Here is a 57,671-nt window from a genome sequence, read left to right on the forward strand (position 1 = left end):
CCCCGGACGGTGGTTCCCGTCCAGGGCCGCGCGCACACCGGTCCGTCACACCACGCCCGGCCCCTCACATCACGCCGGGTCCGTCACATCACGCCGGATCCGTCAGATGTCGAGCGACGTCATCACGTGCTTGATCCGCGTGTAGTCGTCGAAGCCGTACGCCGACAGGTCCTTGCCGTAGCCGGACTTCTTGAAGCCGCCGTGCGGCATCTCGGCGACCAGCGGGATGTGGGTGTTGATCCACACGCAGCCGAAGTCCAGCCTCTTGGACATCCGCATGGCGCGCCCGTGGTCCTTGGTCCACACCGAGGAGGCCAGCGCGTACTCGACGCCGTTGGCCCACTGGACCGCCTGGTCCTCGTCGCGGAAGGACTGGACGGTGATGACGGGGCCGAAGACCTCCTTCTGGATGATCTCGTCGTCCTGCTTGAGGCCCGAGACGACGGTCGGGGCGTAGAAGTAGCCCTTCTCGCCGACCTGGTGGCCACCCGCCTCGACCTTGGCGTGGGCGGGCAGGCGCTCGACGAACCCGGCGACCTGCTTGAGCTGGTTGGGGTTGTTGAGCGGGCCGTACAGCACGTCCTCGTCGTCCGGCTGACCGGTCTTGATCTCGGACGCCGCCTTCGCGAGGGCGCTCACGAACTCGTCGTGGATCGCCTCGTGGACCAGTACGCGGGTGGCCGCGGTGCAGTCCTGGCCGGCGTTGAAGTAGCCCGCCTCCGAGATGCCCGCGACGGCCTTGGGGATGTCGGTGTCCTCGAAGACGACGACCGGCGCCTTGCCGCCCAGCTCCAGGTGGACCCGCTTGAGGTCCTTCGACGCCGACTCGGCGACCGACATGCCGGCCCGCACCGAGCCGGTGATGGAGGCCATCGCCGGGGTCTCGTGCTCGACCATCAGGCGGCCGGTGTCGCGGTCGCCGCAGACGACGTTGAAGACGCCCTTGGGCACGATCGAGCCGATGATGTCGGCCATCAGGGCGGTGGAGGCGGGCGTCGTGTCCGAGGGCTTCAGGACGACGGTGTTGCCCGCGGCGAGCGCCGGGGCGAACTTCCACACGGCCATCATCATCGGGTAGTTCCACGGGGCGACCTGCGCGCAGACGCCGATCGGCTCGCGGCGGACCATGGAGGTCAGACCCTCCATGTACTCACCGGCGGCGCGCCCCTCGAGCATCCGCGCCGCTCCCGCGAAGAAGCGGATCTGGTCGACCATCGGCGGGATCTCCTCGGAGCGGGTCAGCCCGATGGGCTTGCCCGTGTTCTCCACCTCGGCCGCGATCAGCTCCTCGGCGCGCTCCTCGAACGCGTCCGCGATCTTCAGCAGGGCCTTCTGCCGCTCGGCCGGGGTGGTGTCGCGCCAGGCCGGGAAGGCCGCGGCGGCGGCGGCCATGGCGGCGTCCACGTCCGCCTGCCCGGACAGGGGGGCGGTGGCGTAGGCCTCGCCCGTGGCGGGGTTGACCACCTCCGTGGTCCGTCCGTCGGCGGCGTCCCGGAACTCACCGTCGATGTAGTTGCGCAGACGACGCAGCTCGGTGCTCACTGCCGGCCCTCCAAGTTCGGGTGTCAACTTCGGATCTCCCAGTGTCCAAGCACTGAGACACCCACCCTAGACGGAGACCCGACGTTTTCAACACCCCCGGTCGCCGTTGGGTTGCGAAATCCGTAGTAGTTGACCGCGCAGACAACGAATTTCATCGATCCGGCCTTGCGAAACTGTCGATACGTCGTGCACAGTGAAGCCGTGGCCAGTCGAAGCGCAGACCAGAAGGACTCCCGCGAGTCCAGGAACGGTGGTCCCCAGTTGGACGCCGTCTCCCTCGCCATCATCGAGCAGCTCCAGGAGGACGGCCGCCGGCCGTACGCCGCGATCGGCAAGGCCGTGGGTCTGTCGGAGGCGGCCGTGCGCCAGCGCGTCCAGAAGCTGCTCGACCAGGGCGTGATGCAGATCGTCGCCGTCACGGACCCGCTCACCGTGGGCTTCCGCCGGCAGGCGATGGTCGGCGTCCGTGTCGAGGGCGACGTGGAGTCCGTCGCCGACGCGGTGGCGGCCATGGCCGAATGCGAGTACGTGGTGATGACCGCGGGCTCCTTCGACCTGATGGTGGAGGTCGTCTGCGAGGACGACGACCACCTTCTGGACGTCATCAACAAACGCATCCGGGCCGTCCCCGGAGTGCGCTCCACCGAGAGCTTCGTCTACCTGAAGCTCAAGAAGCAGACCTATATGTGGGGAACCCGATAATCGTGAGCACCGACAGCCCCAAGGACCTCAGCAGGACCGCCTACGACCACCTGTGGATGCACTTCACCCGCATGTCGTCGTACGAGAACGCCCCCGTCCCCACCATCGTCCGCGGTGAGGGCACCCACATCTACGACGACAAGGGCAAGCGCTACCTCGACGGTCTCGCCGGCCTGTTCGTGGTCCAGGCCGGACACGGCCGCACGGAGCTGGCCGAGGCCGCGGCCAAGCAGGCGCAGGAGCTCGCCTTCTTCCCGGTGTGGTCCTACGCCCACCCCAAGGCCGTCGAGCTGGCCGAGCGCCTGGCGAACGAGGCCCCCGGCGACCTCAACAAGGTCTTCTTCACCACCGGCGGCGGCGAGGCGGTCGAGACCGCCTGGAAGCTCGCCAAGCAGTACTTCAAGCTGACCGGCAAGCCGACCAAGTACAAGGTCATCTCCCGCGCGGTCGCCTACCACGGCACCCCGCAGGGCGCCCTGTCCATCACCGGCCTGCCCGCCCTGAAGGCGCCGTTCGAGCCGCTCGTCCCGGGCGCGCACAAGGTGCCGAACACCAACATCTACCGCGCCCCGATCCACGGCGACGACCCCGAGGCCTACGGCCGCTGGGCCGCCGACCAGATCGAGCAGCAGATCCTCTTCGAGGGCCCGGAGACGGTCGCGGCCGTGTTCCTGGAGCCCGTGCAGAACGCGGGCGGCTGCTTCCCGCCCCCGCCCGGCTACTTCCAGCGGGTCCGCGAGATCTGCGACCAGTACGACGTGCTGCTCGTGTCGGACGAGGTCATCTGCGCCTTCGGCCGCCTGGGCACGACGTTCGCCTGCGACAAGTTCGGCTACGTCCCGGACATGATCACCTGCGCCAAGGGCATGACCTCGGGCTACTCCCCGATCGGCGCGTGCGTCATCTCCGACCGCCTGGCCGAGCCGTTCTACAAGGGCGACAACACCTTCCTGCACGGTTACACCTTCGGCGGTCACCCGGTCTCCGCCGCGGTCGGCCTCGCCAACCTCGACCTGTTCGAGTGCGAGGGCCTCAACCAGCACGTACTCGACAACGAGGGCAACTTCCGCGCCACCCTGGAGAAGCTGCACGACCTCCCGATCGTCGGCGACGTCCGCGGCAACGGCTTCTTCTACGGCATCGAGCTGGTCAAGGACAAGGTCACCAAGGAGTCCTTCAACGACGAGGAGACCGAGCGCGTCCTGTACGGCTTCCTCTCCAAGAAGCTCTTCGAGAACGGCCTGTACTGCCGTGCCGACGACCGCGGCGACCCGGTCATCCAGCTCGCCCCGCCGCTGATCTCCAACCAGGAGACCTTCGACGAGATCGAGCAGATCCTGCGCGCCACGCTGACGGAGGCGTGGACGAAGCTCTGATCCAGGTCCGTTCCGATCATCCTTCTGGCTGATCATCATCGGCCCCGGCGCCGCCCGTTCGAGTGAGACACGGCGGCCCGGGGCCGCGTGCTGTCCGGCCTCCCGCCGGGGACTGCCTAGCGTTCGTGTGACCGATCGGCCCCGTCTTCGTTCCCCCGGAAGGGGGACGTGACCGGGAAACACGGATCAGAACCGAGGTGTACGCCCATGGAGGCTCCGCCGGACCACGACGTGCTCTGCGCCCGCGCCCTGCACTTCCAGCACCACGACGGCTCCCCCGCGCTGCAAGGCGTGTCGCTCGGTGTCCGCGAGGGCGAGATCCTCGCCGTGAGCGGCCCGCGCGGCAGCGGCAAGACCACGCTGCTGCGGTGTCTGTCCGGGCTGGTCCGGCCGCAGGACGGCGAGGTGTGGTTCAACGGCGTGGCGGTGCACACCATGGGCCCGCTCCGCCGCGAGCGACTGCGCCGCGACCGCTTCTGCTGGATCGACCCCGCCCCCGTGCTCGTCCCGGAACTCAACGTCTGGGAGAACACCGCCCTCCCCCTCATGCTGCGCGGCACCGGCCGGCCCCGGGCCAAGACCGCCGCCCTGGAATGGCTGGAGCGCCTCGACGTCGGCGACAAGGCCCGCCGGCGCCCCCACGAACTCCAGCAGGCCGAGCGGCAGCGCGTCTGCATCGCCCGCGCGCTCGCCTCCGCCCCCGCGGTCCTCTTCGCCGACGAGCCGACGGCCCCCCTGCACCGCGCCGACCGCGCCAGCGTCCTGCGGACCCTCACCACGGCGGCCCGCTCGCACGGCATCACCGTCCTCCTCGCCACGCACGACGCGCGGACCGCCGCCCTCGCGGACCGCACGGTGGCGCTGCTGGACGGGCGGCGGGTGCGGACCGTGCACCTCCCTCCGGCCACCGAGGCCACGGTGGCCACCGGGACCACCGGGACCACCGGAACGGAAGGCCGGGCAGCGTGCTCGCTCTCCGCCTGACCCGCGCCGCCCGCCTCGCCGTCCAACTGCGCCGCCTGCTGGTCGCGGTGGCCTCGGCGGGCACGGGCTTCCTGCTGCTGTGCGCCCTCGGCCACGCGCTGACCCACCCGGACACGCCCGGCGTCGCCGCCCTCCGCCTGGCCTGGTGCGCGGCGCCCCTCGCCGCCACGGTGTACCTCGCCGTCGCCGTGGCCCGCACCGATCCCGGCACCCGGCCCCGCCCGGGGCTGTCGGCGATCGGCCTGGGCCCCGGCCGCCTGATGGCCGTCTCGGCGACGACCACGGCCCTGGCCGGCGCGCTCGGCTCGGTGGTGGCCCTGCTCGTCTTCCTCCACCTGCGCGGCGACCTGGGCGGCGTGCCCTTCGACGCCGCCGCCGACGCCCTGGCCGTCGGCCACCGTCTCCCCGGCCCGGCGGCGGTGACCCTGCTGACCCTGGCACCGGCCACGGCATCGGCCGCCGTCGCGGTGACGCTGCGCCCTCGCGATCCCCGCTCCGCCCCGCCCGCCGGCTCGCGCGGCTACGGCCGCTTCGGCGCGTACGGCTGGGGCGCGGCCCGCGAAACCTTCGGGGCGTACGGCCGCTTCGGCGCCCGCTGGGCCGCGGCCCCGGCGGGCGGCGGAGCCGCACGGCCCGCACAGTTCGCAGGCAGTCGTTCCACCGGGGCGGCCCCCCTCCCGGAGGAAGGCGGCACCCTGCGGACGCAGGCGGATGTCGCCCACCCGCCGGCCACGGCGCACAGCCCGCAACCGACACCGGAGGCCGCCGCCGACCCCGCGACCGAGCCCGCCCCCACCCCCACGACCGAGCCCGCACCCACCCCCGCGGCCGACACCGCCTCCGGCCCCGCGGCCCCGCCCCGTCTCCAGAACACCACCGCCCTCCCCTGGGGCATCGCCGTACTCACCGCGGGCCTCGCCGTCGAGACCTACGCCGGCAACACGGCCACCGCCCCCGGCGCCACCCCCTCCGCGGGCATCCTCGTCGGCTGGGCCCTCGCCGCGCTGGGCCTCGCCCTGGCCGGCCCCGGCCTCACCCACCTGTGCGGCCGCCTGCTGCAGGCGGCCCGGCCCGGCGCCCTGCGCCTCCTGGCCGGCCGAGTCCTCATGGACGAGTCGAACCGCATCGGCCGCCCCCTCGGCGTCGTCTGCGCCGTGGCCTCCGCGGCCTACGTCGCCGCCACGCTGTACGACACCGATGGACCGGCCTTCGGCCCACTGGGCGTCTTCGGCGCCCTTCTCGTGGCCGGCTGCACGGTGGCCGCGCTCCTCACCGCGGCCGTCGAGGCCAAACACGCCCGGGCCGAGACCACGGACGCCCTGCTGCGGCTGGGGGCGCCCCCGGCGACACTGCGCGCCGCAGCCGCCGTACGCGCCGCCGCCCTGGCCGCCCTGTTCGGCCCGCTGACCGTCGTCGTCGCGGAGCTGGCGTCGCTGCCCCTGGCCCGCTGACCCCGTACCGCGTTGCTGTGGAGACCCCCGTGAAAAAAACTTCGAAGAAATCTGCGAACCGGCGATGAGTTCCGGATGCGTCTCGCGTCTAACCCTTCGAACAGCATGACTACGGCAGCACACCGACGGGAGAGGCCCCCATGTACCAGCAGATGATCTTCGTGAACCTGGCCACCAACAACCTCGACGCCTCGAAGAAGTTCTTCACCGAGCTCGGTTACGAGATCAACGCTCAGTTCAGCGACGACACCACCGCTTCGATCCCGCTCAGCGAGGCCATCGTCGTGATGGTGCACACGCCGCAGAAGTACCGCGAGTTCACCAAGAAGGAGATCGTGGACTCGACGAAGTCCAGCGAGGTGCTGCTCGCGCTGAGCGCCGAGAGCCGCGAGAAGGTCGACGAGCTGGTGGAGAAGGCGGTCGCGGCCGGCGGCTCGGTCTCCGGCGAGACCCAGGACCACGGCTTCATGTACGGCCGTGCCTTCGACGACCTCGACGGCCACACCTTCGAGGTCGTGTGGATGGACCCGGCGGCGGTCCAGGGCTGAGCCATCCGCAGGCCCGGCACGGGCGGGTGAACACGCGACACCCGCCCAGCCCCGGTCACGGACCGGCATCCGAGGCCGCCACCCGGGTGCCCGGCGGGAATGCCACGCCCGCGTTCGGCTCGCGGGACGCCGAAACGTCTCGGTGGTTAATGAGACGGCAAAGCCAACACCCTTGACGGGCCTACGCGTTGACACTGCTTATGCGCCACTTATAGACCAGTGTGGCTCATGGGTGTGCTGACGCCACGTCTTCACGCGTCGGCACCCTCATCACCCCCCGCAACCGCGCTCCCGTAAAGGACAAACGTGGCAGTCCTGTCCATAATCAGTCGCACGGCAGCACGCCGTGGCGTTCGCGCCCTCGGCGTCGCCTCCGCCTCGGTGGCCCTGGCGGTCGGCGCCGCCGGCAACGCCCTCGCCTGCGACATCAGCGAGTTCTCCGCCGCCGCCAAGTGCGAGGGCGACAAGGGTGTCATCACCGTCACCGACGTGGACCCCGCCGGCATCCCCGCCACCGTCACCGTGTACCTGCGGAACAACGGCGGTGACGCCGAGAAGATCGGCGAGCAGGTCGTCAAGGGTTCGCGCGAAGGCACCACCATCACCTTCGCCGCGGACTGGCAACCGAACGCCGAGTACCGCATCCATGTCAAGGCCGACACCTACGTCGACGAGGACATCAAGCCGAACCTCGTGACCCCGTCGACCCCCTGCAAGACGGAGGACACACCGGCCCCGACCCCGTCGGAGAGCTCCTCCACCCCGGCCGAGGAGACGGAGACGCCGGCCCCGGCACCGTCCACGTCGGCACCGGCACCGGCACCGGCGGAGAGCGAGAGCACCGCACCGGCGGCCGTACCGAGCAACGCCCCGTCCGCGGCGGCCGGTGACTCCAACCTCGCCGAGACCGGTGCCAACTCCAACACCGGCATGATCGTCGGCATCGCGGCGGCCCTCGTCGCCGTCGGTGGCGGCGCGGTCTTCTTCGGCCTGCGCCGTCGCGGAGCGAACAGCGACCGCTGACACCCCGGCACACCGGCACCGCACAGCGATGGTGGCCCGCACCCCGGCAGGCGTACGGGCCACCGTCGCGTCCCCGCGTCACATCAGCCGAACGTCGCCTTCTCCAGCCAGAGTTCCAGCAGCTCGCGGTCGCCGGACACCTGGAGTCCCGGGGCGTCCGGCGGGAGCCTGCGGTAGAAGGCCAGCAGCACGTCCGTGAGCGGCCCCCGCAGCGCCACGGTCGCCTTCTCGTGGCCGCGGCGCCAGGTGACGCCGTCCTCGGGAAGCTCGATGAACCATTCGGCGTCGAGGTCGGCGGTGGTGTCGGTGGCGTGCAGGTGGATGCTCCGGCCCGGGGCCCGCAGCGCCTTCGCCGGACCGTCCGGAAGAACCCGCTGCACGAACCGCACGATGTCCAGCCACTCGTCGATGGCGTCCGCCGCCACCTCGGCCGCGACCGCCTCGAACGGCCGGTCCGCCGCGAGTGCCGCGTCCGCCCCGTGGACGACGAGTTCGTGCGTCATCCGGCGGGCCCAGAAGCCCGCGGTGTGGTCCCCGGACCACGACCACGCCCGCCCGTCCGGCCCGGCCTCCCGCAGCGCCTGCACGACCGTCGCGGCGGACTCGGCCAGCCATGCGTCCAGGGCCGCCGCGTCCCCCCGGGTGCCGGGGCCCGCGGCTCCCGGCACCCGGTCGATCGGGACGTCCTCCTCCGCGCGGGTGCGGACGAGCAGTTCCGTCCAGCGCAGTGCGCGGCCGACGTGCCGCACCAGGTCCTCCAGGGTCCAGTCCGGGCAGGTCGGCACGGTGGCGGACAGGTCGGCGCCCGTCGACAGCACGGACCTGAACCGGCCTGCCTGGTGGGCTGTTTCGTCGCAGTAGCGGTCATGGGCGAGGAGTGTCATGCCCGTCACCCTACGAGCGGGACGATCATCCGAGCACGACGGTTTCCGCCACGTCGAACTCCACCCCGACCACGTCCCCCACCTCAGGCGCCGCCCGCAGCGCACACGCCGCCTCCAGGCGCGGCGCGTCCTCGGGCTGGAGGTGGACGGCGACGTGGGTGCCCCGGAAGGTGCGGGCGGTGACCGTGCAGCGCAGCCCCGCGCCGGCGGGCACCATGCGCACCCCGGCGGGCCTGACGAGCAGGGTCCGGGCCCCCTGCGGAGCGTCCTCGGGGACCGGCACCTTGCCCCACGGGGTGCCGGCGACCTGTCCGGCGACGGTCGCCTCCACCACGTTGTCGAAGCCGAGGAAGCGGGCCACGAAGGCGTCGGCCGGCCGCTGCCACACCTCCAGGGGCGTCCCCGACTGGGCGATCCGCCCGTCCCGCATCACGACGACCCGGTCGGCGAGCGCGAATGCCTCGCCCTGGTCGTGGGTCACGGCGAGCACGGTGGTGCCCAGCCGGCCGAACAGCTCGCGCAGTTCCACCACGAGCCGCTCCCGCAGCGAGCGGTCGAGCTGGCCGAGCGGCTCGTCCAGCATCAGCAGGCGGGGCCGGGGCGCGAGGGCGCGGGCCAGCGCCACCCGCTGCTGCTCACCGCCGGAGAGCGCGGCCACGGACCGGCGGGCGGCTCCCGGCAGCCCGACCAGTTCCAGCAACTCCGCCACCCGTTCCCGCTGTCCGGTGCGGGAGGCGCCACGCATCCGCGGCCCGAAGGCGATGTTTCCGGCCACGTCCCGCTGCGGGAACAGCTGGTGGTCCTGGAACATCAGCCCGACCTCGCGCTTGTGCGCGGGCACCCCGGACTGGTCCCGCCCGTCGAGCGTCACCCGTCCGGCGTCCAGCGGCTGGAGCCCGGCGACCGCCCGCAGCAGCGTCGACTTGCCGCTGCCGCTGGGCCCGAGCACGCACACCACCTCGTGCTCGGCGACATCCAGGTCGACGGCGTCGAGCACGGCCCGCCCGCCGAAGCGGACCGTCGCGCCCTCAAGGTTCAGCAGCATCCCTGGGTCTCCCGCATCCCTGGAAGCTCCATCTCCCGAAACTCCCGCATCCCTAGAACTCCCCGCTCCGGTCGGTCCGCAGCCGCTCCAGCACCACCAGGGCCACCGCGCACACCAGCATCAGAATCGTCGAAAGGGCCATCGCCTGGCCGTAGTTCATGTCCCCGGGCCGCCCCAGCAGTCGTGCCACCGCGACCGGCAGCGTCGGGTTGTCGGGCCGCGCGATGAACACGGTCGCCCCGAACTCCCCGAGCGACACCGCGAAGGCGAACCCGGCCGCGACCAGCAGGGCCCGCCGCACCATCGGCAGGTCGACCTCCCGCCACACCCGCCACGGCGACGCGCCGAGCACCGCCGCCGCCTCCCGCAGCCGTACGTCCACCGCCCGCAGCACCGGCAGCATGGTCCGGACGACGAACGGGACCCCGACCAGTGCCTGCGCCAGCGGCACCAGGATCCAGGACGCCCGGAGGTCCAGCGGGGGTTCGTCCAGCGCGATCAGGAACCCGAAGCCGACCGTCACGGCGGACACCCCGAGCGGCAGCATCAGCAGCGCGTCGAAGCCGCGTACGAAGCGGCCCGCGTCGCGGCGGGTGAGCGCGGTGGCGGCCAGCGCGCCGATCACCACGGCGATGGCGGTGGCGGCGACTGCGTACTGGAGGGAGTTGCCGATCGCCTCGATGGGCGGGACGAGGAAGGTGCCGCCGTCCTCCCGGGTCAGCGCCCGGTAGTAGCCGAAGCCGGGCGCGCCCAGCGACCGCTGGACGAGCACGGCGAGCGGCAGCACCAGCAGCACGGCGACGGTGATCAGAACCCCGGCCAGCAGCGCCCACTGCCCGGTCCCGCGCGGCCGGCGCGCGGTCGTGGCCGCGTCGACCAGGCGCAGGGCCGTCTCCCGCCGCCGTACCGACCAGGCGTGCACGGCGAGGATGGCGGCCACCGCGGCGAACTGGATCAGCGTCAGCACGGCGGCCGTGGACAGGTCGAAGATCTGGGAGGTCTGCCGGTAGATCTCCACCTCCAGGGTGGAGAAGGCGGGCCCACCGAGGATCTGGACCACGCCGAAGGAGGTGAAGGTGAACAGGAACACCATCAGCGCGGCGGCGGCCACGGCCGGCGCGAGCGCGGGCAGTGTCACCTGCCGCCAGGCCCTCAGCCGCGAGGCGCCGAGCATCCGCGCCGCCTCCTCCTGCCGCGGGTCGAGCTGCGACCAGAGGCCGCCGACGGTGCGTACGACGACGGCGTAGTTGAAGAAGACGTGCGCGAGGAGGATCGCCCACACGGTGGTGTCCAGCCGTACGCCCCACAGCCCGTCGAGCAGCCCGCCCCGCCCCACCAGTGCCAGGAACGCCGTACCGACGACGACCGTCGGCAACACGAACGGCACGGTCACCACCGCCCGCAGCACCTGCTTGCCGGGGAAGTCGAGGCGGGCGAAGACATAGGCGCCCGGCAGGGCGATCAGCAGGGTGAGCGCGGTGGAGGCCAGCGCCTGCCAGGTGGTGAACCACAGCACGTGCCGCACGTCGGACTGCGCGAGCACCTCCCCGATCCGCCCGAACCGCCAGGTGCCGTCGATCTCCAGTCCGCGCGCGACGATCGCGGCGACGGGGTAGGCGAAGAACACCGCGAAGAACGCCACGGGCACGGCCATCAGGGCCGGCCGCGCCACGTTCCCCGTGCGGCGCCGGCGCCCGGCTACTTCAGTACGAGTGAGGTCCACGACTTGACCCACTGGTCGCGGTTGTCGGCGATCTTCGCCGGGTCCATGGTCCGCGGGTCCTCGGCCTGCGGCCCGTACTTCCGGAACGCCTCGGGAATCTCCGCTCCCTCCCGCACCGGGTACACGAACATGTTCAGCGGCATGTCGTCCTGGAACTCCTTGCCGAGCAGGAAGTCGAGGAGTGCCTTGCCGCCCTCGGGGTTCCCGGCGTTGCTCAGCAGACCCGCGTACTCGACCTGGCGGAAGCAGGTGCCGGTGGCGACACCCGTCGGCGCGGTGGCCGGCTGCGGGTCGGCGTAGATGACCTCGGCGGGCGGGGACGAGGCGTAGGAGACGACGAGCGGGCGGTCGCCCTTGGCCTTCTTGCCGCCGGACGAGCCGGAGAACTCCTCGTTGTACGCCTGCTCCCAGCTGTCGACGACCTTGACGCCGTTCGCCTTCAGCTTCTTCCAGTAGTCCTCCCAGCCCTGGTCGCCGTACTCGGCGGCGGTGCCGAGCAGGAAGCCGAGGCCGGGCGAGGAACTGCCCGCGTTCTCGGTGACGAGCAGGTTCCTGTACTCGGGCTTGACCAGGTCGTCGAAGGAGTCCGGCGGGGTCAGCTTGTGCTCGCTGAAGTAGGCCTTGTCGTAGTTGACGCAGACGTCGCCGGTGGTGACGGGAGTGACCCGGTGCTTGTCCTGGTCGGTCCGGTACTCGGGGAGGACCAGGTCGGATCCCTTCGCCTCGTACGGCTGGAACAGCCCGTTGTCGAGCGCGCGGGACAGCAGCGTGTTGTCCACGCCGAAGAAGACGTCGCCCTGCGGGTTGTCCTTGGTGAGGACGGCCTTGTTGACGGCCTGCCCGGCGTCGCCGTCCTCCAGGACCCGGACCTTGTAGCCGGAGCTCTTCTCGAAGGCGGCGATGACGTCCTTCGACACGGCCCACGAGTTGTGGCTGACCAGGGTCACGGTCTTGGAGTCGCCGGCGCCCCGGCCGTCGTCGCCGGACGATCCGCAGGCGGCCAGGCCGCCGACCATGCCGAGCCCGAGGGCCAGGACGGTGGCCTTCTTGGTGATGCTCACTGAATTCCTCCTGGGTGACCAGGAGAAGACGCGGCCCCGCCCGAAACCCCTGGCGAGGGTCCCGGGCAGGGCGCAACAGCTCGAGTGGTGACCGATCTCCCTACCCAGAATGACCTGGGCCAGGTTCGGAGGGTCTGCGGCCGGTGCCGCACTCTCAGCGCTGTGGCGCTCCCCTGTCGGAATATGAAGATGTACTTCCGTATGAACTTCTGTACGAAGCTGTCGTACGACGATGTACGACGCCGGTCAGGTTACCGCTCGCTCGCGGCGAGCTGACCACACGCCCCGTCGATCTCCTGCCCACGGGTGTCCCGGATCGTCACCGGCACACCGTGCGCCGCGATCGCCTCCACGAACGCCTTCTCGTCCTCGGGCCGCGACGCGGTCCACTTCGAGCCGGGCGTGGGGTTGAGCGGGATGAGGTTGACGTGCACGGGCCTGCCCTTGAGCAGCCGCCCGAGCCGGTCACCGCGCCACGCCTGGTCGTTGATGTCCCGGATCAGCGCGTACTCGATCGACAGCCGGCGCCCGGAGGTGGCCGCGTACTCGAATCCGGCGTCCAGCACCTCACGCACCTTCCAGCGCGTGTTGACGGGGACCAGGGTGTCGCGCAGCTCGTCGTCGGGCGCGTGCAGCGAGATGGCGAGGCGGCACTTGAACCCCTCGCCGGTGAAGCGGTGGATGGCCGGGACGAGGCCGACCGTGGAGACGGTGATGCCGCGCTGGGAGAGGCCCAGTCCGTCGGGCTCCGGGTCGGTGAGGCGGCGGATGGAACCGACGACACGGTTGTAGTTGGCGAGGGGCTCGCCCATGCCCATGAACACGATGTTGCTCAGCCGGGCCGGTCCCCCGGGGACCTCGCCGTCCCGCAGGGCGCGCATTCCGTCCACGATCTGGTGCACGATCTCGGCGGTGGACAGGTTCCGGTCCAGGCCCGCCTGCCCCGTGGCACAGAACGGGCAGTTCATGCCGCAGCCCGCCTGGGAGCTGATGCACATGGTCACCCGGTCCGGGTAGCGCATGAGGACCGACTCGACGAGCGTCCCGTCGAACAGCTTCCACAGCGTCTTGCGCGTGGTGCCCTGGTCGGTCGACAGATGCCGTACGACGGTCATCAGCTCGGGCAGCAGGGCCTCCTGGAGTCCCTGGCGCGAGCCGGCCGGGATGTCGGTCCACTGCTCGGGGGCGTGCGCGTACCGCGCGAAGTAGTGCTGCGAGAGCTGCTTGGCGCGGAACGGCTTCTCGCCGATCGCGGCGACGGCCTCCTTGCGCTCGGCGGGCGTGAGGTCGGCGAGGTGCCGCGGCGGCCGCTTCGCTCCGCGGGGTGCAGCGAAGGTGAGCTCACCTGGGACGGGACGGGCCACGGTCGGACAACTCCTCATGACGGACGGCGGGCCTGTGGCAACATCCCCGCGTCGGCGGGGAGGACGGCAGAGCCATGCCGAAGCCAGGAGACCTCACTGGATCGTCCCCGCATCGGCGGGAACACACGGAAGGGCCCGCAGCCAGACGCCGCGGGCCCTTCCAGGCTACCTGATGACTGTCAACCCGAACCGACGAAGATCACCAGCAGCAACCACACCACCGGCGCGGTCGGCAGCAGCGAGTCCAGGCGGTCCATGATGCCCCCGTGGCCCGGCAGCAGCGTGCCCATGTCCTTGATGCCGAGGTCCCGCTTGATCATGGACTCGCCGAGGTCGCCCAGCGTGGCGCTGACGGCGACCGCGAGGCCGAGCAGCAGACCCTGCCACCAGGTGCCGTCGTCGATCACGAACTGCATGCACAGCGCACCGGCCGCCATCGCGAACGCCACCGCTCCGAGCAGGCCCTCACGGGTCTTGCCGGGGCTGATGCGCGGGGCGAGCTTGGTCCTGCCGAAGCGCCAGCCGACGGCGTAGGCGCCGGTGTCGCTGACGACCGTCAGCACCAGGAAGACCAGGACGCGCCGCGCACCGTCGTCCGCCATGAGCATCATCGCGACGAACGTGGCCAGGAAGGGCACGTAGAACGCCGCGAAGAGGCCCGCCGTGACGTCCTTGAGGTAGCCCTCCGGCGGCTCGGTCATCCGCCACACGAGGATCGCCAGGGCCGTGAGCGCCATGGCGACCCACGCACCCTCCGCGCCCCGCACATACCCGGCGACCACCATCGCCGCGCCGCCGATCGCGAGCGGCACGAGGGGTGCCCTGATGCCCTTGCGCTCCTGGAGCCGCTTGGTCAGCTCCCACAGACCCACCACGACGGCGACCGCGACCACACCGACGAAGACGGCCTTGACGACGAACAGCGAGGCGACGATCACCGCCCCGAGCCCGAGGCCGACCCCTATCGCGGCGCCCAGGTCGCGGCCCGCGCTCTTCTTCTGCGGCTGCGGTTGGGGCCGCGCCGGCTGGGGGGCGTCGGGCATGGGCTCCGGATTCTGCGGCACCTCCGCATACGGCTGCGCCGACGGGTTCTCGCCGCGATACGGATCGTCGCGGAACGGCTCGTCTCGGAACAAGGGGCCGCTCAGCCGAGCGGCCCCTTTTCCGTCATCCTGGTCTCCGCCGTGTTCGGGTACGTCGGGCACGACGGGCATGGGGCGAGTCTGCTGCGCGTAGTGCGCATCGTACGCGGGACCCGCCGGGGCAGCGCCCTGGGCAGGTCCCTGGTCGGACGGCCCCCAGTACCCGGCTTGTGGCGGCGCTCCCCAGGAAGAGTCGTTCATCAGACCTCGAGCAGCTCGGCTTCCTTGTGCTTCAGGAGCTCGTCCACCTGGGCGACGTACTTGGTGGTGGTGTCGTCCAGCTCCTTCTCCGCACGACGGCCCTCGTCCTCGCCGACCTCGCCGTCCTTGACCATCTTGTCGATGGCGTCCTTGGCCTTGCGGCGCACGGAGCGGATCGAGACCTTGGCGTCCTCGCCCTTGCTCTTGGCGACCTTGATGTAGTCGCGGCGGCGCTCCTCGGTCAGCTCGGGGAACACCACCCGGATGATGTTGCCGTCGTTGCTGGGGTTGACGCCCAGGTCGGAGTCGCGGATCGCCTGTTCGATGTTGCGCAGGGCGCTCTTGTCGAAGGGGGTCACCACGGCCATGCGCGGCTCGGGCACGGAGAACGAGGCCAGCTGGTTGATCGGCGTCAGCGCGCCGTAGTAGTCGGCCACGATCTTGTTGAACATCGCCGGGTGCGCACGGCCGGTGCGGATCGCGGCGAAGTCCTCCTTGGCGACCACGACGGCCTTCTCCATCTTCTCCTCGGCCTCGAGGAGGGTCTCTTCGATCACCACTTGCTCCTGCGTGTCTTGAGTAGGCCCGGCGGCGGTTCCCTGTCGGGGCTGCGGCCGGCTGCGTCGCGTTCTTCCTGCACGGTTCCCGACCGGCGGGACATTGTCCATCCCCCGGCCCGGCCCCGTCCCGTCCGTCCCCCGGACAGGTGGCGTCCGCGGACAGGGGGTGGTTCTCCGGTCAGTCCCGGCTGCCTTGGTCACCCACAAGCGTGCCGATCTTCTCACCCTTGACGGCGCGGGCGATATTGCCCTCCTTCAGGAGCTCGAAGACCACGATCGGGAGGCTGTTGTCGCGGCAGAGCGTGACGGCCGTCGCGTCGGCGACCTTCAGGTCCCGGGTGATGACCTCGCCGTAGCCGAGCGCGTCGAACTTCACGGCGTCCGGGTTGGTCTTCGGGTCGGAGTCGTAGACCCCGTCCACGCCGTTCTTGCCCATGAGCAGGGCTTCGGCGTCGATCTCGAGGGCGCGCTGGGCGGCGGTGGTGTCGGTGGAGAAGTAGGGCATGCCCATACCGGCGCCGAAGATGACGACGCGGCCCTTCTCCAGGTGGCGCACGGCACGCAGCGGGATGTACGGCTCGGCGACCTGGCCCATGGTGATGGCGGTCTGCACGCGGCAGTCGACGCCCTCCTTCTCCAGGAAGTCCTGGAGGGCCAGGCAGTTCATCACGGTGCCGAGCATGCCCATGTAGTCGGAGCGGGCGCGGTCCATGCCGCGTACCTGCAGCTCGGCGCCACGGAAGAAGTTGCCGCCGCCGATGACGATGGCGACCTGCGCGCCGTCCCGGACGACGGCCGCGATCTCTCGGGCGATGGCGTGCACCACGTCGGGGTCGACGCCCAGGCCCCCACCGCCGGAGAACGCCTCTCCGGACAGCTTCAGCATGAAGCGGCCGCGTACTTTGCCGTCGTCGCTCTTCTCGGCCTTGGTGGTCATGGAGATCTCGCCTCTTTTACGTGGGTCACACACACGAAGAAGGCCATTGCCGGTGGGGGCGTGTTTCGCATCCCATACGCGGCAATGGCCTCCTCGTCAGATCTGCTGTCGCCCGCCGCCACACGCGCGTACGCAACGGCGTACGCGAACGGCGCCGGCGACTGCTGTCGACCCTACCGGGGTCGCACGTCCGTCGCGGTACGGACTCAGATGCCGACCTTGATGCGCGAGAAGCGCTTCAGGGTGACACCGGCCTCGTCCAGCACCTTCTGGACGGACTTCTTGTTGTCGAGCGCGTAGGGCTGGCCCAGCAGCGTGGCGTCCTTGAAGAAGCCGTTGAGGCGACCCTCGACGATCTTCGGCAGGGCGGCCTCGGGCTTGCCCTCGGCGCGGGTGGTCTCCTCGGCGACGCGACGCTCGGACTCGACGACCTCGGCCGGGACGTCCTCCTTGGAGAGGTACTTCGGCGCGAAGGCGGCGATGTGCTGGGCGACGCCCTTGGCCAGCTCGGCGTTCGGCTTGTCCAGCTCGACGAGGACACCGATCTGCGGAGGCAGGTCGGGCATCGTGCGGTGCATGTACGCGGTCACGAAGCCGCCGGAGAACTGCGCGAAGCGGTCCAGGACGATCTTTTCGCCGAGGTTGGCGTTGGCCTCGTCCACGAAGGCCTGCACGGTCTTGCCGGGCTCGATCTCGGAGGCGAGCAGCGCCTCGAGGTCGGCCGGGGCGGCCTTCGCGACGTGCTCGGCGATGGCCTTGGCGACGTTCTGGAACTTCTCGCCCTTGGCGACGAAGTCCGTCTCGCACTTCAGCTCGACGAGGACACCCGAGGTGTTGTCGTCGGCGATGATCGAGACGACGGCGCCGTTCTCGGCAGAGCGGCCCTCGCGCTTGGCGACGCCCTTCTGACCCTTGATGCGGAGCGCCTCGACGGCCTTCTCGACGTTGCCCTCGGCCTCGTCCAGCGCCTTCTTGCAGTCCATCATGCCGGCGCCGGTGAGCTCACGAAGCTTCTTGACGTCGGCGGCGGTGTAGTTCGCCATGAGTCTGTGAATCTTTCTGGAAGTCTGGAAGATCGAAGATCTACGGGATCACGGACCTGCATGGAGCTGCGGGTCCATGACCTTCCACCGACCTACGGGTGGACGGCGGGAGCGGTTTCGATGTCACCGCTCCCGCCGTCCACTCCGACGGGACGGTCAGGCCTGCTCGCCCTCGGCGGCCGGAGCCTCGGCGGCGGGCGCCTCCTCGGCCGGAGCCTCGGTGGCCGCGGCCTCGGCGGCGGGGGCCTCCTCGGCGGGGGCGGCCTCGGCGGCCGGAGCCTCGGCGGGCTTCTCGGCGGTCTCGGCGTCGGCCGTCTTCTCGGCCTTCTCGCCCTCGAGCAGGTCGCGCTCCCACGCGGCGAGCGGCTCGCCGGCGGCCTTGTCGCCCTTGTCGCCGGCAGCGGCGCCGGAGCGGGCGATGAGGCCCTCGGCGACGGCGTCGGCGATCACGCGGGTGAGCAGGGTGACGGAGCGGATCGCGTCGTCGTTGCCCGGGATCTTGTAGTCGACCTCGTCGGGGTCGCAGTTGGTGTCGAGGATGGCGACGACCGGGATGTTGAGCTTCCGGGCCTCGCCGACCGCGATGTGCTCCTTCTTGGTGTCCACGATCCAGACGGCGCTGGGCACCTTGGACATCTCGCGGATACCGCCGAGGGTCTTCTCCAGCTTGGCCTTCTCGCGGGAGAGGACCAGCAGCTCCTTCTTGGTGAGGCCGGAGGCGGCCACGTCCTCGAAGTCGATCTGCTCGAGCTCCTTGAGGCGCTGCAGACGCTTGTAGACGGTCGAGAAGTTGGTGAGCATGCCGCCCAGCCAGCGCTGGTTGACGTAGGGCATGCCGACGCGGGTGGCCTGCTCGGCGATGGCCTCCTGCGCCTGCTTCTTCGTGCCGACGAACATGACCGTGCCGCCGTGGGCGACGGTCTCCTTGACGAACTCGTAGGCGCGGTCGATGTACGACAGCGACTGGAGCAGGTCGATGATGTAGATGCCGTTGCGCTCCGTGAAGATGAAGCGCTTCATCTTCGGGTTCCAACGACGGGTCTGGTGACCGAAGTGGACGCCGCTTTCCAGCAGCTCCCGCATCGTGACGACGGCCATGGCCGTATCTCCTCGAGTTTCTCGGTTGTGCCGCGGAAGCCGGACGGCTCCCGCGCCTGACGCCCGCTGTGCGCCTGCCGCAAGGGACCGAGGGGCGCTGACACGAGCCTTGACGGGCCTCGTGTCGGGGCGTGCGAAGTCGACCCGGTGACCCGGATCGCCATCAGAAGTGTACGGGACCCGCGGCGTACCGGGTGACGCGGCTGTCCACAAGCGGGGAACGGTCCACAGGGCCGGACGGCGATCGCCCCTGGTACGGGACGGTTCTCGCATGCGAGCGAGGCGATGTGCGAGTGCGTGTACGTGGGTGGCGCTGCTTCTGACCGTCATGGTCCCGGGGCCACCGCGACCGGCGCCGGAGGTGGCGCCGGTGGCGGCATCGGCGTGGGCGACGGTGGCCGCGGCGGACGCCGGGGCGGGCCCGGACCCGACGGTGCCGACGGTGGCCCGCCACTGGCCGGTCGGCACCCGGCCGGCGGTTCTACGGGGCTGGGAACCCCCGGTGACCCCGTACGGTCCGGGCCACCGCGGCGTGGACCTCGCCGCGGTGGGCGCGGCCCCGGTCCGGGCGGTGACGGCGGGGAGGGTGTCGTTCGCGGGGCGGGTGGCGGGAAGGGGCGTCGTCTCGCTGGAACTGACGGGGACGGGCACCCCGCCCCTGCGGACGACGTACGAGCCGGTCGAGGCGACGGTGAGGAAGGGGGACGAGGTCGCGGCGGGCGAGGTGCTCGGCACGGTGGAGCCGACGGGCTCCCACTGCGCGGCCTGTCTGCACTGGGGCCTGCTGCGGGGCGACGTCTATCTGAACCCGCTGTCGGTGCTCCCTCCGTGGCTGCTCGCGCGGGGGCCGTCGAGACTGCTGCCGGTTCTGGGAGTTCCCCTGCCCGCGCAGCCGGGGGTGGGCGCCGGGGCCCTGTCCGGGGGCGGCACCCCGTAGCGCCGTGCCGTGCACGCCCTGAGGTTCAGGGCACCTGGGGCCCAGGGCGCCGGGGTCAGAGGCGGGCCCCGGGAACACGAGGGTGCTCGATCACTCCGGCCGGTCGGCTCCCCAGCCGGTCGGCTTCACGTCAGCCGGCAAGCCGCGCGCCGGGGCGGTCAGCCCCGCACGCCCCGCAACGCCATGGAGACGGCCGCCTCCGTGATCGCCGGCGGCTCCTCCGCCGCCCCCAGTTCGATCCGCCGCACGGCCGCGTCCACGACCCCCTGGAGCAGCATCGCCGCCAGTCGCGGCTGCTCGTGCCCCATCTCCCCCAGTGCTTCGACGATCATCGCGATCAACCCGCCGTGCGCCGCCCGGATCTTCTCCCGCGCGCCGGCGTCGAGCTCGCTCGCGGAGATGGCCACGACGGCCCGGTGCCGCCGGTCCCCGACGAGGTCGAGCTGCTTGCGCACATACGCCTCGACCTTGGCCTCGGGGGTCGCCTCGCGCTCCATCGCCGCCTCGACCTCCGCGGCCCAGACCGGGAAGTCGACGGCACACAGCTCCTCGACGACCGCCGCCCGCGACCGGAAGTACTCGTAGACGGACGACCGGGCGAGACCCGTGCGTTCGGCGAGGGCGGGGAAGGTCAGCGCCTCCGTTCCGCCGTCGGACAGCAGGGAGCGTGCCGCGTCCAGCAGGGAGGCACGCTGCATCGACCGGTGCTCGGCCACGGAGGCCGCTCGAATCCTTGGCACGTCACCACTTTACGGACGCGCCCCGCCGTACGGGAGTCGGCCACCCGGCCGCACGAGCGCGGGCGGTGTCACAGGCGGAGCGTGCCGCGTGCCGTAAGGCCAGGTCAGCGACCAAAACCCGCCAGCTTCGCCCGGAGTTGCAACACCGACTTGGTGTGAATCTGGCTGACCCGGCTCTCCGTCACGCCCAGCACGTTCCCGATCTCGGCGAGTGTGAGTCCCTCGTAGTAGTACAGCGTGACGACGGTCTTCTCCCGCTCGGGCAGCGTGTTGATCGCGCGCGCAAGGAACCGCCGCAGCTCGCGGTCCTCGGCGACCTCCACCGGATTGTCGGCGGCGGTGTCCTCCAGCGTGTCCATGAGGCTCAGCCGGTCCCCGCCCTCGCCCCCGGCGTGCAGCAACTCCTCCAGAGCCACCACGTTGGCCAGCGACAACTGGCTGAACACCGCGTGGAGGTCCTCCACCGCGATCCCCAGCTCTGCGGCCACCTCGCTCTCCGACGGGGTGCGGCGCAGCCGTGCCTCCAGCGTCGCGTACGCGCGCTCCACGTTCCGCGCCTTCTGCCGGACCGACCGCGGGATCCAGTCCAGCGCCCGCAGCTCGTCGATCATCGCGCCCCGGATCCGGGTGATCGCGTACGTCTCGAACTTGATCTCCCGGTCGACGTCGAACTTCTCGATCGCGTCGATCAGTCCGAACACACCCGAGGAGACGAAGTCCGCCTGCTCGACATTGGGTGGCAGTCCCACGCTCACCCGGCCCGCCACGTACTTCACCAGGGGCGAGTAGTGCAGGATCAGCTGTTCCCGCAGCCGCTCGTCGCCCGTCGCCTTGTACGACCGCCACAGCTCGTCGAGCGTCGAGGGGGCGGGCGGTCGCACGCTGCCACCGTCGCGGGCGGCTGGGGGGATAGCCGCCCGGTCGGACCCGGAGGTGTGCTGGGGCATTCGTCGCCTTGTGCCGTTCTGCCGTGATGTGGTGTGCCTGGGTGAGGCCCGCCGGTCTGCTGTCTACGTGAGGGGTCCTCGTGAGCGTAGCGTGACTGGACTGTCGCGGTGGGCGAAGAGCGGGGCGGGAGCGCACGCAGATACGTTCCGCTGAGCGCCCCGCAGGGGGGACCATGATCGCTCTGCATGATCACTCGAATACCTCAACTGCCACTGTTCACAAGGGCGTCGGGGTTCCCCCGGACGGCCGAACACGCTGGGTCAGTACGGGTCTCCGCCGTCGCGGACCGAGATCATCATCTGGCGTGTCAACTTCCAGCCGTCGCCGTGTCGTTCGACGTAACCAAGCGCTCGAAGCTCGTACAGTCGCGCGATCGCGTCGTCCTGCGTGGTCTGGGCCCGGCGCGCCACCTCGTCCGCGGCCGCCGCCCCGCGCGCGGGGAGCCCGGCCAGCACCTGGCGGGTGCGAGGTTCCAGCAGGTCGGTGGGGAGCACCGGCCCACGCCGGTCCGGGGGCAGCTCGCCCATGTCACCGACCAGTTCGACGACCTCGGCGGCGTCGCTGACGAGCACCGCGTCGCCTCGCAGCAGCTCATGCACCCCCGCCGACAGGGCGCTGGTGGCCGGTCCAGGCACTCCCATCGTGTGCCGGCCCAGGCGCTGGGCCGCCCGTGCCGTGACCAGCGAGCCGCTGCGAAAGGCGGCCTCGACGACCACGGTGCCCCGGGTGAGCGCGGCGATCACGCGATTGCGGAGGATGAACCTGCTCGGCGTCGGATGGTCGCCCGGTGGCAGCTCCCCGATGACCAGTCCCTGTTCCGCGATCCTCGTGATCAGCCCGGTGTGCCCGGGCGGGTAAGGGCGGTCGACGCCGCAGGCGAGGACGGCGGCGGTGGCGCCGCCCGCGCCGAGAGCGCCCCGGTGGGCGGCGCCGTCGACCCCGTAGGCGCCGCCGGACACCACGACCCACCCGCGTTCGGCGAGCCCGGCGGCGAGGGTGGCCGCCATGTGGGCGCCGTACTCGGTGCAGGCGCGGGCGCCGACGACGGCCACCGACCTGAGCGCCCACATGCGCAGACTGGGCCCGCCGCGCACCCACAGCCCGAGGGGGCGGGCGTCGCCGAGGTCGTCGAGCTGGCGCGGCCACTCGGCCGTCCCGGGGGCGACGAACCGCACCCCGGCCGCCCGGGCGGTGGCGAGGTCCCGGCGCGGCTCGGCCCGGTCCGCTCGGGCACGCAGCCCGGCCCACCGTTTCTCGCTCGCCCCCGGCAGGGCACGCCCGCCCTCGCGCAGCCTCCGCACCACCTCCGCGACGCCGCGCTCCCGGACCCACCGACCACCGGTCTCGTCTCCGGGCTCGATGACGCGGGTCAGGAAAACCCGGCCGAGCAGCTCATCTCCGGCCTGACCGCCCCACGCCGCGTCGTCGTCCCTGACCGCGTCGTCGTCCCTGACCGGTCCGTCGCACCGGGCCGGTCCGCCGCACCGGGCCGAGGCGTCGCCCGTGGTCTCGATGCCGCCACTGGGCACGGCGTCACCCCGGAGCACCGCATCGGCCGCAGCCGGATCGCCGCCCTCGGCAACAGCACCGTCGCCGGTCACGGCACCCTTCCCCGTCATGGCGCCCTCCCCGCTCACGTCAGCGCTCCAAGGGTCATGGGGACCCCCCGAGGCACCCTCGTGCGCAGTTGCAGTGCCAGAGCGACGTCCTTCGCGTCGGGCCGGTCATGGCCGACGAGATCCGCGACGGTCCAGGCGACGCGGAGGACCCGGTCGAGGCCGCGGGCGGTGAGCACACCCCGTTCCAGGCTGCGTTCCGCGTCCTCCAGTGCGCCGGGCGCCGCGTACCAGCGGCTGCGCAGCTCCCGTCCGGGCACCTCGCTGTTGGAACGCCACGGCGTGCCCGCCAGACGCGCGGCCGCCCGGTCCCGGGCCGCCCGCACCCGGTCGGCGACCGTCGCGGTGGCGTCACCCCGGGTGCCGTCCCCCGCCAGCTGGCTGCGCGTGACCCGGTCCACCTCGACCCTGAGGTCGACCCGGTCGAGCAGGGGGCCGGACAGCCTGGCCTGGTAGCGGCGGATCGCCGAGGGCGGACATTCGCAGAGGTCCTCCTTCCGGGAGAACCGCCCGCACGGGCAGGGATTGGCGGCCAGCACCATCAGGAACCGTGCCGGGAACCGCACCACGCCCGCGCTGCGCGCGATGACGACATGCCCGGACTCCAGCGGCTGGCGCAGAGCGTCCAGCGCATGGCTGCTGAATTCTGGCGTTTCATCCAGAAAAAGCACTCCTCGGTGTGCCAGCGACACCGCTCCCGGCCGTCCGATGCCGGGACCACCTCCGACGAGGGCCTGCATCGTGGCGGAGTGGTGCGGCGCGCAGTAGGGGGCCACGTCGATCAGGGGCTTGCCCGGCGGCAGCAGGCCCGCCACCGAGTGCACCGCGGTGACCTCGAGCGATTCCTCCCGGCACAACCGGGGCAGGATGGCGGGCAGCCGTTCGGCGAGCATGGTCTTGCCGGCGCCGGGCGGCCCCTCCAGGAACAGGTGGTGGCCACCGGCCGCGGCGACCTCCACCGCCGTGCGCGCCGAGTCCTGGCCCACGACGTCGGCGAGGTCGTGCCCGTGGTCGTGCTGCCCCGCTCCCGTGCCGTGCATTCCGGTGGCGGCTCCCGTGCCGGGCATCCGCAGACCGGCGAGGAGCGGGTCGGGCCTGCCCTGCTGGTCCTGTTCCTCCTCCGGCACGGGCTCGTCCGCGAGGAGGGCGATCAGCTGGCGCAGGCTGCGTACGCCGAGCACCGACACGCCGGGCACCAGGGACGCCTCGACAGCGGCGCACTCGGGGACGACCACCTGCTCGTAACCTGCCTCCGCCGCGGCCAGTACCGCCGGCAGGATGCCGCGCACCGGCCGGACCCGTCCGTCCAGGCCCAGCTCCCCGATCATCACGATGTCGGCGAGCACGCGGGGATCGATGCGCTCGGCGGCGCCGAGGACGGCTGCGGCGATCGCCAGATCGAATCCACTGCCGCTCTTCGGCACCGACGCCGGACTGAGTCCCACCGTGAGCTTCTTCTGCGGCCACTCGGCACCCGAGTTGACCACCGCGGCCCGCACCCGGTCCCGGCTCTCGGTCAGGCTCTTGTCCGGCAGCCCCACCAGAGTGAACGCCGCCACGCCCGGTTCGAGGTCGGCCTGTACCTCGACGACCACGCCCTCGACGCCGACGAGCGCCACGGAGCACGTACGCGCGAATCCCATCACGCCACCCCCCGCGCGTGCTCGACCACGGGGGCACCACGCCGCGGCAGGAGTACACCGACCAGGTCGATGCGGACGCCGCCGGGCGGGGCCCCTCCGTGGGTCTGGATCCAGCGCTCGGCGAGCCGCCGCAGCCGCTCCGCCTTCTCCGGGGTCACCGCGGCCATCGGATGCTCGAAGGAGCCGCCCCTGCGGGTCTTGACCTCGCAGACGACCAGGACGTCCCCGTCCCGGGCGACGATGTCGATCTCGCCGGTCCTGCCGCCGCGCCAGTTGCGCTCCAGGACCGCCATCCCGGCGTCGGCCAGCCGGCGGGCTGCGAGTGTCTCGCCGTACCTGCCCATCGCACCACGTGCGTTCATGTCGGCACCACCTCCGGCGCCAACGATGAGGGCAGCTCAGCGAGCTTTTGGATCTTGGTGGACGGTCAGGCGGCTGTGGACAACCTCGTCACCCGCACGGGTGCCGCCTACCGGTCACGGAGCAGGGGTCAGCCACCGGGAAGCTCCAGGTCGCTCTTGTTGAGCTCCTCGATGTTCACGTCCTTGAACGTCAGCACGCGCACCTGCTTCACGAACCGGGCCGGCCGGTACATGTCCCACACCCAGGCATCGGCCATGGAGACCTCGAAAAACACCTCACCCTGGACTGAGTGCACCTGCATCTCGTAGTCGTTGGTGAGGTAGAAGCGCCGCTCGGTCTCGATCACGTACTTGAACAGACCGACGACATCGCGGTACTCCCGGTAGAGCTTGAGCTCCATCTCGGTCTCGTACTTCTCGAGGTCCTCGGCGCTCATGGCATGTTCCCCTTCAGCCGTGCGGTCCCACCATTGTGCGCCAGTCCCGTGCGCCCCTAGACGATTTCGGTGTCCAGGGTCACCGGCCCGGCCGGGGGGCCCTCGTCGAGCAGCGTGCGCAGCAGCTCGGCGAGTCTGGTCGGATACACCGTCTCATGTGCCCGGGTCAGTTCCCGACAGGTCCACCAGCGTGCTCCGGCGACGCTGCGCCGCTCCAGCTCGGTCAGGCCCACGGCCCTGGTCGCGGTCTGGGTCGTGCGGGCCAGGTAGTACCACTCGTCCTGGTCCCAGCGGCGGCCTGCGAAGGGGAAGGAGCACCTGCGCCGCCACAGCACCGGGCCGAGCTCGATGTCGGTGATGCCGGTCTCCTCCGCGAGTTCCCGCCGCGCGGCCTCCTCACGGGTCTCGTCGCCCTCCACACCGCCGCCCGGGGTGAACCACCAGTCGTCGGCCGGGTCGTCCGGTTCGTGGCCGTGCAGGAGCAGGATGCGGTCGTCGGGGTCGAGCAGTACCACCCGGGCGACCCTGCGCAGCCCGCCCTCGTAGGAGTCCTGCCCCGGCCGCGTCGTCTCAGCGGGCACCGGCGGTCCCCGTTCCGGATCGGGTGCGGGAGGCCGCGGCCCGCTTGGCGATGGGGCCGTGGGCCGCGCCGCCGAGGATCAGCACTGCCCCGGCGATCACCAGCGCGACGACCGTCCGCAGCGGGCCCGGTGAGGAGAGGTCCCCCAGCGTCTCGAAGCCGGTCGGCCGCTCCAGCATGCCGTTCACGGGCCAGGCCACGGCGTCCACGCGGGCGTCCACGGCACCGCGCGAGACGGTGCCGCCGGCGGCGTCGGTGAGGTGGGCGGTCGAGTCCACGGAGGTGTCGCGCTCGTCGCCGAGGAGGAACAGGCGGCCCTCGGGGACGGTCACCGTCGGGAAGCCGCTGCTCTCGGCCGGCGTGCCGGCGGGCAGGTACGGCTCGTCGATGACCTTGCCGTTGACCTTCAGCCTGCCCTCCTGGCAGCAGGAGACGGTGTCCCCGCCGACCGCGACCACGCGCTTGACCATCGGGGCGTTGGCCCAGGTCGTGTCCTTGAAGACGACGACGTCGCCACGGCGGACGTCGCTGCCGTCGATGCGCTGCGCCAGCACCCGGTCACCCGCGTCGATCGACGGCGTCATCGAACTGGTCGGCACGGTGTAGGGCCGGTAGACCACCGCTCCCCAGGCGAAGCCTCCGAGGAACAGCACCAGACCCAGCGCCACGGCAAGGTTGGACAGCCGCTGTCCCGTCCGGCTGCCCACCGGGCGCTTGTTCGCGCCGCCGCCACGCGGGGCCGTACGTGTCGTGCTCTCGCCACCCATGGATCCGCACCTTACCCGGCGGTACCCGAATGGGTCAGCCCCTCCCGGGAGCCCGGGAGGGGCTGGAAGGGGCTGGCCCCGGCGGCGGGCAGCCGCACGGCGGCGGGGCTGCCTCGAAGCAGCGGGCGTGGGTCCCCGCAGCGCTCAGCGGGACTCGGCGGACGCGATGCGCCTACGGCGCCACCAGACGACGGGGACGACTCCGGCGAGGGCCAGCCCCTGGGGCGCGACCGACAGCGCGGCGGCGGCCGGCGACTGGGCCTGCAGACCCTCCTGGTCGAAGGTGCCGGGGACCGGCAGGGTGTCCCAGCGGTTCATCGGCCAGGCGATCACGATGGCGCGGCCGACGACCTCCTTCACCGGGACCATGCCACCGTGCTCGTCCGACTGGTTGTAACGGGAGTCGCGGGAGTTCTGCCGGTGGTCGCCCATGACCCAGATGGAGCCCTCGGGGACCTCGACCTTGAACTGACCGCCCTGGTCGTCGACGCTGCACGGCGTGTTGTTGGGGTAGATGTACTCTTCCTCGTTCAGCGCCTTGCCGTTGACCTTGAGCGGGCCTGTCCCCTTGCACTCGACGGTGTCGCCGCCGACCCCGATGACTCGCTTGATCAGGTCCTTCTCGTCCGCGGACGGCATCAGGCCGATCCAGCTGAGGACCGTCTGCAGCGCGTTCGGGTCGGGCGTCGGCTCGCCCGCCAGCCAGTCGTCCGGGTCGTGGAAGACGACGACCTCGCCCCGCTCGGGCTCCGAGCCGAACCAGGGGGTGAGCTTGTCGACCAGGACACGGTCATTGATCGTGAGCGTGTTCTGCATCGAGGCGGACGGGATCGAGAACGCCTGGACCAGGAACGTCTTGATCAGCAGCGCGAGCACCAGCGCGATGCCGATCAGGATCGGCAGTTCCTTCCAGAAGGAACGTGGTTTCTTGGCCGCGGGGGGCGTCGCCGGGGGCGTCCCGCCCACTCCCTCGTCCTGGGTCCCGCGCTGTTCGTCCGTCACCCTGCCGTCCTCGGTCGCCTCGGTCCCGGAGTCGTGCCCGGAGGCCGGGGCGCCGTCCGTGGCCGGGCCGGCATTCTCCACGGGGCGTCCGCGGTTCTCCTCGCCGTCGTGTCCGGACCGTGCGCCAACCGCCACATCCCCCACGCCAACTCCTTACTTTCTGACGCCGCCCGCCCCGTACCCGGAGCAGGCCCACCACTCCCATAACGAGCGGGAGTTCCGCAGGGGTCGGGAGTTGAATCAATGTGTTCGGATCGTAGGGGGCAACCCTATGCGACAGCCGGGGAGTGGCGGTCGAACCGGAGGCCGAGTCGGACACGGACGCATACGTTTCCGGTTCGTCCAGGGTGGTCCAGTGACCGAACGGCCAGGCGATCACCACGGCCCGCCCGACCACCTCGTCCTCGGAGACCGTGCCGAAGTCGGTCTCCTGGTGGAAGCGGGAGTCGGCGGAGTTGGACCGGTGGTCACCCATCACCCACAGCCTTCCCTCGGGGACCGTGACGTCGAACGGCGTCTGGGACGGGGTGTCGCCGGGATACAGGTAGTCCTCGTTCAGGGGAACGCCGTTGACCGTGACCCGGCCCTGGGTGTCACAGCACTTGACCCGGTCCCCGCCCACTCCGACGACCCGCTTGATGAGGTCCTTCTCGTCGTCGGACGGGAGCAGGCCGATGAAGGCGAGCCCTTCCTTGACCTGCTTGACGACGACGGGGTCGTCCTGCTTGGTGGTCTGCTCGCCCTGGAGCCAGCCGCCGGGGTCACGGAAGACGACGACGTCCCCCCGCTCCGGCTCGGAGCCGAACCAGGGGGTGAGCTTGTCCACCAGGACCCGGTCACCGATCCGGATGGTCTGCTCCATGGAGCCCGAGGGGATCACGAACGCCTGGACGAGGAAGGTCTTCAGCACCAGCGCGATGAGGATGGCGACACCGACGAGAAGGGGGACCTCCTTCACCGCGCTGCGTCGGCGGCGCCGTTTGACCTTGCGCTGCAGCTTGCGCCGCTCGGCGCGGGACCGGCCGCCGGCCGGCGCGCCGGTGCGCCGTGAGCCGGTGGGCAGCAGGTTCTCCGTGGGGCTGCTGGGCGCCCCGCGCGGTTTGCCCCGGCTACCCATCGGCGCCCTTGACGTACTCGGGCCGGCGCGCATCAACGGCCGGTTCGCCGGCCGCGGTCGGCGTGACGTCCGCGGGGGCCGGCTGATCCCCGCCCGCCCCCGCATCCGGCACACGCGCGTAGGCGTCGGGACGGTCGAGGTGGGTGGCGTGACCGAAGGGCCAGACGATCCAGTCGGCGCGGCCTATCACCTTGTCCACCGGGATCATGCCGCCGCCCGGCGAGCCCAGGTGGTCGCGGGAGTCGCTGGAGTCGGCACGGTGGTCGCCGAGGACGAAGAGGGTGCCGTCGGGGACGACGACGTCGAAGCCCACCGTGGACGGGCGGTCGCCGGGGTACAGGAACGCCGACTCGTCGACCGACTGGCCGTTCACCTGGACCCTCCCCTCCCTGTCGCAGCACACCACGTGGTCCCCGCCCACACCGACAACGCGTTTGATGTAGTCGCCGTGCCCGAAGAGCCCGGTGCCGTCGAAGACGACGATGTCGCCCCGCTGCGGCCGGCCATCGAAACGGTACGCCAACTTGTTCACGAGGACCCGGTCGCCGATCCTCAATCCGCGCTCCATGGATCCGCTGGGGATCTGGAACGGCTGCAGCACGAAGGTACTGAGCAGCAGCAGGAACAGCAGCAGGGTCAGGAGGGTCAGGGTGAACCGGCCGCCCGGCACCCAGTCCGTGATCCGCCCCGCGAACGCAGAACGCGACCGTTCCTCCGGGCCCTCCGGATCCGAGGGGTGCTCGGAGTCGGAAGGACGGGAGGAGCGGTCGCGCTCCGTGGGCTGTGCTTCGGTGTCCATCGGGGCCAGATGTTATCCGGCCCCGGCGTGGACCTCCCGGCGCGCTCAGCTCTCGCGCTTCTCCTTGATCTTCGCCGCCTTGCCGCGCAGCTCGCGCAGGTAGTACAGCTTCGCGCGGCGGACGTCACCGCGGGTGACGAGCTCGATCTTCTCCACGATCGGGGTGTGCACCGGGAAGGTGCGCTCGACGCCGACGGAGAAGGAGACCTTGCGGACCGTGAAGGTCTCGCGCACGCCGGCACCCTGGCGACGGATGACTACGCCCTTGAACTGCTGCACACGGGAGCGGTTGCCCTCGATGACGCGGACGTGGACGTTGACGGTGTCGCCGGGGCGGAAGGCCGGGACGTCGCTGCGCAGCGACGCGGCGTCGACGGAGTCGAGCAGGTGAGACATTTCGTCTGCTTTCTTCGCTGATGCCACAGGTCATCAACGGAAACTAGGTGTTTCGGAATCAGGGCCGTGCGGGTCGGGACGGGCGTCGTCTCCCCCTGCGGCAGGGGCGCGCTCCGGACGGACGCACAACAGCGCCCTATTCTTCCATGCCCGGCGTCCTGCGCCAAAACCGGCCGTACGGCTCCCCGTCCGGGTCGGGTGCCCAGCCCAGGATGGAGAGCATTTCGCGGTCCTTCTTGTCGAAGGCCTCGGGGTCGCACCGTTCGATGAGGTCGGGCCGGTTGGCCGTGGTGCGCCGCAGGGCCTCGTCGCGGCGCCAGCGGGCGATCTTCCCGTGGTGGCCGCTGAGCAGCACGTCGGGGATGCCGCGGCCGCGCCACTGCGGCGGCTTGGTGTGGACGGGGCCCTCCAGCAGGCCGGCCATGGCGCCGGGGGCGAAGGAGTCGTCCCGGTGGGACTCGGCGTTGCCGAGGACGCCGGGCAGCAGCCGCGCCACGGCTTCGGTGACGACGAGCACGGCCGCCTCGCCGCCGGCCAGGACGTAGTCGCCGATGGACACCTCGTACACGGGCATCCGGGTCGCGTACTCGTCGACGACGCGGCGGTCGATGCCCTCGTAGCGGGCGGGCGTGAAGATCAGCCAGGGCCGCTCGGAGAGGTGGACGGCGAGTTCCTGGGTGAAGGGCCGGCCGCTGGGCGTGGGCACGATCAGGGCGGGCTCGCCGGAGCCCGTCTCGTAGCCGTCGGCCAGGACGGAGTCCAGAGCGTCGCCCCACGGCTCGGTCTTCATCACCATGCCGGGGCCGCCGCCGTACGGGGTGTCGTCGACGGTGTTGTGCCGGTCGTAGGTCCAGGAGCGCAGGTCGTGCACGTGGACGTTCAGCTGCCCACGCGCGCGTGCCTTGCCGACCAGGGAGACGTTCAGCGGTTCCAGGTACTCGGGGAAGATCGTGACGACGTCGAGCCGCATTACGCCTCTTCCCCGGCGGCGTCCCGCGCGGAAGCGATCTCCGCGCGGTCGTCGATCAGGCCGGGCGGCGGGTCGATGACCGCCCGCTGCTCGTCCAGGTCGATCTCGGTGACGATCTCGGAGACGAACGGCACGTAGACCTCGCTGCCGTCGGGGCACTCCACCACGAACAGGTCCTGCGTGGGCAGGTGGGAGATCTCGGTGATCCGGCCGACCTGGGTGCCGTCGGCGGTCACCACGTCGAGGTCGATCAGCTGGTGGTCGTAGTACTCGTCGTCGTCCTCGGGACGCTCGTCCGGGTCGACGTCGGCGATCAGGAGGGTGTTGCGCAGCGCCTCGGCTCCGGTGCGGTCGTGGACGCCTGCGAAGCGCAGCAGGAGGCGGCCGCTGTGGACCCGGCCGGTCTCGATGGTGAGCGGGCCGACGGAGGCGGGGTCGGTGGCCAGTACGGCACCGGGCCCGAGCCGCAGCTCCGGCTCGTCGGTGCGGACCTCCACGGTCACCTCGCCCTTGATTCCATGGGCGCGGCCGATGCGCGCGACTACCAGCTGCACTGTGCTTGATCTCCTGTCGGAACTGCGACGAGCCGGTCACGGCTCTTACAACGCCCGGCCACGGCTCCTGCAACGCCCGGCCACGGCTCCTACGACGCCGGGTCACGGCGCATACGGCAACGGTCACGGCTCACACGACTACGGGCCGGGGACGGCCCAGTGGCCCTCCCCGGCCCGAGCCGGTGCTGCGTTTGGCGTCAGCGGACGTGGTCCACGTCGACGAGGTCTACGCGGACACCGCGGCCGCCGATGGCGCCCACGACGGTGCGCAGGGCGCGTGCGGTGCGGCCGTTACGGCCGATCACCTTGCCGAGGTCGTCGGGGTGGACCCGGACCTCGATCACACGCCCGCGGCGCAGGTTGCGCGAGGCGACCTGCACATCGTCAGGACTGTCGACGATGCCCTTCACGAGGTGCTCGAGAGCCTCCTCGAGCATGCTCAGGCCTCGGTCGACTCGGACGCAGCCGCAGCCTCGTCCTTCTTGTCGGCCTTCTTCTTCTGGGTGATCGCCTCACCCTTGCCCTCGTCGTCGCCACCGATCGCCTCGAAGGACGGACGGGCCGACTTCTCGACCGGCTGCAGCAGCGGCGCCGGGGCGGGCTCGCCCTTGAACTTCTGCCAGTCGCCGGTCTTCTTCAGGATGGCGAGCACGGGCTCGGTCGGCTGGGCGCCGACGCGGAGCCAGTAGGCGACACGCTCGGCGTCGACCTCCATCACCGACGGGTTGTACGTCGGGTGGTACTTGCCGATCTCCTCGATGGCCCGGCCGTCACGGCGGGTACGGGAGTCGGCGACGACGATGCGGTAGTGAGGCGAACGGATCTTGCCCAGACGCTTCAGCTTGATCTTGACTGCCACTGGAGTGGGTTCTCCTGGATTGACGTGATGGGGCACGGCGAGAGAGCCGCGTGGGGTTGCGGTACCCGAGTGCCCGATGGACGCGTCAGCCGGAGGAGAGAGGGGTCCTGTGCGACTGTCGAGTACAGCTAGCCATTGTGCCACACGCGGGCAGACCCGTCGGACCGAGGGCACTGCGCCCGGATCCGGCTGCCACGAGCAGCCGGACCGTCAGCTCGCCGCCGCGCCGACCACCTCCGGGATCCGGAACGGCTTGCCGCAGCCGCCGCACATGATCGGAGCCTGGGCCAGGACCGACGGGACGACCCGTACGTTGCGTCCGCAGTCGCAGACCGCCTTCACGCGCACCCCTCCCCCGGAGGAGCCGTGCCGGGCGGCCGGACCGCGGAAGCTGCGGACCGAGTCGGTCGCGGTGGCGGCGGTGTGGGCCTTCAGCGCACGCTGCAGGCGTTCCATCGTCGGACGGTAGCGGCGCTTCGCCTCGGGGGTGAGCGTGACCAGCGAGAAGCCGCTGCTGGGATGCGGCTCTTCGGGGTGGTCGAGGCCCATCTCCTCGGCGATCGCGAGGAATCGTCGGTTGTGGTAGCGCCCCGCGCGGGAGGTGTCGCGTACTCCACGCGCGGCGGCGATGCCGTGGACTGCCTCATGGAGCAGTCGCTCGAAGGAGAGCTCGTGCCCGCAGGCGGACGACGACTCTCCGATCAGGGACTCGGGCGCGGCAAGATCGGGCAGCTCGGTGTGGTGCCGCTGAATGTCGGCCCACGCCTGCGCCAGCTCTGCGGCGAGAACAGGTGGTGTCGTGCTCACGTAATGGCAACGAGCCGGGGTGCCGCTGTGTTCCTATTCCGGGGCATCCCAAATAATTTGCACGTACCCGTCAGTTGCCGCTGATGCGTCCCGACGAGGGCGGGTGCGCTGATCTGCGGAGAAGCTTCCCAGCTCATACCAAGCTGGTGCGTAGTCCGCCGTACGCGCCGGCGCGTAGCCCCGTCCATGCGCCGGGGAGCGCGGGGCTCGCGAGCGCGCAAGGGGCGATTCGGCCGCTGTCGCGCCGGAAGCACGCCACCCGATCGGGCGCATCGAGGGTGCGTCGATGTGCGCGACGTTACCGGGTGTGCCGCCGGCGTGCGGCACCGCCCCGCCCTCTGTCGGTTCCCGTGCCCGCGGCGCGGTCGCCGGGCCCGCCGGCCTTGGCCGGAACCGTCTCGTGGGTGCCGCCGCCACCCGCTGTCATCACCGAGCGGCACGATCAGGCCATCCGACGAAGGAGTCGGGAGGGAGCTACCGGGGGTACCGCGCGGCCAGGGCCACGTTGCCGGGAAGTGAAATCTCGCCACTGAGGCCGGGCCCGGGCAAACCGGCCCCCGCTACCACTGGACGCCACGGCGAGCCCGGAGTTTCCTGGCATACGGGGGAAGTGCGAGCGCACTGCACGGGGGCCACGGAATCGGGCACAGCGGCAACACTCGGCGATTGGGGCGCTTTCCTATGACACCTACGCTCGTGCGGCAGCACTCATCTCACGCGGGGGCGACGCCTCGTGTGGACCCAGGTGCACGCGCGCGTGACTGGTCCGAGATTCAGGAGCGGATGCTCGTACCGCTCTACGAGGCCGTCTACGAGCGACTGGACGTGGGCAGCGGCACCAGGATGCTGGGGCTGGGCTGCGGTTCCGGGCTGGCCCTGCTGATGGCCGCCTCGCGCGGTGCCGCGGTGACGGGGGTCGACTCCCGCTCCCCGGAACGCCTGGCCCTGGCCCGGCAGCGGCTGCTTGCCGAGACGGCCGAGGCACGGAGCACGCGCGCGCGTGCGGGCGCCGCACGGGTCGTCGACGGCACGCCCCGGGACACGCAGGACCCGTCGGCCCCGGCGTTCACCCTGGTGACCGCCTTCGAGCCCATCGGATGCCTCGCGGGCGACTCGGAGGGGCTGGGTGAGCTGCTCACCCAGGCGACACCACTCGCCGGGCGCGGGGCGGCCGTGGTGCTGGCCGGGTGGGGGCCGCCGGAGCGGTGCGCCACGACGTCGGTGCTGCGGGTGGCCACCAAACTCGCGGACCCGCTGCGCGGCGGGGGCAGCTGGCGCCCCGCCCTGCGCGACGACCTCGAGGAGGTCGCCCAGCGGGCCGGACTCAGGCCGGACGGCTCGGGACGGGTGGCGTGCCCCTTCGGGTACGCCGACGCCGCCAGCGCGGTGCGCGGGCTGCTGTCGACCGGGCTGTTCGACGCGGCGATCGCGGCGACCGACCAGGAACAGGTCGACAAGGAGCTGTCGGAGGCCCTGCATCCGCACCAGCGGCCGGACGGGACCGTGTGGATGCCGAACGTGTTCCGGTATCTGATCGCCCGGGTTCCCTGACCTCCGGTTCCGATCACATGTGCGCAGCCGCCGGGGACGGGCCCCCGACGCGGGTGTGAATGGCGTGAAGAAGCCGGGTGAAGGCTTCCGCCATGTCCTCGGGTGGCTCACGGGCCTCTAATCTGGTCCACCGTGCCGGGGGGACAGACACATCTGCCTACAGGAGCCCGTAGTGCCGCACCACAGGACCGCGCTGCGCCTCGCCGCGTCCGTCTCCGTCCTCGCTCTGGCCCTCACCGCCTGCGGGGGCGGAGACGACGCCGACGCCAAGAGCCCGACGAGCCCCGAGGCATCGGCCCCTCCCTCCCGGGAGGCCTCGGGCGGCGACCTGGCGACGGGCGAGAGCGCGACGGGGAAGGTCTCGGAGGATCCCGGCGAGGTCACCTACGACGTCGTGGCGCAGAAGGTGGACGTCGGCACCGAGGCGGAGGCGGCGAAGGCGGTGGCGGACGCGGCGGACGCCGAGGGGAAGGTGCTGGCCGTCGCGCACGTCGCGTACACGCACCGGAGCGGCCCGGCCCTCACCGAGGGCTCCGACGTGCACGACGGCACCACGGTCTTCGCCGACGGGCAGCGCGGCGGCGTCCTCATCGGCGCCTCCGACGACGCCCCGGGCTGCGAGGACCCGTACGACGTGGACGGCTGGAAGCAGGGCGACACCCACGTCTTCTGCGAGACGTACGTGATCCCCGCGAACGCCACGAGCGTGGAGGTGCACTGGGAGGAGGAGGACGGCGAGGACGGCGAGCCCTACGTCTGGAAGTTCCCGCGGTCCTGACGGCGAGGGACCGGGGCTGCCGGGACGGCGGCGCGATCACGCCTCCGGGTCGCCCTTCGTCAGCCGGGTGATCCCGGCGATCCGGTACGCGTCCGCCTCGTCCAGCGTCTCGTTCGCCAGGAGCGCCTCGGCGAGCGCGTCGAGCTGTCCGCGGTGGTCGCTCAGCTTGCGGACGGCCTCCGCGTAACACTCGTCGACGACCCGCCGCATCTCCCCGTCGATGGCGTCGAGGGTTTCCGGGGCGGCGGCGAGCCCGTAGGCCTGCTGGGCGTCGCCGGGGAGGGCGGAGAGCCGGCCGACCCGCTCGCTCATGCCCCAGCGGCCGACCATGCCGCGGGCGATCCGGGTGACTTGTTCGAGGTCGCTCTCCGAACCGGTGGTGATCACGTCGTACACCACCTGCTCCGCCGCCATGCCGCCCAGCGCACCGATGATCCGCCCGCGCAGGTACTCCTCCGTGTACGCGTACTTGTCCGCGTCCGGCGTGGACAGCGTCACCCCGAGCGCCCGCCCGCGCGGGACGATCGTGATCTTGCGAACGGGGTCGGCGCCCGGTCGCAGCATGCCCAGCAGGGCGTGCCCGCTCTCGTGGTAGGCGGTGCGCCGACGTTCCTCCTCGGGCATCACCAGCGGTCGTTCGGCCCCCAGCTGGACCTTCTCCATGGCCTCGGAGAGGTTCGCCTGCGTCACCCGGTCCTGCTTCCGCTTGACCGCGAGCAGCGCGGCCTCGTTGGCGAGGTTGGCGAGTTCGGCGCCGGTCATGCCCGGGGTCGTGCGGGCGACCTGGGCGAGGTCGACATCCGGGGCGAGCGGGATCTCGCGGGTGTGGATCTCCAGGATCGCCTTCCGGCCTCCCCGGTCCGGCGGCGAGACGCTGACCACCCGGTCGAAGCGGCCGGGGCGGGTCAGCGCCGGATCCAGGATGTCGGCGCGGTTGGTGGCGGCGATGACGATCACGCCCTCGGCGCCGGAGAAGCCGTCCATCTCGGTGAGGATCTGGTTCAGCGTCTGCTCGCGCTCGTCGTGGCCGCCCATCCCGGAGCCGCCGCCGCGGGCCCGGCCGATGGTGTCGATCTCGTCGATGAAGATGATCGACGGCGCCACCTTCCGGGCCTCGGCGAACAGTTCCCGTACCCGGGAGGCGCCCACGCCCACGATCATCTCGATGAACTCGGACGCGGACGCCGAGAAGAACGGCACGCCCGCCTCGCCGGCGACCGCGCGCGCGAGGAGCGTCTTTCCGGTGCCGGGCGGACCGGACAGCAGGACCCCGCGGGGCATCTTGGCACCCATGCGGCGGTACGCGTCCGGGTTCTTCAGGAAGTCGACGACGTCGCTGAGCTCGCCCTCCACCTCGTCGATCCCTGCCACGTCCGCGAACGTGGTGCGCGGCTCGCCCGACTCCAGCTCGACCGGCTTGGGCGGTGCCTTGCGGCCGAGCATGCCGCCCGCCCCGCCGCCCAGAGCGCCCCTCATGCGCCGCGCGATGAAGATCCACAGCACCACCAGGAGCAGCATCGGGGCCAGTGAGATCAACAGGTTGACCAGGAGACTGCGCTGCTGGACGACCGGCTCGGCCGTGACGGTGACGTTGTGCTCGGTCAGGTCGTTCCAGAGCCGGTCGTCCGCGAAGGTCGGCCGCTCGGTCGTGAACTTGGTGTAGGTCCCGTCGCCCTCGGGGTTGTCCCGGGCCTTCCTCAGCTGGCCCTGGATCGCGTCGCCCTTGGCGTAGATCTTGCGGACGTTGCCCGCCTCGACCTGCTTGCTGAACTCCGTGTAGGAGATGGTCGGCTCGTCGCCCTCGTTGAAGAAGGAGAGCACGAGGTTGGCGATGAGGAAGACGATCAGCGCGGCCAGGACCAGGTTCCACCAGCCGCCACGCATTCTCCTGCCGCCGGGTGGCGGCTTGGGTGGCTCGTCGGGCGTGCCCTCGGTACGCCAGGGCGGCTCGGGCGCCTTGCGCGGTGGGGACGGGTTGGTCATATCCGGACGTTACGACAGGAAAGCCGCCCGGGCATGTGCGTGTACGGCACTGGGGGCGCCCCTTGACGAGGGGCGCCCCCAGTGCCGTACGGACCCTGCGAACCAGGCGTGCTGTCAGCCCATGAACTTCTTGAACTCGTCCGGCAGCTCGAAGTCCTGGCCGCCCTGCTGGGGCAGCCCGAAGGCGCCGCCGTTCTGCGCGGCCGCGGCGCGGCGGGCGGCCTCCTCCCGCTCCTGCTGCTGGCGCTTCATCGGGTTGCCGGAGCGCTGCTTGCCCTTGGCCTTCTTCTGCTGCTTCTTCTGCCGGCCCGGGCCGCCGCCCATGCCGGGCATCCCCGGCATACCGGGCATGCCGCCGCCCTGCGCCATGCGGGACATCATCTTGCGGGCCTCGAAGAACCGCTCGACCAGGTTCTTCACCGCGCTGACGTCGACGCCGGAGCCCTTGGCGATTCGGGCGCGGCGCGAGCCGTTGATGATCGTCGGCTCCTGGCGCTCGGCCGGGGTCATCGACTTGATGATGGCGGCCGTGCGGTCGACGTCGCGCTCGTCGAGGTTGTTGATCTGGTCCTTCATCTGGCCCATGCCGGGCAGCATGCCGAGCAGCTTGCTGATGCTGCCCATCTTCCGGACCTGCTCCATCTGGGCCAGGAAGTCGTCCAGGGTGAAGTCCTGGCCCTTCTTGGACGCCAGCTTGGAGGCCATTTTCTCGGCCTCTTCCTGGCTGAACGTCTTCTCCGCCTGCTCGATCAGGGTGAGCAGGTCACCCATGTCGAGGATGCGGGAGGCCATCCGGTCAGGGTGGAAGGCGTCGAAGTCCGTGAGCTTCTCGCCGTTCGACGCGAACATGATCGGCTTACCGGTCACCGAGGCGATCGACAGGGCCGCACCACCACGGGCGTCACCGTCGAGCTTGGAGAGCACCACGCCGTCGAAGCCGACACCGTCGCGGAAGGCCTCGGCGGTGTTGACGGCATCCTGGCCGATCATCGCGTCGACGACGAAAAGGATCTCATCGGGGCGGACCGCGTCGCGGATGTCCGCGGCCTGCCGCATCAGCTCCTGGTCGATGCCCAGGCGGCCGGCGGTGTCGACGATGACCAGGTCGTGGACCTTGGACTTGGCGAACTCGATGGAGTCCTTGGCGACCTTGACCGGGTCGCCGACGCCGTTGCCCGGCTCGGGCGCGTAGACCGCGACGCCGGCGCGCTCGGCGACGACGCTCAGCTGGTTGACGGCGTTGGGGCGCTGGAGGTCACAGGCCACGAGCAGCGGCGAGTGGCCCTGCTCCTTGAGCCAGCGGCCCAGCTTGCCCGCGAGGGTGGTCTTACCGGCACCCTGCAGACCGGCCAGCATGATCACGGTCGGCGGCTGCTTGGCGAAGCGCAGGCGGCGGGTCTCGCCGCCGAGGATGCCGACCAGTTCCTCGTTGACGATCTTGAGGACCTGCTGGGCGGGGTTGAGTGCCTTGGAGACCTCGGCACCCAGCGAGCGTTCCTTGACCTTCTTGATGAAGGCACGCACCACGGGCAGGGCCACGTCGGCCTCGAGGAGCGCGATGCGGATCTCGCGGGCCGTGGCGTCGATGTCCGCCTCGGACAGCCGTCCTTTGCCCCGGAGGGATTTAAAGGTGGCTGACAGGCGGTCGGAGAGAGTATCGAACACGGCGGCGTAGGTCCTCGCGTCGGCGTTGGTGTGGGTCGCCCTCCAGGGTATCCGGCCCGGCAAGCAAATCGTCCCTGCCCGCTGCAGAGAGCGGACAGGGACTGGAGCCCCGCGTGGGCGGGGAGCAGGTTGCGTCCATGCCGGCCTCGGAGAACCTGCCCGGATCATCCCCACTTCGGCGGGGAGCACATCCGGTGAAACGCAGGGCACGACCACGCGGTCACGCCCGGAGTGCCTCCTCCAGGGCCCGCGCCACGTCCCCCGCCTCCTCCCCCGGCAGCCGCGCGCCGTCCGGTCCCGTGACGTAGAAGGCGTCCACGGCGTTCGAACCCAGGGTCGACACGTGCGCGCTCCGCACCCGTACCCGCGCCCCTTCCAATGCCCGGCCGAGCCGGAACAGCAGACCCGGCGCGTCCTGGGCGCGGACCTCGATCACCGTGGCCAGCCGGGACGCGGCCGGGGCGACGGTCACGCGGGGCGGGGGCGGCTCCACCCCCCGGCGCCGGGGGTAGGCGGCGTCGCGTTCGGCGAGCCGGCCGGCGATGTCCAGGCTGCCGTCCAGAGCCCTGACCAGGTCGGCGCGCAGTCGGGCGGCCTGGGGCAGGGAGCCGTACTCGGCGGCGACCCGCCAGTCCAGCAGCAGGACCGAGCCCTCGACGCCGGACGGCAGCGGGAGGGAGCGCAGCTCGGCGGTGCGGACGGTCAGCCGGTGCATGGCCAGCACCCCGGCGACGGCGGGCAGCACGCCCGCCTGGTCGGGTACGGCGATCAGCAGCTCCACGCCGAGGGGCTCCGGGTCGGCGACCTGCTCCGCGTCCGCGGCCCGCTCCGGATCAGCCGGCGGCTCGGTCTGGGCGCGCAGTGCCAGCACCGGCCCGCCCGTGCGGAACGCCTCGACCGCGAGCCGCTCCTGCTCGGCGGTGGGCGCGGCGGCCTCGGGCTCCTCCAGCCGGTCTCCCGCGAGCACCGCCGAGACCCGTTTCACCAGGTCGGTGACGAGGGAGCCGCGCCAGGACGACCATGCGGCCGGTCCGGTGGCCAGGGCGTCCGCCTCGGTCAGGGCGTGCAGCAGCTCCAGGGTCTGCTCCGTACGGACGGCCTCGGCGACCGCGCGCACGGTGGCCGGGTCGTCGAGGTCGCGCCGGGTGGCCGTCTCGACGAGCAGCAGGTGGTGGCGTACGAGGGTGGCGAGGACGGTCACGTCCGCGCGGTCGAAGCCGATCCGCGCGGCCACGTCCCGGGCGATGGTCTCACCGGCCACGGAGTGGTCCCCGGGCCAGCCCTTGCCGATGTCGTGCAGCAGTGCGGCGACCAGGAGCAGGTCGGGCCGGTGGACGCGGCGGGTGAACCCGGAGGCGCGCACCGCGGTCTCGATCAGGTGCCGGTCGACGGTCCACAGGTGGACGGCGTTGCGCTGCGGGCGGCAGCGCACCCTCTCCCAGTCGGGCAGGAGCCGGGTGATCAGCCCCTCGGCCTCCAGCGCCTCCCAGACCTCCACGGTGGGCCGGCCCGAGCCCAGCAGGGTCACCAGTTGTTCCCGTGCCTCGGCGGGCCAGGGCGTGGGCAGCGGGCGCACGGTGGCGGCCAGGAGCCGTACGGCGTGCAGGGAGAGCGGGAGCCCGGCCTGCGCGGCGGCGGCCGCGGCACGCAGGGGGAGCACGGGGTCACGTTCGGGACGCGCGGTGCGGGCGAGCACCACCTCGCCGTCCTGCTCGACGACGCCCTCGGCGAGCGGGGAGCGCTCGGCAACCGGCCTGCCGCTGCCCAGCAGGGCGCGCAGCCTCGGCCGCGCGGAGCGCGAGCGCAGGACGCGCCCCACTTCGCGCCAGGTGACGTCTCCGGCGTACGAGATCACGCGCGCCGCCTCGTACACCTGCCGCAGCAGCGTGTCGGCGTCCAGCAGGCCCAGCTCGGCCGCCACCTGGTCCTGCTCCTGCAACGCCAGCCGGTCGGTCGCCCGGCCCGTCGCCAGGTGGAGGGCGTCGCGGACGTCGAGGAGTCGGCGACGGGCGTCGGCGAGGCCTTCCCGCGGGGCGTCGGCCAGCCAGGAGGCGGCGACGGCACGCAGGGCGGTGGCGTCGCGCAGGCCGCCCCGGGCCTCCTTGAGGTCGGGTTCCAGCAGGTACTGCAGCTCGCCCTGGCGTTCGGCGCGTTCGGCGCAGAGTTCCTGGAGCTCGGGGAGGCGTCTGGGCGCCTGGTTGCGCCAGTCGGCGAGGACGGTGGTGCGCAGTGAGGCGGTCAGCCCCAGGTCGCCGGCGAGATGGCGGGCGTCCAGGAGGCCGAGCTGGACTTTCAGGTCCTCGCCCGCCGTCCTGCGGGCCTGCGCGGGCGTGCGTACGGAGTGGTCGAGGGCGAGGCCGAGGTCCCAGACGGGGTACCAGAGCCGGTCGGCGAGTGCGGCGACCGCCTTGTCGTCGCTGCCGTCGTGCAGCAGGAGCAGGTCCAGGTCGCTGCGCGGAGACAGCTCGCCGCGGCCGTAGCCGCCGACAGCGATGAGACAGACGCCCCGGAGCGGGCCGCCCGCCGCGGCGAAGAGACCCGACAGCCAGTCGTCCGTCAGTTCGGCGAGTGCCGTACGGCGCGGCGGCCCGGACCGCGCCTCCTCGGTGAGGAGGCGCAGCCGGGCCGCCGCGTAGCCGCTGGGTCCCGAGTCCTCTGCTTCTTCCGTCACGTCCGTGCTCGTCACCCGGCGACTCCTGTTCGTCCGTCGTGTCAGAGTGCGTCGGGGCCGCGCTCGCCGGTCCGGACCCGTACCGCCGTGTCGACCGGGACCGACCAGACCTTGCCGTCGCCGATCTTCCCGGTGCGTGCCGCCTTGACCACGACGTCGATCAGCTGCTCGGCGTCGTCGTCCTCGACCAGCACCTCGATGCGGATCTTGGGCACCAGGTCGACGGTGTACTCGGCGCCCCGGTAGACCTCGGTGTGGCCGCGCTGACGGCCGTAGCCGCTGGCCTCGGTGACGGTCAGGCCGTGGACCCCGAAGGCCTGCAGGGCCTCCTTGATCTCGTCGAGCCGGTGCGGCTTGACGACGGCGGTGATGAGTTTCATGCGTCCACCTTCTTGTTCGGGGCCGACGCGGCCGTGGAGGCGGCCGGCGCGGCGGCCGTCCGGGCGGCACCGCCGCCGGCGCCGCTGAAGTCGTATGCGGTCTCGGCGTGCTCGGCCTGGTCGATGCCGGCCACCTCGTCGTCCTCCGGCACCCGCATGCCGATCGTCTTGTGCAGGACGAGGGCGAGGATCGCGGAGACGACCAGGGAGTAGGCGAGGACGCCGAAGACACCGGCGCACTGCTTCCAGAACTGGTCCAGGCCACCGCCGTAGAAGAGGCCTTCGACGTCGGACTGGCCCTTGCCGGTGGCGAAGAGGCCGACGAGCAGGGAGCCGAGGATGCCGCCGACGAGGTGGACGCCGACGACGTCGAGGGAGTCGTCGTAGCCGAACCGGTACTTCAGGCCGACCGCCATGGCGCAGAGCGCACCGGCGATGACGCCGACGGCGATCGCGCCGAGCGGGGAGACCGCGCCGCCGGCCGGGGTGATGGCGACCAGGCCGGAGACGGCACCGGAGGCGGCGCCCAGCGTGGTGAACGCGCCGTGGCGGATCTTCTCGTAGGCGAGCCAGCCGAGGACGGCCGCGCCGGTGGCGACCTGGGTGTTGACGAACATCAGCGCGCCGACGCCGTCGTCGTTGCCCAGCCACGAGCCGGCGTTGAAGCCGAACCAGCCGAACCACAGCAGGCCCGCGCCGAGCATGACCAGCGGCAGGCTGTGCGGGCGCATCGGGTCCTTCTTGAAGCCGACCCGCTTGCCGATGACCAGGATGACGCCGAGTGCGGCGGCACCGGCGTTGATGTGCACGGCCGTACCGCCGGCGAAGTCGATGACGCCCAGCTCGAAGGCCCAGCCGCCGGCGCCCCACACCCAGTGGGCGACCGGGAAGTAGACGATCGTGGCCCACAGGGCGATGAACAGCGCCCAGGCCGTGAACTTCACCCGGTCCGCGAGGGCGCCGCTGATCAGGGCGGGCGTGAGGACGGCGAACATCAGCTGGAAGACCAGGAAGACGAAGACGGGGATGGTGTAGCCGTCCCACAGCTCGGTCAGGCCGATGTTGCTGAGTCCGACCCAGTCGGAGTTCCAGCCGACGATGCTGCCGGTGTCGGTGCCGAACGCCATGGAGAAGCCGTACAGCACCCACAGGACGGTGACGATGCCGAGGCTGATGAAGCTCATCATCAGCATGTTCAGGGTGCTCTTGACGCGGACCATGCCTCCGTAGAAGAAAGCCAGGGCCGGGGTCATGAGCATCACCAGGGCGGAGCAGATGAGCATGAAGCCCGTGTTGGCGGCAGAGAGCTCCGTCTCTGCGGCGAGCGTGATGGCTGGAGCCATCGGCGTCTCCTCGTCGTTGGTACGGCCCCGTGCGGGCGAAGCCTGAGCGGGCTGTGAGGGGTGGGCCGGTTATGCGCCATGAGATTGGCGCAGCGCGGTTTCGGTGGACGCCCCTCGTTGTTTCGCCGCCGTGACGAAGGCGCCGTGCGTGTTACGCGTGAGTGAACGGCCGGCTCGCGGGCCGGGTCGCCGATATCGCGACGCGGCCTTCCCGACGGCCGCCGCAGTCATCGAGTGAGCAACCCCCACGGCGAGCAACCGCCTTCGCGAGAGCGGCGCCGGCTTGGGCACAAAAACGCAAACCGGCCGCGGCGGCCTCCGAGTGACCTGGCATGGGGGAGCCGAGTCGGGCAGTTCGGGAGGGCCGGCCGCGGCCGGGGCTGGTGGGGGTTCAGACCGCTTCGGCGGTCTCCGGCAGCTCGACGGCGAGCCGTTCGGTGAGGTCGACGACCTCACCGAGGTCGCCGAAATCGCGTACAGCCGTGTCGACGGTCTTGCGGATGCGGGTGTTGACGCGTTCGGAGCGGACCTTCTTGGCGATTCCCATGGCTTCGAGGGCCAGGACGGTGCTCTCCTCGGGCTCGCGGCGCAGCAGGTGCACGGTGGCCATGCCGATCAGGTTCAGTGCGTACGAGCGCTGGTGCTCGTCGTCCTTGGCGAACAGCTCCACCGCGCGGCGCATCAGCGGCTCGGCCAGGGACGCGTAGGCGGGGCTGCGGCCGGCGACGTAGGCGAGATCGCGGAAGGAATGGCTGTTCTCCCCGTGCAGCTCGGCTTCGGAGAAGAAGCGGATCCAGTCGGGGTCCGGCTCGTCCCACTCGTCGGCCTCGGCGAAGGTGTCCTCGGCCATGCGTACCGCCCGTTTGCAGCGGCCGGGCTGGCCCATGTTGGCGTAGGCGCGGGCTTCCATCGCGTACAGCATCGACTGGGTGCGGGGGCCGGCGCAGTCCCGGCTGCCGTACTGCGCGAGGTGGATCAGCTCCAGGGCGTCGTCGGGCCGGCCGAGGTGGATCATCTGGCGGCTCATGCTGGAGAGGATGTACGAGCCGAGTGGCCGGTCCCCCGCCTCTTTCGCGGCGTGCAGCGCGAGGACGAAGTACTTCTGCGCGGTGGGCTGCAGGCCCACGTCGTACGACATCCAGCCGGCCAGCTCGGCGAGTTCGGCGGCGACCTTGAACAGCTTGGCCCGGGTGGCGTCCGTCTGGGGTTCCTGCAGGAGGTCGGTCACCTCGTGCAGCTGGCCGACCACGGCCTTGCGGCGCAGGCCGCCGCCGCACTGGGCGTCCCAGCGGCGGAACATCACCGCGGTGGACTCCAGCAGGTCAAGCTCCGGCCTGGACAGACGGCCACGCGCGCGCGTGGCGGGCGCGGGCTCGCGGGCGGACACGGGGGCCGGGGGCGCGGGGACGAGCCAGCGCTGCATGGGCTCGATGAGGGACGGGCCCGCGGAGAGGGCGAGCGAGCTACCGAGGAAGCCGCGCCGCGCGAGCATCAGGTCGCTGCGCGAGAACTCGCTGAGCAGGGCCACGGTCTGCGGGCCCGTCCAGGGCAGGTCGACGCCGGTCGCGGAGGGCGTCGGGCGGGTGGAGCGCAGGCCCAGGTCCTCGACGGAGACGACGACGCCGAAGCGCTCGGAGAACAGCTCGGACAGGATCCGCGGGATCGGCTCGCGCGGGTTCTCGCCGTCGAGCCAGCGGCGCACGCGTGAGGTGTCCGTGGAGATGTGGCCGGCGCCCAGCTGGCGTGCCCGGCGGTTGACCTGGCGGGCCAGCTCGCCCTTGGACCATCCGCTGCGGGCGAACCAGGAGGTGAGCAGCTCGTTGGGGCGCTTGTCAGCAGGCGACGCGCTTGCCGCGCTCGTACCGCTTCCGCCGTTGCCGCTCACTGGAACGCCCCCATCCCTGAGACCATCTGTCGCCGAGTGCGCCAAGCCCTATCAGAATGCCGGTGGTCACGGTGGCCCGTCCGGCGGATGCCATCCTCCGAACGGGAAGCCGAGTTGCCTCCGGCATACCCACAAGTGCATGTGCCCCAAGGCTCCATGCACACAAAGTAATCCGGTGATCACGGTCTGGCCATGGCGATTGCGGAATCGCCACCATTCGCCACCCCTTCGGATGAACCCCCCGTGGCGCGCACACGATTCACTTGACACAGGCCAACCGGAAGTCGGCGCAACGGTGCACACCAGGGCGTGCACGGTCGGGCACACCACCCGGAGTGCTTCCGTACGCTGCGTGAACCGCGTCGGACTGGGGAGTTGGAAACAGAGAGTCACGTTTCACGTCCGCTGCGTAACCGCCGCTGCGTCGACCCGTTGGAGGGGGCATGGGCTTCACGATCGGCATCGGCGGCAGTCGGGGCATGCGCGACATCCACTCCGGCGCGCGCCGCCGGGGCCGCGCCGCGGAGCGCACCGTCGTGGCCGAGTTCACCGGACTGTGGGGCTGGGCCGTGGTGCCGGGGGCCCGGGCCGCCGCGGGCGCCTGCTCGTGCGGCCGGCGCGACTGCCCGGCGCCGGGCGCGCATCCGCTGGACTTCGCGCCGGAGGTGCCCGCCGGTGCGACGCTGGACGAGGCCGGCGAGGCCTGGGCCCAGGTCCCCGGCGCCGCGGCGATGCTGCCGGTCGGACGGTCCTTCGACGCCATCGAGGTCGCCGAGCCCGCCGGGCTTCGGGCTCTGGCCCGACTGGAGCGCATGGGCCTCCCGCTCGGCCCGGTCACGGCGACGCCGCAGGGCCGCGCCCACTTCTTCGTCGCCCCCGGCGCCGCCGCCGAGCTGCCCCGGCTGCTCTACCGCATGGGCTGGGACGACCCTTCCGCCCTGGACCTGCGCGGCCTCGGCCCCGGTACGTACATCACCGCCCCGCCCTCCGACCGTGGCGGCCTGGGCCCGGTGCGCTGGCTGCGTCCGCCGGCCCTCGACTCGGCGACCAGGCCGCCGGCGGCACGGCTGCTGCTGGGAACGCTCGCGTACGTGGCCCACCGGTCGCGGGCGTAGGCCTCCCGGCCGCGAGCGCCGGGCACCACCGGCCACTCCCGCATCGTCGGCACCACTGACACCGGCGCCATCCGCACGCTGCAGCGCCCGCCCGTCAGAACGGGCGGGCGCTGCAGCGTACGGATGGCGGACCGCCCGCCCCCGGTGCGCGCACCGGATTCCGGGCGGCCGGTTCACTCGCCGATAAGGGCATCCACGAACGCCGCGGGCTCGAACGGCGCCAGGTCGTCCGCACCCTCGCCGAGCCCGATCAGCTTGACCGGCACGCCCAGCTCACGCTGTACGGCGACCACGATGCCGCCCTTGGCCGTGCCGTCCAGCTTGGTCAGCACGATGCCGCTGATGTCGACGACCTCGGCGAAGACCCGCGCCTGGATCAGGCCGTTCTGGCCGGTGGTGGCGTCGAGCACGAGCAGCACCTCGTCCAGCGGCGCGTGCTTCTCCACGACCCGCTTGACCTTGCCGAGCTCGTCCATGAGGCCGGTCTTGGTGTGCAGGCGGCCGGCGGTGTCGATGAGGACGACGTCGGAGCCGATCTCCTTGCCCTCCTTGACCGCGTCGAAGGCGACGGAGGCGGGGTCGCCGCCCTCCGGCCCGCGCACGGTGTGGGCACCGACCCGCTCGCCCCAGGTCTGGAGCTGGTCGGCGGCGGCGGCACGGAAGGTGTCGGCGGCGCCGAGGACGACGCTGCGGCCGTCCGCGACCAGGACGCGGGCGAGCTTGCCGGTGGTGGTGGTCTTGCCGGTGCCGTTGACCCCGACGACCATCACGATGCCGGGCTTGCCGGCGGCGGGCTCGGTCTTGACCTCGCGGTCCATGTCCGGGCCGAGGAGTGTGATCAGCTCCTCGCGCAGCAGGCCGCGCAGCTCGTCGGGCGTGCGGGTGCCGAGCACCTTCACACGCTCGCGCAGCCGCTCGACCAGCTCCTGGGTGGGCTGCACGCCGACGTCGGCGGTGAGCAGCGTGTCCTCGATCTCCTCCCAGGTGTCGTCGTCGAGGTGCTCCCGGGAGAGCAGGGTGAGCAGGCCCTTGCCGAGGGCGTTCTGCGAGCGGGAGAGGCGGGTACGGAGCCGGACCAGACGGCCGGCGGTGGGCTCGGGAATCTCGACCTGCGGGATTTCGAGCTCTTCGACGACGGGCGGCTCCTCGACGGTGGCGGGAGCGGTGCCGCCGTCCGGGAGGTCGACCTCCTCTATCGTCCGGCGCGTTTCGTCGCGCGGCGTCTCGGCCTCGTCGCCGACGTGCGGCTCGGCCGGGGGTGCGGTGATGTCGGGCGCGGCGGGGGGCGGCGGAGGCAGCTGCTTCTTACGGCGACTGCCGACGACCAGCCCGCCGAGCGCGCCGATCACGACGACGGCGATGACTACAGCAAGGATGACGATTTCCATAACCCGTCCAGTATCAGCCATGGGTCCCCGGAGTCCGCCTCTTGTGACTTCCTCCGAAGGACAAAGGCCCCTGGAAGGTAGGAGTCGGAGCAAAGTACGATGGAGGAGGCCACGTCAACGCGCGTAGAGTCCCGACCGCCCCCTCCTCTCCCACGATCGAGGCACGGACCCCCCACATGAGCAAGACCGCCGAGACCGAAGGTGCCCTGGAAACCCGTGGCATCGAGCAGGTGCCCGACCACGAGCGCACCGCCCGGACCCGCGAACTTTTCCCGACCTGGGTCGGCGCCAACATCAGCGTGCTGCTGCTCACGATGGGCGCGAGCCTCGTCGTGGCGTACCGCCTCAACTTCTGGCAGGCCCTCGTCGTCGCGGGCGCCGCACCGGTCGTGTCGTACGGCCTGGTCGGGCTGATCGGCATCGCCGGCAAGCGCGGAGGCGCTCCCGGTATGGCGCTGTCCCGGGCCGTCTTCGGGCAGCGGGGCAATCTGCTCCCGGGTTCGCTGATCTGGATCGCCCGCTGGGGCTGGGAGACGATCAACGCGGTGACCGGCGCCTACGCCCTGCTCACCGTGCTGGACATCGTGTTCGGCGTCCGCGCCAACGGCGTGCTGGGCATGGTGACGCTGCTCGCCTTCGTCGTGGCGACGTTCGCGATCTCCGGGCTGGGCATCAACGCCGTGCAGAAGTGCAACAAGTACGCGGCATACCTCTTCGGCGCCTTCTCGGTGCTCGTCCTCGGCTACCTGGTCGTCGACACCGACTGGTCCGCGGTCTTCGACCGCTCCGCCGGATCGGTGGCCGCGATGATCACCGGCGTCGGCCTGATCGCGGCCGGCGGCGTCAGCTGGATCCCGTCCGCCCCGGACTTCACCCGGTACCTGCCGCGCACGGCCTCCTCGAAGGGGATCGTGGGCGTGACGATCGGCGGCGCCGGCATCGTCGTACTGCCCATGGTCCTGATGGGCATGGTCATGGCCGTCTCCACACCCGACCTCGCCTCGGCCGCCGACCCGGTGTCCTTCCTCGGCGAGATCCTGCCGACCTGGATCGCGGTGCCGTATCTCCTGATCGCGCTGATCGGCATGCTGCTGATCAACTCCATGTCGATGTACTCGGCCGGCTTCACCGCGCAGACCCTGGGCATCAGGGTCCCGCGGCACTGGGCGGTCTCGGTCAACGCCGTGATCTCGCTGATCTTCGGCGGCGTGCTGATGCTGGTGGCGACCAGTTTCATGGGCTCCTTCATCGCCTTCCTGTCACTGCTCGCGGTCGCCTTCTCCGCCTGGGTCGGCGTCTTCGGCGCGGACATGCTGCGCGGCCGGGAGTACGACGGCGAGGCGATGGCGGACACCACCCGTACCAGCGCCTACTGGTACCGGGGCGGCTTCTCCCCCGCCGCCGTCGTCGCCTGGGCGGTGGGCCTGGCCGCGGGTCTGATGTTCACCACGTCCGACTGGTTCACCGGCCCGCTCGCCACGAACAACTTCGTCGGCGAGTACGGGCTGGGCTGGGTGGCCACGGTCGTCATCTCCGGTCTGCTGTACGCGGTACTGCCGAAACCGGCACTGACCGTCCCGGCGGCCCCCGTGGAGACGGCCGGCCGGCCCGAGACCGCCGCCGTCTGACGTACGCCGGACGACGCCCCCGCTCCCCTCGCGGACACGACGGGAGCGGGGGCGTCGTCGTACGTCTCCGCCCGGACCGCGGCGACAGCCGTTGCCCGCTCGGCCACGGGGTGCCTGCCCGCGTCCATGAGCCTGCTCGTCGATGTGTTCGTCGTCCGCGAGCCGGACGGTTCCCTGCGTTCCGGGACGAGGACGCCCACGACTCCGGCGGAGTGGCCGGCACCGACCACCGAGGTCGGTGCCGGAACAGCGGAGCCGGACCGAGGACCGTCTGCGCGTCATCGAGGAGCCCGCCCGGGAGGCCCTGGAGATCGGCGGCGGGATCGTCATCCGGTGAGCCCGGCCGCCGGGCGTTCACGTACGACACCGCCGCCCCCGGTCCGGGTGGTGACCCGGACCGGGGGCGGCGGACAGTACGAGGAGAGGGGCAGCGGGGACTTGGCCCCTTCTCCCCGAGCTCGGGAGTGGGGCGGTCAGCCCATCTCCTCCAGGGCCTTGCCCTTCGTCTCCGACACGAACTTCAGGACGAAGGGGATGGAGAGCCCGGCGAAGATCGTGTAGATCACGTAGGTGCCGGAGAGGTTCCACTCGGCCAGCGACGGGAAGCTCGCGGTGATGGCCCAGTTGGCGATCCACTGCGCGGAGGCGGCCACTCCCAGCGCGGCGGCGCGGAGCCGGTTCGGGAACATCTCGCCGAGGAAGACCCAGACGACCACGCCCCAGGACAGGGCGAAGAAGAGGACGAACAGGTGGGCGGCGATCAGGGCGACCCAGCCCTGCGTGGCCGGGAGCTTGCCGTCGACCAGGTCGAAGGAGAACGCCCAGGCCTCCAGTGCCAGGCCGATCACCATGCCGACCGAGCCGATGAGGGCGAGCGGCTTGCGGCCGATGCGGTCCACGAAGATCATCGCGATCACGGTGCCGACGATGTTGATGATCGACGTCGTGAACGAGTAGAAGAACGACTGCGTCGGGTCGACGCCGACCGACTGCCACAGCGTCGACGAGTAGTAGAACGCGACGTTGATGCCGACGAACTGCTGGAAGACCGACAGGCCGATGCCGATCCAGACGATCGGCTTGAAGAAGAAGCTGCCGCCGAGCAGGTCCTTGAAGGAGGACTTCTCCTCGCGGTGCATGGCGTGCTCGATCTCGGCGACGCGGGCGTCGAAGTCGACGTCCTTGCCCTCGACCTCTTCGAGGATCTGCTTGGCGCGCTCGTGCTTGCCGACGGAGACCAGGAAGCGCGGGGACTCGGGGATGGCGAAGGACAGCAGGCCGTAGAGGACGGCCGGGATCACCATGACGCCGAGCATGACCTGCCAGGCCTCCAGGCCCATCAGCTCACCGCGCTGGTCACCGCCGGCGGCGTTCAGCAGCCCCCAGTTGACCAGCTGCGAGACGGCGATGCCGACGACGATCGCGGCCTGCTGGAAGGAACCGAGCCGGCCGCGGTACGCGGGCGGGGAGACCTCCGCGATGTAGGCGGGGCCGATCACCGAGGCCATGCCGATGGCGAAACCGCCGACGACGCGCCACATGGCGAGGTCCCACAGCGCGAAGGGCAGTGCGGAGCCGATGGCGCTGATGGTGAACAGGACGGCCGCGATCTGCATGCAGCGGATGCGGCCGATGCGGTCGGCGATGCGGCCGGCGGTCGCGGCACCGATGGCACAGCCGATCAGCGCGATGGCGATGACCTGGGCCAGCACCGCGGAACCGACGTCGTAGCGGTCCCGGATGGCCTCGACGGCACCGTTGATCACGGAACTGTCGTAGCCGAACAGGAAACCGCCCATCGCGGCCGCCGCCGCGATGAAGATGACGTGCCCGAGATGCTCGGGGTGAGCCGTCCTGGCTCCTGAATTGGGTGCCTGCGATGTGCTGGCCACGTGTACTCCTCGGGCTACCGGCAACGCTGCCGGGGTGGTTCGCCTTCGAGATGCCACTGAAAGGGACCTGAAGGTAAAAGCAACGTTGCAGAGACTATGCCTTCAAGTGTCGAAGTCAATAGGGCTACAGCTGTGACTTTGTAGATGCAGAGGCAGCACGTGTGTTCAAGAGTTGAAGTTAATGTGCCTGTGACTAACGCAACCGCTGACTGATGACCTTCGACACTCCGTCACCTTGCATGGACACGCCGTACAGCGCGTCCGCGACCTCCATCGTCCGCTTCTGGTGCGTGATGACGATCAGCTGCGAGGCCTCCTGCAGCTCCTGCATGATCCGGATCAGCCGCTGCAGGTTGGTGTCGTCCAGCGCCGCCTCGACCTCGTCCATGACGTAGAACGGGCTGGGCCGCGCCTTGAAGATCGAAACGAGCATCGCCACGGCGGTCAGCGAGCGCTCCCCGCCCGAGAGCAGCGAGAGCCGCTTGACCTTCTTGCCCGGCGGCCGGGCCTCGACGTCCACGCCCGTGGTGAGCATGTTGTCGGGGTCGGTCAGGATCAGCCGCCCCTCACCACCCGGGAACAGCCTGCCGAAGACGCCCTCGAACTCCCGGGCCGTGTCCCGGAAGGCCTCGGTGAAGACCTGCTCGACGCGTTCGTCGACCTCCTTGACGACCTGGAGCAGGTCGGCGCGGGTCTTCTTCAGGTCCTCGAGCTGCTCACTGAGGAACTGGTGCCGTTCCTCCAGCGCCGCGAACTCCTCCAGGGCCAGCGGATTGACCTTGCCGAGCTGCTGGTAGGCGCGTTCGGCGGCCTTCAGCCGCTTCTCCTGCTCGGCACGCACGAAGGGCCGCGGACGGTTGCGCGGATGGTCCGGATCCTCGGGGAGCTCCTCGCCCTCGGCGGGGGGCGAGGGCGGCACCTCTTGATGGGGGCCGTACTCGGCCGCGAGTCCCGCCGGTTCCACACCGAGTTCCTCCAGCGCCTTGGTCTCCAGCTGCTCGATGCGCAGCCGCTTCTCGGCGCCGAGTACCTCGCCCCGGTGGACTGAATCCGTCAATTTGTCGAGCTCGGCCTTGAGGTCGCGCCCCGCGGTGCGCGCGGCGGTCAGCTCCTGTTCACGCCGGGCCCTGGCGGCCTCGGCGGCGGTGCGCTCCTCGTCGGCGCGGGCCAGGGAGACCTCGACGTGGGCGAGCAGCTGCCGGGCGCCGGCGGCGACCGCCTCGGCGACAGCGGCTTCGTGCCGCAGCCTGGCCCGCCGCTGTTCGGCACGCGCGCGTGCCTCGCGTTCCGCGCGGGCGGCCCGGTCCAGGGAGTCGGCCCTCCCGGCGAGGCCCTTGACGCGCTCCTCGTGGGTACGGACCTGGAGGCGGGCCTCCATCTCGGTCTGGCGGGCGTTGGCGCCGTCGGCGGCGAGCCGGTCGCGCGCGGAGGTGTCGGGTTCCTCCTCGACCGGCATCTCCTCCGCCACGGCGAGCCGCTCCGCCAGCTCCTCGACGTCCGTCAGCGCCTTGTCCAGCGCCTCCTGCGCCCGGGCCGCCGCGGCGGCGGACCGCTCGGCCTCGCCGGCTGCGCCCCGCGCCTGTCCCGCGAGCCGGCCCAGCTGCTGGGCCACGGCCGACTTCTCCCGGTCGGCGGCCCGGCGCCGCTCCCCCAGTTGCTCGACGAGCGCGGCGCACTCCCGGCGCCGCTCGGCGGCCGCGTCCTGCGCCTCGGCCAGCTCCCCGCACCGCACGCCCAGTTCCTCCAGCTCGGCGGCGGCCTGGTCCACGGAGGCCTGCACCTCCAGGAGGCTGGGCGCCCCGGCGGACCCGCCCTGTGCGAAGTGGGCGCCCAGCAGGTCGCCCTCGGCGGTGACGGCGGTCAGTTCGGGGTGGGCGTAGACGAGGTCCTCGGCGTCCTCCAGGGTGGCGACGACGACCGTCCCGCGCAGCAGCCGCCGTACGGCCGGCATCAGGTCGGCCGGCCCGCGGACGAGATCGGCGGCGTACGGCGACCCGGTGCCACGCGGCTCCCGCGCCACATCGCCACGCGGCCCCGGCGCCACGTCGTCGGGGGCACCGGCGAGCAGCAGGGCGGCGCGGCCGGCGTCCTGCTTGCGCAGCAGGCGGATGGCGTCGGCGGCGGCCGCCGGGGAGGTCACCGCGAGCGCGTCCGCGGCGGCGCCGAAGGCGGTGGCCAGGGCGGCCTCGTGGCCGGGCGTCACGGTGAGGAGCCCGGCGGCAGGACCGAGCAGGCCGGTGAGCCGGTCCTTCGCGGCGAGCAGGGCGCCGGTGCCGTCCTTGCGGCGCAGTCCGAGCGCGAGGGCCTCGCGGCGGGCGTGTGTCGCGGCGCGTTCGCGTTCCGCCGCGGTGACCGCCTCCCTGGCGGCGCTCAGGGCGGCCTCCGCCTCGGCCAGTCCGCGCTTGGCTGCCTCGTGCCGTTCGGCGAGTTCCTGGTCGTCGGCGTCGAGGCCGTCGACCTCGGCCCGGAGCGCCTCGTACTCCTCCTGCGCGGCGGCGGCCCTCTCCCGGGACTCGTCCCGCGCCTCCGCCAGCCGCTCGATCTCGGCCTGGGCCGAGGCGGCTCGGGAGCGGGCGGTGCCGACCTGGCCGCTGAGCCGGGCCAGCCCCTCTCGACGGTCGGCGATGGCGCGGGCGACGTCCTTGAGGCGGCGATCCTCCAGAGTCAGTTCGCGTTCGAGGTCCGCGCGGTGGGCGACCGTGTCCTCCAGAGCGTGCTCGGCCGCCTCCAGAGCCGCTTCGAGTTCGGCCTCCTGCTCCCGGACGCGGGCGGCCTCGCGCTCCAGGTCCTCCGGGTCGCGGCCGCGTCGCTCCTCGGGGGGCGCGGTGGTGGCGCTCTTCACGCGCGCGTCGGCCAGCGAGATCGTGCCGCGCACCCGTTCGGCGAGCTGGGACAGCTCGTACCAGGTCTGCTGGGCCCGCTGGAGGCGCGGCGTGAGCCGGCGCACCTCGTCCTCCAGGTCCGCTTCGCGGCGCAGCGCCCTGCCCAGCTCGGCCTCGGCGGCGTCCTTGCGTTCCTTGAGCGCGGCCTCGTCGGCGATCTCGGCCCGGAGCGCCTCGCGCAGCCGTACGAGGTCGTCGGCGAGAAGCCTCAGCCGCGCGTCCCGCAGGTCGGCCTGGATGACGGCGGCCCGCCTCGCCACCGCCGCCTGTCGCCCCAGCGGCTTCAGCTGGCGCCGCAGTTCGTCCGTCAGGTCCTGCACGCGCGCGAGGTTCGCCTGCATCGCGTCCAGTTTCCTGAGGGCCTTCTCCTTGCGCTTGCGGTGCTTGAGGACGCCCGCGGCCTCCTCGATGAAGGCGCGGCGCCCCATCGGGTCGGCGTGCAGGACGGAGTCGAGCTGGCCCTGGCCGACGATGACGTGCATCTCGCGGCCGATGCCGGAGTCGGAGAGGAGTTCCTGGATGTCGAGGAGACGGCAGGTGTCGCCGTTGAGCTGGTACTCGCTGCCGCCGTTGCGGAACATGATCCGCGTGATGGTGACCTCGGCGTACTCGATGGGCAGCGCCCCGTCGGAGTTGTCGATGGTCAGCGACACCTCGGCCCTGCCGAGCGGCGGGCGGCCGGTGGTGCCGGCGAAGATGACGTCCTCCATCTTGCCGCCGCGCAGCGACTTGGCGCCCTGTTCGCCCATGACCCAGCTGAGGGCGTCGACGACGTTGGACTTGCCCGAGCCGTTCGGACCGACGACGCAGGTGATGCCCGGCTCGAACCGGAGCGTGGTCGCCGAGGCGAACGACTTGAACCCGCGGAGGGTCAGGGCCTTCAGGTGCACGCCGTCGGACTCTACCTTTCACGGCTGTCTCACTCCATGAACCGGTGAACCGCCGCGGTTTCACCGGTGAACGTGCAGGGCACATCAGACGTTGAAGAGGGTGAAAGGATGCGCGGGGGAGGAAAAGGCGGTCCGGACGGCGGAGCGGGGGCAAGAAAGAAGGGACGCCGAAGCGTCCCTTGCAAACTCTGACACCTGAGCGGTTTTACGGGCGAGCCCGACCACTGTTGTGCCGTAGTGGAGCGATGCAGTGATCAGGTGAGCGCAGGCTCCGCCTGGTGTGCGTCAACGCTCTCCATGCTCTCCATGATCCTGTCGTGAGAAGCGGCAGCCGCCAGCGCGTCGTTCTCCGCCTGGATCCGTCCGAGCTCGGATTCCAGGTCTTGGACGCGCTGCTGGAGCCGTCGCATCTCGGCGAGGAGTCGAGGGTCGGAGCCGCCGACGTAACCGAGAAGCGCCTTTGCCATGATGGATGGTCCTCCACAATGAGTGACCGACCGAAGCGGTGTGGGTCGTGAGGGAATCGCACCCGCGGTGCTTGGCACTATGGAGTTTTCTCTGCCGTTCAACCATGCCAAACAGCTAAGGTGCGCGGGGCTTTCAGCGTCTCACCAAAAAGTTTGACGGTCAACACGATCACGCCCCGTATTGGCGGGCACCCGGGGGCACGCGGCCTGGCAACGGCGACGCGGCGACTCCTGCGGGCCCCTGGGGGCGTGGCGATCATCCTGCGTCCGGAGCCTGCCATGGGACGCCGTTCTTGGCAACCACCTGGCCCTTTTCGCCTCGGACACCCTCGCGAGGACGGTCACGCCGGACGCCCGGGGTCTCCGCGCGGCATGACGTCAGCGGATGGCGAAGCCCTCGTAGCCCCCGCGGGGTGTGTCCCAGATCTCGGTGACGCCGTCCACTCGTCCGGGCGTGTCGTCACCGCGCAGCCAGTCGAGCAGTCCTTCACAGCGCTCGCGGGGGCCCTCCGCGACGACCTGGACGCGGCCGTCGCCCAAATTGAGAGCAAAACCACTCATCCCACCGAGCTCCAGTGCCCTGGCCCGCGTGAACCAGCGGAAACCCACGCCCTGGACCTGTCCTCGCACCCACGCGACCAGCCGTACATCCTCGCTCATGACTGCAACCTAACCAGTCAATGTCTCGCCGGACACTTCACCCCCTTGCGCCATGCGGTACCGTCCCCACCCAATGAAACTCACCTGAAACTCACTCGAACGTGTGAGTTCCGTATTGATCGTGAGGAACGTCGACCGCCAGGACACGTCCAGCGCGAGGACGAGGACGAGGAAGGCCAGAACATGGGACGCCACCGACGCTCCGCCGCCGGCCGCGCCGCCAAGGGCCGCGCCGCCGAGGGCCGTCAGCCGGACGGTACGACGGGACGGGACCGCGACCCGCAGGCCCCGGACACGGGTGAACGCCCCACGATGGGGATCGCTCCCTACCTGAACCCCGAGGCGTACGCCGAGGTCCGCGCGAAGAGCGACGCCTACCTGTTCGCGCCGGACGGTCCGGACGGCGAAGGCCACCCGCAGGCCGGCCGCACGGTCGCCTTCCCCAGTGACGGTTTCTCCCCCGACGACGGCCCGCAGCCCGCAGGAGCGCGCCGCCGCCGCAGGAAGAAGGCCGTCACTCCGGTCCGCACGGGTCTGCTCGGCGTCTCCGCGGCGGTCGCCATCGGCACGGTGGTGGTGGCCACGGGCGCGGTGCCCGGCCTCGACAACTACCGGATCGGCGGCAGCGGCGGGGGCGACCGGGTGCAGGCCCAGGACGTTCCGACGAACACCCCGTCCGAACAGGGCGGTACTTCCGGCAGCGCCGAGGCCGGCAGCGGCGGCGACACGTCCACGAGCCGTGGCACCGACCGGTCCTCCTCGCCCTCCGGCTCCTCGGAGTCCTCGAAGGACTCGTCGTCCGAGTCCTCCTCCCCCTCGTCGTCCTCCCCCTCGGCATCGGCGTCGAAGCCCGCCGCCCCGGCCGGGACGCCGTCGAGGACGCAGAAGCCCGAAAGGACTCCCAGCTCGAAGCCGAAGCCCACACCCTCGAGTCCGGCCACCGGGGAGCCCGAGCGGCCCAGCGCGCCCGCCGCCGCGTCGGAGCGGGCCGTCGTCGCCCAGGCCCAGGTGCTCAACCTCGTCAACGACGAGCGGGCCAAGGTGGGCTGCAGTCCGGTGGCCGCGAACAGCGCGCTGCGTGAACTGGCCGAGGACTTCAGCGCGGCCATGGCCCAGCAGGGCTTCTTCGACCACACCGATCCCAGTGGCGCGACGCCCTGGGACCGGGCCGAGGCGGCCGGGATAGGCAATCTCGGGGGCGAGAACATAGCCCGTGGACAGGCCGACGCGCAGGCCGTGATGGACGCCTGGATGGACAGCCCCGGTCACAGGGCC

Annotated in this window: 50 protein-coding genes, 1 pseudogene and 1 riboswitch (1 of these 52 only partly in view); of the genes and pseudogenes, 12 read left to right on the forward strand and 39 right to left on the reverse strand. The window is 71.4% G+C overall.

All coding sequences use genetic code 11. From position 1 onward, the window contains the following. Window positions 1-102: 102 nt before the first annotated feature. Complete coding sequence (locus ACH4F2_RS14995) at window positions 103-1,542, reverse strand: gamma-aminobutyraldehyde dehydrogenase (protein ID WP_398133135.1); 1,440 nt, start codon at window positions 1,540-1,542, stop codon at window positions 103-105. Between the two features lie 186 nt (window positions 1,543-1,728). Between ACH4F2_RS14995 and ACH4F2_RS15000 the strand changes: the two genes are divergently transcribed. The 6 genes from ACH4F2_RS15000 (at window position 1,729) to ACH4F2_RS15025 (ending at window position 7,626) form a co-directional block, all read left to right on the forward strand. Next, window positions 1,729-2,244: an Lrp/AsnC family transcriptional regulator gene (locus tag ACH4F2_RS15000; RefSeq protein WP_398133136.1), complete on the forward strand. Its 516-nt coding sequence runs from the start codon at window positions 1,729-1,731 to the stop codon at window positions 2,242-2,244. A gap of 2 nt (window positions 2,245-2,246) precedes the next feature. Further along, window positions 2,247-3,620 (forward strand): aspartate aminotransferase family protein, encoded by a 1,374-nt coding sequence (locus ACH4F2_RS15005; RefSeq protein ID WP_398133137.1) that lies wholly within the window; start codon window positions 2,247-2,249, stop codon window positions 3,618-3,620. 207 nt (window positions 3,621-3,827) lie between these two features. After that, window positions 3,828-4,604, forward strand: coding sequence for an ABC transporter ATP-binding protein (locus ACH4F2_RS15010; protein WP_398133138.1), 777 nt, complete (start codon window positions 3,828-3,830; stop codon window positions 4,602-4,604). Continuing rightward, the gene (locus tag ACH4F2_RS15015; protein ID WP_398133139.1) at window positions 4,586-6,055 is read left to right on the forward strand and encodes a hypothetical protein; all 1,470 of its coding nucleotides are present in this window, start codon (window positions 4,586-4,588) and stop codon (window positions 6,053-6,055) included. The genes ACH4F2_RS15010 and ACH4F2_RS15015 overlap by 19 nt, the downstream gene beginning before the upstream one ends. A 140-nt stretch (window positions 6,056-6,195) precedes the next feature. Continuing rightward, on the forward strand, window positions 6,196-6,603 hold the full coding sequence (locus ACH4F2_RS15020; protein WP_398133140.1) for a VOC family protein: 408 nt from the start codon (window positions 6,196-6,198) through the stop codon (window positions 6,601-6,603). A gap of 306 nt (window positions 6,604-6,909) precedes the next feature. Continuing rightward, entirely contained in the window at window positions 6,910-7,626 is a 717-nt protein-coding gene (locus ACH4F2_RS15025) for an LAETG motif-containing sortase-dependent surface protein (protein ID WP_398133141.1), read from the forward strand. A gap of 83 nt (window positions 7,627-7,709) precedes the next feature. Here ACH4F2_RS15025 and ACH4F2_RS15030 read toward each other — a convergent pair whose 3' ends face one another. The 10 genes from ACH4F2_RS15030 to rpsB all read right to left on the reverse strand — a co-directional run bounded on the left by ACH4F2_RS15030 (window position 7,710) and on the right by rpsB (window position 18,684). Beyond that, window positions 7,710-8,510, reverse strand: a complete 801-nt coding sequence (locus tag ACH4F2_RS15030) for a maleylpyruvate isomerase family mycothiol-dependent enzyme (RefSeq protein WP_398133142.1) — start codon at window positions 8,508-8,510, stop codon at window positions 7,710-7,712. A 25-nt stretch (window positions 8,511-8,535) separates the two neighbouring features. Further along, entirely contained in the window at window positions 8,536-9,555 is a 1,020-nt protein-coding gene (locus ACH4F2_RS15035) for an ABC transporter ATP-binding protein (protein ID WP_398133143.1), read from the reverse strand. Between the two features lie 52 nt (window positions 9,556-9,607). Beyond that, entirely contained in the window at window positions 9,608-11,209 is a 1,602-nt protein-coding gene (locus ACH4F2_RS15040; protein ID WP_398133308.1) for an ABC transporter permease, read from the reverse strand. A gap of 44 nt (window positions 11,210-11,253) precedes the next feature. Next, complete coding sequence (locus ACH4F2_RS15045) at window positions 11,254-12,339, reverse strand: thiamine ABC transporter substrate binding subunit (RefSeq protein WP_398133144.1); 1,086 nt, start codon at window positions 12,337-12,339, stop codon at window positions 11,254-11,256. 79 nt (window positions 12,340-12,418) lie between these two features. Next, window positions 12,419-12,524, reverse strand: a riboswitch (TPP riboswitch). A 66-nt stretch (window positions 12,525-12,590) separates the two neighbouring features. Next, the gene (gene rlmN / locus ACH4F2_RS15050) at window positions 12,591-13,703 is read right to left on the reverse strand and encodes a 23S rRNA (adenine(2503)-C(2))-methyltransferase RlmN (RefSeq protein ID WP_398133145.1); all 1,113 of its coding nucleotides are present in this window, start codon (window positions 13,701-13,703) and stop codon (window positions 12,591-12,593) included. A gap of 179 nt (window positions 13,704-13,882) precedes the next feature. Continuing rightward, complete coding sequence (locus tag ACH4F2_RS15055; RefSeq protein ID WP_398133146.1) at window positions 13,883-15,046, reverse strand: phosphatidate cytidylyltransferase; 1,164 nt, start codon at window positions 15,044-15,046, stop codon at window positions 13,883-13,885. Next, window positions 15,046-15,603, reverse strand: a complete 558-nt coding sequence (frr, locus tag ACH4F2_RS15060) for a ribosome recycling factor (RefSeq protein ID WP_398133147.1) — start codon at window positions 15,601-15,603, stop codon at window positions 15,046-15,048. Before frr ends, ACH4F2_RS15055 begins: the two co-directional genes overlap by 1 nt. Before the next feature lie 181 nt (window positions 15,604-15,784). Continuing rightward, window positions 15,785-16,543, reverse strand: coding sequence for a UMP kinase (pyrH, locus tag ACH4F2_RS15065; RefSeq protein WP_398133148.1), 759 nt, complete (start codon window positions 16,541-16,543; stop codon window positions 15,785-15,787). Between the two features lie 206 nt (window positions 16,544-16,749). Then, window positions 16,750-17,586 (reverse strand): translation elongation factor Ts, encoded by an 837-nt coding sequence (tsf, locus tag ACH4F2_RS15070; protein ID WP_398133149.1) that lies wholly within the window; start codon window positions 17,584-17,586, stop codon window positions 16,750-16,752. A gap of 156 nt (window positions 17,587-17,742) precedes the next feature. Next, window positions 17,743-18,684 (reverse strand): 30S ribosomal protein S2, encoded by a 942-nt coding sequence (gene rpsB, locus ACH4F2_RS15075; protein WP_351398219.1) that lies wholly within the window; start codon window positions 18,682-18,684, stop codon window positions 17,743-17,745. 271 nt (window positions 18,685-18,955) lie between these two features. On the opposite strand from rpsB, the gene ACH4F2_RS15080 reads away from it, so the two are divergent. Continuing rightward, complete coding sequence (locus ACH4F2_RS15080; protein WP_398133150.1) at window positions 18,956-19,621, forward strand: murein hydrolase activator EnvC family protein; 666 nt, start codon at window positions 18,956-18,958, stop codon at window positions 19,619-19,621. A gap of 158 nt (window positions 19,622-19,779) precedes the next feature. Here ACH4F2_RS15080 and ACH4F2_RS15085 read toward each other — a convergent pair whose 3' ends face one another. The 17 genes and pseudogenes from ACH4F2_RS15085 to ACH4F2_RS15165 form a co-directional block, all read right to left on the reverse strand. Next, window positions 19,780-20,337, reverse strand: a complete 558-nt coding sequence (locus ACH4F2_RS15085) for a TetR/AcrR family transcriptional regulator (RefSeq protein WP_398133309.1) — start codon at window positions 20,335-20,337, stop codon at window positions 19,780-19,782. A gap of 128 nt (window positions 20,338-20,465) precedes the next feature. Then, window positions 20,466-21,308 carry an RNA polymerase sigma factor WhiG gene (whiG, locus tag ACH4F2_RS15090; RefSeq protein WP_398133151.1) on the reverse strand — a complete coding sequence of 281 codons (843 nt, stop codon included), beginning with the start codon at window positions 21,306-21,308 and terminating at the stop codon, window positions 20,466-20,468. 261 nt (window positions 21,309-21,569) lie between these two features. Beyond that, complete coding sequence (gene dprA, locus ACH4F2_RS15095; protein ID WP_398133152.1) at window positions 21,570-22,928, reverse strand: DNA-processing protein DprA; 1,359 nt, start codon at window positions 22,926-22,928, stop codon at window positions 21,570-21,572. Between the two features lie 14 nt (window positions 22,929-22,942). Next, window positions 22,943-24,568: a YifB family Mg chelatase-like AAA ATPase gene (locus ACH4F2_RS15100; RefSeq protein WP_398133153.1), complete on the reverse strand. Its 1,626-nt coding sequence runs from the start codon at window positions 24,566-24,568 to the stop codon at window positions 22,943-22,945. Beyond that, on the reverse strand, window positions 24,568-24,930 hold the full coding sequence (locus ACH4F2_RS15105; RefSeq protein WP_398133154.1) for a YraN family protein: 363 nt from the start codon (window positions 24,928-24,930) through the stop codon (window positions 24,568-24,570). The genes ACH4F2_RS15100 and ACH4F2_RS15105 overlap by 1 nt, the downstream gene beginning before the upstream one ends. Before the next feature lie 128 nt (window positions 24,931-25,058). Beyond that, window positions 25,059-25,367, reverse strand: a complete 309-nt coding sequence (locus tag ACH4F2_RS15110) for a DUF2469 domain-containing protein (protein WP_003965949.1) — start codon at window positions 25,365-25,367, stop codon at window positions 25,059-25,061. A 56-nt stretch (window positions 25,368-25,423) separates the two neighbouring features. Then, a complete protein-coding gene (locus ACH4F2_RS15115; protein ID WP_398133155.1) occupies window positions 25,424-25,948 on the reverse strand; it encodes an NUDIX hydrolase in 525 nt (174 codons plus the stop codon). Next, window positions 25,938-26,714: a signal peptidase I gene (lepB, locus tag ACH4F2_RS15120; RefSeq protein WP_398133156.1), complete on the reverse strand. Its 777-nt coding sequence runs from the start codon at window positions 26,712-26,714 to the stop codon at window positions 25,938-25,940. Before lepB (ACH4F2_RS15120) ends, ACH4F2_RS15115 begins: the two co-directional genes overlap by 11 nt. A 144-nt stretch (window positions 26,715-26,858) precedes the next feature. Beyond that, window positions 26,859-27,860: a signal peptidase I gene (lepB, locus tag ACH4F2_RS15125; protein ID WP_398133157.1), complete on the reverse strand. Its 1,002-nt coding sequence runs from the start codon at window positions 27,858-27,860 to the stop codon at window positions 26,859-26,861. Next, window positions 27,754-28,833, reverse strand: a pseudogene (lepB, locus tag ACH4F2_RS15130) (signal peptidase I); the annotation flags it as partial. The gene lepB (ACH4F2_RS15125) and the pseudogene lepB (ACH4F2_RS15130), both read right to left, overlap by 107 nt. Beyond that, window positions 28,826-29,632 (reverse strand): signal peptidase I, encoded by an 807-nt coding sequence (gene lepB, locus ACH4F2_RS15135; protein WP_398133158.1) that lies wholly within the window; start codon window positions 29,630-29,632, stop codon window positions 28,826-28,828. The pseudogene lepB (ACH4F2_RS15130) and the gene lepB (ACH4F2_RS15135), both read right to left, overlap by 8 nt. A 45-nt stretch (window positions 29,633-29,677) precedes the next feature. Next, a complete protein-coding gene (gene rplS / locus ACH4F2_RS15140; protein ID WP_016432403.1) occupies window positions 29,678-30,028 on the reverse strand; it encodes a 50S ribosomal protein L19 in 351 nt (116 codons plus the stop codon). A 136-nt stretch (window positions 30,029-30,164) separates the two neighbouring features. Continuing rightward, complete coding sequence (gene trmD, locus ACH4F2_RS15145; RefSeq protein WP_398133159.1) at window positions 30,165-30,998, reverse strand: tRNA (guanosine(37)-N1)-methyltransferase TrmD; 834 nt, start codon at window positions 30,996-30,998, stop codon at window positions 30,165-30,167. Beyond that, complete coding sequence (rimM, locus tag ACH4F2_RS15150; RefSeq protein ID WP_398133160.1) at window positions 30,998-31,552, reverse strand: ribosome maturation factor RimM; 555 nt, start codon at window positions 31,550-31,552, stop codon at window positions 30,998-31,000. The genes trmD and rimM overlap by 1 nt, the downstream gene beginning before the upstream one ends. A 197-nt stretch (window positions 31,553-31,749) precedes the next feature. Beyond that, window positions 31,750-31,989 (reverse strand): RNA-binding protein, encoded by a 240-nt coding sequence (locus tag ACH4F2_RS15155; RefSeq protein WP_398133161.1) that lies wholly within the window; start codon window positions 31,987-31,989, stop codon window positions 31,750-31,752. Window positions 31,990-31,991: 2 nt separating this feature from the next. After that, complete coding sequence (gene rpsP / locus ACH4F2_RS15160) at window positions 31,992-32,411, reverse strand: 30S ribosomal protein S16 (protein ID WP_398133162.1); 420 nt, start codon at window positions 32,409-32,411, stop codon at window positions 31,992-31,994. Window positions 32,412-32,621: 210 nt separating this feature from the next. Continuing rightward, window positions 32,622-33,218 carry a hypothetical protein gene (locus ACH4F2_RS15165; protein ID WP_398133163.1) on the reverse strand — a complete coding sequence of 199 codons (597 nt, stop codon included), beginning with the start codon at window positions 33,216-33,218 and terminating at the stop codon, window positions 32,622-32,624. A gap of 681 nt (window positions 33,219-33,899) precedes the next feature. Here ACH4F2_RS15165 and ACH4F2_RS15170 point away from each other — a divergent pair. Together ACH4F2_RS15170 and ACH4F2_RS15175 are read left to right on the forward strand one after the other, a co-directional pair. Then, entirely contained in the window at window positions 33,900-34,769 is an 870-nt protein-coding gene (locus ACH4F2_RS15170) for a class I SAM-dependent methyltransferase (protein ID WP_398133164.1), read from the forward strand. A gap of 172 nt (window positions 34,770-34,941) precedes the next feature. Next, on the forward strand, window positions 34,942-35,547 hold the full coding sequence (locus tag ACH4F2_RS15175; protein ID WP_398133165.1) for a hypothetical protein: 606 nt from the start codon (window positions 34,942-34,944) through the stop codon (window positions 35,545-35,547). A gap of 36 nt (window positions 35,548-35,583) precedes the next feature. Here the strand turns inward: ACH4F2_RS15175 and ftsH are convergent, their stop codons facing one another. The 6 genes from ftsH to ACH4F2_RS15205 form a co-directional block, all read right to left on the reverse strand. Continuing rightward, a complete protein-coding gene (gene ftsH, locus ACH4F2_RS15180; protein WP_398133166.1) occupies window positions 35,584-37,530 on the reverse strand; it encodes an ATP-dependent zinc metalloprotease FtsH in 1,947 nt (648 codons plus the stop codon). Between the two features lie 114 nt (window positions 37,531-37,644). After that, entirely contained in the window at window positions 37,645-39,195 is a 1,551-nt protein-coding gene (ffh, locus tag ACH4F2_RS15185) for a signal recognition particle protein (RefSeq protein ID WP_398133167.1), read from the reverse strand. 220 nt (window positions 39,196-39,415) lie between these two features. Next, window positions 39,416-41,881, reverse strand: a complete 2,466-nt coding sequence (locus ACH4F2_RS15190) for a [protein-PII] uridylyltransferase (protein WP_398133168.1) — start codon at window positions 41,879-41,881, stop codon at window positions 39,416-39,418. A 26-nt stretch (window positions 41,882-41,907) separates the two neighbouring features. After that, window positions 41,908-42,246, reverse strand: coding sequence for a P-II family nitrogen regulator (locus ACH4F2_RS15195; RefSeq protein WP_142192909.1), 339 nt, complete (start codon window positions 42,244-42,246; stop codon window positions 41,908-41,910). After that, the gene (locus tag ACH4F2_RS15200; protein ID WP_398133169.1) at window positions 42,243-43,589 is read right to left on the reverse strand and encodes an ammonium transporter; all 1,347 of its coding nucleotides are present in this window, start codon (window positions 43,587-43,589) and stop codon (window positions 42,243-42,245) included. Before ACH4F2_RS15200 ends, ACH4F2_RS15195 begins: the two co-directional genes overlap by 4 nt. Window positions 43,590-43,980: 391 nt before the next feature. Further along, a complete protein-coding gene (locus ACH4F2_RS15205; protein ID WP_398133170.1) occupies window positions 43,981-45,474 on the reverse strand; it encodes a hypothetical protein in 1,494 nt (497 codons plus the stop codon). A 443-nt stretch (window positions 45,475-45,917) separates the two neighbouring features. Here ACH4F2_RS15205 and ACH4F2_RS15210 point away from each other — a divergent pair, with 443 nt between their 5' ends. After that, on the forward strand, window positions 45,918-46,589 hold the full coding sequence (locus tag ACH4F2_RS15210) for a bifunctional DNA primase/polymerase (protein ID WP_398133171.1): 672 nt from the start codon (window positions 45,918-45,920) through the stop codon (window positions 46,587-46,589). A gap of 173 nt (window positions 46,590-46,762) precedes the next feature. Here the strand turns inward: ACH4F2_RS15210 and ftsY are convergent, their stop codons facing one another. Further along, window positions 46,763-47,977: a signal recognition particle-docking protein FtsY gene (gene ftsY, locus ACH4F2_RS15215; protein WP_398133172.1), complete on the reverse strand. Its 1,215-nt coding sequence runs from the start codon at window positions 47,975-47,977 to the stop codon at window positions 46,763-46,765. Between the two features lie 176 nt (window positions 47,978-48,153). Between ftsY and ACH4F2_RS15220 the strand changes: the two genes are divergently transcribed. Further along, window positions 48,154-49,605, forward strand: a complete 1,452-nt coding sequence (locus tag ACH4F2_RS15220; RefSeq protein WP_398133173.1) for a cytosine permease — start codon at window positions 48,154-48,156, stop codon at window positions 49,603-49,605. 473 nt (window positions 49,606-50,078) lie between these two features. Here ACH4F2_RS15220 and ACH4F2_RS15225 read toward each other — a convergent pair whose 3' ends face one another. From ACH4F2_RS15225 to ACH4F2_RS15240, 4 genes are all read right to left on the reverse strand, one after another. Then, complete coding sequence (locus tag ACH4F2_RS15225; RefSeq protein ID WP_398133174.1) at window positions 50,079-51,497, reverse strand: sugar porter family MFS transporter; 1,419 nt, start codon at window positions 51,495-51,497, stop codon at window positions 50,079-50,081. A 193-nt stretch (window positions 51,498-51,690) separates the two neighbouring features. Beyond that, a complete protein-coding gene (gene smc / locus ACH4F2_RS15230) occupies window positions 51,691-55,269 on the reverse strand; it encodes a chromosome segregation protein SMC (protein ID WP_398133175.1) in 3,579 nt (1,192 codons plus the stop codon). Window positions 55,270-55,523: 254 nt separating this feature from the next. After that, a complete protein-coding gene (locus ACH4F2_RS15235; RefSeq protein ID WP_003973418.1) occupies window positions 55,524-55,736 on the reverse strand; it encodes a hypothetical protein in 213 nt (70 codons plus the stop codon). Window positions 55,737-56,114: 378 nt separating this feature from the next. After that, entirely contained in the window at window positions 56,115-56,396 is a 282-nt protein-coding gene (locus ACH4F2_RS15240; protein ID WP_061442345.1) for an acylphosphatase, read from the reverse strand. 183 nt (window positions 56,397-56,579) lie between these two features. Here ACH4F2_RS15240 and ACH4F2_RS15245 point away from each other — a divergent pair, with 183 nt between their 5' ends. Further along, window positions 56,580-57,671: the 5' portion of a CAP domain-containing protein gene (locus ACH4F2_RS15245; RefSeq protein ID WP_398133176.1), read on the forward strand. It continues 90 nt past the right edge of the window; the window shows 1,092 of its 1,182 coding nt (coding positions 1-1,092); its start codon is at window positions 56,580-56,582; its stop codon lies beyond the right edge, outside the window.

It is taken from the genome of Streptomyces sp. NPDC017890, from assembly GCF_044328675.1.
Lineage (GTDB): Bacteria > Actinomycetota > Actinomycetes > Streptomycetales > Streptomycetaceae > Streptomyces.

Excerpts from the sequence above, each read along its gene's own strand:
- ACH4F2_RS15010 (WP_398133138.1), top strand. The coding sequence starts at position 3,828 with ATGGAGGCTCCGCCGGACCACGACGTGCTCTGCGCCCGCGCCCTGCAC.
- ACH4F2_RS15020 (WP_398133140.1), top strand. The coding sequence starts at position 6,196 with ATGTACCAGCAGATGATCTTCGTGAACCTGGCCACCAACAACCTCGAC.
- ACH4F2_RS15030 (WP_398133142.1), bottom strand. The coding sequence starts at position 8,510 with ATGACACTCCTCGCCCATGACCGCTACTGCGACGAAACAGCCCACCAG.
- ACH4F2_RS15035 (WP_398133143.1), bottom strand. The coding sequence starts at position 9,555 with ATGCTGCTGAACCTTGAGGGCGCGACGGTCCGCTTCGGCGGGCGGGCC.
- ACH4F2_RS15040 (WP_398133308.1), bottom strand. The coding sequence starts at position 11,209 with ATGGCCGTGCCCGTGGCGTTCTTCGCGGTGTTCTTCGCCTACCCCGTC.
- ACH4F2_RS15055 (WP_398133146.1), bottom strand. The coding sequence starts at position 15,046 with ATGAACGACTCTTCCTGGGGAGCGCCGCCACAAGCCGGGTACTGGGGG.
- pyrH (WP_398133148.1), bottom strand. The coding sequence starts at position 16,543 with ATGACCACCAAGGCCGAGAAGAGCGACGACGGCAAAGTACGCGGCCGC.
- tsf (WP_398133149.1), bottom strand. The coding sequence starts at position 17,586 with ATGGCGAACTACACCGCCGCCGACGTCAAGAAGCTTCGTGAGCTCACC.
- rpsB (WP_351398219.1), bottom strand. The coding sequence starts at position 18,684 with ATGGCCGTCGTCACGATGCGGGAGCTGCTGGAAAGCGGCGTCCACTTC.
- ACH4F2_RS15080 (WP_398133150.1), top strand. The coding sequence starts at position 18,956 with ATGCGAGCGAGGCGATGTGCGAGTGCGTGTACGTGGGTGGCGCTGCTT.
- whiG (WP_398133151.1), bottom strand. The coding sequence starts at position 21,308 with ATGCCCCAGCACACCTCCGGGTCCGACCGGGCGGCTATCCCCCCAGCC.
- dprA (WP_398133152.1), bottom strand. The coding sequence starts at position 22,928 with ATGACGGGGAAGGGTGCCGTGACCGGCGACGGTGCTGTTGCCGAGGGC.
- ACH4F2_RS15100 (WP_398133153.1), bottom strand. The coding sequence starts at position 24,568 with ATGGGATTCGCGCGTACGTGCTCCGTGGCGCTCGTCGGCGTCGAGGGC.
- ACH4F2_RS15105 (WP_398133154.1), bottom strand. The coding sequence starts at position 24,930 with ATGAACGCACGTGGTGCGATGGGCAGGTACGGCGAGACACTCGCAGCC.
- ACH4F2_RS15110 (WP_003965949.1), bottom strand. The coding sequence starts at position 25,367 with ATGAGCGCCGAGGACCTCGAGAAGTACGAGACCGAGATGGAGCTCAAG.
- lepB (WP_398133156.1), bottom strand. The coding sequence starts at position 26,714 with ATGGGTGGCGAGAGCACGACACGTACGGCCCCGCGTGGCGGCGGCGCG.
- lepB (WP_398133158.1), bottom strand. The coding sequence starts at position 29,632 with ATGGACACCGAAGCACAGCCCACGGAGCGCGACCGCTCCTCCCGTCCT.
- rplS (WP_016432403.1), bottom strand. The coding sequence starts at position 30,028 with ATGTCTCACCTGCTCGACTCCGTCGACGCCGCGTCGCTGCGCAGCGAC.
- trmD (WP_398133159.1), bottom strand. The coding sequence starts at position 30,998 with ATGCGGCTCGACGTCGTCACGATCTTCCCCGAGTACCTGGAACCGCTG.
- ACH4F2_RS15155 (WP_398133161.1), bottom strand. The coding sequence starts at position 31,989 with ATGCTCGAGGAGGCTCTCGAGCACCTCGTGAAGGGCATCGTCGACAGT.
- ACH4F2_RS15170 (WP_398133164.1), top strand. The coding sequence starts at position 33,900 with ATGACACCTACGCTCGTGCGGCAGCACTCATCTCACGCGGGGGCGACG.
- ftsH (WP_398133166.1), bottom strand. The coding sequence starts at position 37,530 with ATGACCAACCCGTCCCCACCGCGCAAGGCGCCCGAGCCGCCCTGGCGT.
- ACH4F2_RS15195 (WP_142192909.1), bottom strand. The coding sequence starts at position 42,246 with ATGAAACTCATCACCGCCGTCGTCAAGCCGCACCGGCTCGACGAGATC.
- ACH4F2_RS15200 (WP_398133169.1), bottom strand. The coding sequence starts at position 43,589 with ATGGCTCCAGCCATCACGCTCGCCGCAGAGACGGAGCTCTCTGCCGCC.
- ACH4F2_RS15210 (WP_398133171.1), top strand. The coding sequence starts at position 45,918 with ATGGGCTTCACGATCGGCATCGGCGGCAGTCGGGGCATGCGCGACATC.
- ftsY (WP_398133172.1), bottom strand. The coding sequence starts at position 47,977 with ATGGAAATCGTCATCCTTGCTGTAGTCATCGCCGTCGTCGTGATCGGC.
- ACH4F2_RS15220 (WP_398133173.1), top strand. The coding sequence starts at position 48,154 with ATGAGCAAGACCGCCGAGACCGAAGGTGCCCTGGAAACCCGTGGCATC.
- ACH4F2_RS15235 (WP_003973418.1), bottom strand. The coding sequence starts at position 55,736 with ATGGCAAAGGCGCTTCTCGGTTACGTCGGCGGCTCCGACCCTCGACTC.
- ACH4F2_RS15240 (WP_061442345.1), bottom strand. The coding sequence starts at position 56,396 with ATGAGCGAGGATGTACGGCTGGTCGCGTGGGTGCGAGGACAGGTCCAG.